45 protein-coding genes and 3 pseudogenes (2 of these 48 running past the window's edge) are annotated in these 57,671 nt (G+C 59.9%); 16 read left to right on the top strand and 32 right to left on the bottom strand.

The window, feature by feature from the left end; genetic code table 11:
• A protein-coding gene (locus QF043_RS27550; protein WP_307420902.1) for an AAA family ATPase crosses the window boundary here: on the bottom strand, positions 1-899 show its 5' portion. It extends 262 nt beyond the left edge of the window; only the first 899 of its 1,161 coding nucleotides appear in the window; it begins with the start codon at positions 897-899; its stop codon lies beyond the left edge, outside the window.
• Positions 900-1,018: 119 nt separating this feature from the next.
• Here QF043_RS27550 and QF043_RS27545 point away from each other — a divergent pair, with 119 nt between their 5' ends.
• The 4 genes from QF043_RS27545 (at position 1,019) to QF043_RS27530 (ending at position 8,517) form a co-directional block, all read left to right on the top strand.
• Positions 1,019-2,101: an efflux RND transporter periplasmic adaptor subunit gene (locus tag QF043_RS27545; protein WP_305457026.1), complete on the top strand. Its 1,083-nt coding sequence runs from the start codon at positions 1,019-1,021 to the stop codon at positions 2,099-2,101.
• Entirely contained in the window at positions 2,098-3,168 is a 1,071-nt protein-coding gene (locus QF043_RS27540; protein ID WP_307420901.1) for an efflux RND transporter periplasmic adaptor subunit, read from the top strand. Before QF043_RS27545 ends, QF043_RS27540 begins: the two co-directional genes overlap by 4 nt.
• Positions 3,165-6,218, top strand: a complete 3,054-nt coding sequence (locus QF043_RS27535; RefSeq protein WP_065930866.1) for an efflux RND transporter permease subunit — start codon at positions 3,165-3,167, stop codon at positions 6,216-6,218. Before QF043_RS27540 ends, QF043_RS27535 begins: the two co-directional genes overlap by 4 nt.
• Positions 6,219-6,333: 115 nt before the next feature.
• Entirely contained in the window at positions 6,334-8,517 is a 2,184-nt protein-coding gene (locus QF043_RS27530) for a glycoside hydrolase (RefSeq protein ID WP_307420899.1), read from the top strand.
• Between the two features lie 112 nt (positions 8,518-8,629).
• Here the strand turns inward: QF043_RS27530 and QF043_RS27525 are convergent, their stop codons facing one another.
• The 13 genes from QF043_RS27525 to QF043_RS27465 form a co-directional block, all read right to left on the bottom strand.
• Positions 8,630-9,256, bottom strand: a complete 627-nt coding sequence (locus tag QF043_RS27525; protein WP_307420898.1) for a bifunctional 2-polyprenyl-6-hydroxyphenol methylase/3-demethylubiquinol 3-O-methyltransferase UbiG — start codon at positions 9,254-9,256, stop codon at positions 8,630-8,632.
• A 208-nt stretch (positions 9,257-9,464) separates the two neighbouring features.
• The gene (locus QF043_RS27520; protein ID WP_307420897.1) at positions 9,465-13,172 is read right to left on the bottom strand and encodes a hypothetical protein; all 3,708 of its coding nucleotides are present in this window, start codon (positions 13,170-13,172) and stop codon (positions 9,465-9,467) included.
• 157 nt (positions 13,173-13,329) lie between these two features.
• Complete coding sequence (locus tag QF043_RS27515) at positions 13,330-13,974, bottom strand: methionine ABC transporter permease (protein ID WP_307420896.1); 645 nt, start codon at positions 13,972-13,974, stop codon at positions 13,330-13,332.
• Entirely contained in the window at positions 13,964-15,076 is a 1,113-nt protein-coding gene (locus tag QF043_RS27510; protein WP_307420895.1) for a methionine ABC transporter ATP-binding protein, read from the bottom strand. The genes QF043_RS27515 and QF043_RS27510 overlap by 11 nt, the downstream gene beginning before the upstream one ends.
• Positions 15,073-15,888 (bottom strand): MetQ/NlpA family ABC transporter substrate-binding protein, encoded by an 816-nt coding sequence (locus QF043_RS27505; RefSeq protein ID WP_307420894.1) that lies wholly within the window; start codon positions 15,886-15,888, stop codon positions 15,073-15,075. Before QF043_RS27505 ends, QF043_RS27510 begins: the two co-directional genes overlap by 4 nt.
• Positions 15,889-16,047: 159 nt before the next feature.
• Positions 16,048-17,400 (bottom strand): LLM class flavin-dependent oxidoreductase, encoded by a 1,353-nt coding sequence (locus QF043_RS27500; RefSeq protein ID WP_307420893.1) that lies wholly within the window; start codon positions 17,398-17,400, stop codon positions 16,048-16,050.
• Entirely contained in the window at positions 17,401-18,594 is a 1,194-nt protein-coding gene (locus tag QF043_RS27495; RefSeq protein ID WP_307420891.1) for an SfnB family sulfur acquisition oxidoreductase, read from the bottom strand.
• Positions 18,595-18,618: 24 nt separating this feature from the next.
• Positions 18,619-19,860, bottom strand: a complete 1,242-nt coding sequence (locus tag QF043_RS27490) for an SfnB family sulfur acquisition oxidoreductase (RefSeq protein ID WP_307420890.1) — start codon at positions 19,858-19,860, stop codon at positions 18,619-18,621.
• Between the two features lie 187 nt (positions 19,861-20,047).
• Complete coding sequence (locus QF043_RS27485) at positions 20,048-20,833, bottom strand: hypothetical protein (protein WP_065930856.1); 786 nt, start codon at positions 20,831-20,833, stop codon at positions 20,048-20,050.
• A 375-nt stretch (positions 20,834-21,208) separates the two neighbouring features.
• Positions 21,209-21,955: an L-cystine ABC transporter ATP-binding protein TcyN gene (gene tcyN / locus QF043_RS27480; protein WP_056858176.1), complete on the bottom strand. Its 747-nt coding sequence runs from the start codon at positions 21,953-21,955 to the stop codon at positions 21,209-21,211.
• A gap of 2 nt (positions 21,956-21,957) precedes the next feature.
• On the bottom strand, positions 21,958-22,623 hold the full coding sequence (tcyL, locus tag QF043_RS27475; protein ID WP_017135731.1) for a cystine ABC transporter permease: 666 nt from the start codon (positions 22,621-22,623) through the stop codon (positions 21,958-21,960).
• Positions 22,623-23,417, bottom strand: coding sequence for a cystine ABC transporter substrate-binding protein (tcyJ, locus tag QF043_RS27470; protein WP_305457034.1), 795 nt, complete (start codon positions 23,415-23,417; stop codon positions 22,623-22,625). Before tcyJ ends, tcyL begins: the two co-directional genes overlap by 1 nt.
• A gap of 274 nt (positions 23,418-23,691) precedes the next feature.
• Positions 23,692-24,690 (bottom strand): D-cysteine desulfhydrase, encoded by a 999-nt coding sequence (locus QF043_RS27465; RefSeq protein ID WP_307420889.1) that lies wholly within the window; start codon positions 24,688-24,690, stop codon positions 23,692-23,694.
• 166 nt (positions 24,691-24,856) lie between these two features.
• Between QF043_RS27465 and epsC the strand changes: the two genes are divergently transcribed.
• From epsC to mgrA, 5 genes and pseudogenes are all read left to right on the top strand, one after another.
• Positions 24,857-25,783, top strand: a complete 927-nt coding sequence (gene epsC, locus QF043_RS27460; protein WP_056858179.1) for a serine O-acetyltransferase EpsC — start codon at positions 24,857-24,859, stop codon at positions 25,781-25,783.
• Positions 25,780-25,890 (top strand): annotated as a pseudogene (locus QF043_RS27455) (metal ABC transporter ATP-binding protein); the annotation flags it as partial. The gene epsC and the pseudogene QF043_RS27455, both read left to right, overlap by 4 nt.
• A gap of 308 nt (positions 25,891-26,198) precedes the next feature.
• On the top strand, positions 26,199-28,160 hold the full coding sequence (gene betT, locus QF043_RS27450) for a choline transporter BetT (RefSeq protein WP_169986756.1): 1,962 nt from the start codon (positions 26,199-26,201) through the stop codon (positions 28,158-28,160).
• Between the two features lie 178 nt (positions 28,161-28,338).
• The gene (locus QF043_RS27445; protein ID WP_307421531.1) at positions 28,339-29,667 is read left to right on the top strand and encodes an OprD family outer membrane porin; all 1,329 of its coding nucleotides are present in this window, start codon (positions 28,339-28,341) and stop codon (positions 29,665-29,667) included.
• A 108-nt stretch (positions 29,668-29,775) separates the two neighbouring features.
• Positions 29,776-30,813, top strand: a complete 1,038-nt coding sequence (mgrA, locus tag QF043_RS27440; protein WP_307420888.1) for an L-glyceraldehyde 3-phosphate reductase — start codon at positions 29,776-29,778, stop codon at positions 30,811-30,813.
• A gap of 1,368 nt (positions 30,814-32,181) precedes the next feature.
• Here the strand turns inward: mgrA and tauD are convergent.
• The 7 genes from tauD to QF043_RS27405 form a co-directional block, all read right to left on the bottom strand.
• Positions 32,182-33,018, bottom strand: a complete 837-nt coding sequence (gene tauD / locus QF043_RS27435; RefSeq protein ID WP_065930848.1) for a taurine dioxygenase — start codon at positions 33,016-33,018, stop codon at positions 32,182-32,184.
• Positions 33,019-33,029: 11 nt separating this feature from the next.
• Complete coding sequence (gene tauC, locus QF043_RS27430; protein ID WP_307420887.1) at positions 33,030-33,866, bottom strand: taurine ABC transporter permease TauC; 837 nt, start codon at positions 33,864-33,866, stop codon at positions 33,030-33,032.
• Positions 33,863-34,642 (bottom strand): taurine ABC transporter ATP-binding subunit, encoded by a 780-nt coding sequence (gene tauB / locus QF043_RS27425; RefSeq protein ID WP_056858185.1) that lies wholly within the window; start codon positions 34,640-34,642, stop codon positions 33,863-33,865. Before tauB ends, tauC begins: the two co-directional genes overlap by 4 nt.
• 18 nt (positions 34,643-34,660) lie before the next feature.
• On the bottom strand, positions 34,661-35,638 hold the full coding sequence (tauA, locus tag QF043_RS27420; RefSeq protein WP_307420886.1) for a taurine ABC transporter substrate-binding protein: 978 nt from the start codon (positions 35,636-35,638) through the stop codon (positions 34,661-34,663).
• 259 nt (positions 35,639-35,897) lie between these two features.
• Positions 35,898-37,481 (bottom strand): glutamate--cysteine ligase, encoded by a 1,584-nt coding sequence (gshA, locus tag QF043_RS27415; protein ID WP_307420884.1) that lies wholly within the window; start codon positions 37,479-37,481, stop codon positions 35,898-35,900.
• A 214-nt stretch (positions 37,482-37,695) separates the two neighbouring features.
• Positions 37,696-38,079 carry a PaaI family thioesterase gene (locus QF043_RS27410; protein ID WP_017135364.1) on the bottom strand — a complete coding sequence of 128 codons (384 nt, stop codon included), beginning with the start codon at positions 38,077-38,079 and terminating at the stop codon, positions 37,696-37,698.
• Positions 38,079-40,406: a Tex family protein gene (locus QF043_RS27405; RefSeq protein WP_305457042.1), complete on the bottom strand. Its 2,328-nt coding sequence runs from the start codon at positions 40,404-40,406 to the stop codon at positions 38,079-38,081. Before QF043_RS27405 ends, QF043_RS27410 begins: the two co-directional genes overlap by 1 nt.
• Positions 40,407-40,763: 357 nt before the next feature.
• On the opposite strand from QF043_RS27405, the pseudogene ompR reads away from it, so the two are divergent.
• Both ompR and QF043_RS27395 read left to right on the top strand, forming a co-directional pair.
• Positions 40,764-41,505 (top strand): annotated as a pseudogene (gene ompR / locus QF043_RS27400) (two-component system response regulator OmpR).
• Positions 41,506-41,622: 117 nt separating this feature from the next.
• Positions 41,623-42,936 carry an ATP-binding protein gene (locus QF043_RS27395; RefSeq protein ID WP_017135367.1) on the top strand — a complete coding sequence of 438 codons (1,314 nt, stop codon included), beginning with the start codon at positions 41,623-41,625 and terminating at the stop codon, positions 42,934-42,936.
• A 141-nt stretch (positions 42,937-43,077) separates the two neighbouring features.
• On the opposite strand, the gene rimK is transcribed toward QF043_RS27395, so the two are convergent.
• From rimK to QF043_RS27380, 3 genes are read right to left on the bottom strand one after another with little or no spacing between them, the layout of a single operon-like run.
• Positions 43,078-43,983 (bottom strand): 30S ribosomal protein S6--L-glutamate ligase, encoded by a 906-nt coding sequence (rimK, locus tag QF043_RS27390; protein ID WP_003171022.1) that lies wholly within the window; start codon positions 43,981-43,983, stop codon positions 43,078-43,080.
• Complete coding sequence (locus QF043_RS27385; RefSeq protein ID WP_307421529.1) at positions 43,980-44,444, bottom strand: ATP-dependent zinc protease; 465 nt, start codon at positions 44,442-44,444, stop codon at positions 43,980-43,982. Before QF043_RS27385 ends, rimK begins: the two co-directional genes overlap by 4 nt.
• A gap of 31 nt (positions 44,445-44,475) precedes the next feature.
• Complete coding sequence (locus QF043_RS27380) at positions 44,476-45,255, bottom strand: EAL domain-containing protein (protein ID WP_056858190.1); 780 nt, start codon at positions 45,253-45,255, stop codon at positions 44,476-44,478.
• Between the two features lie 115 nt (positions 45,256-45,370).
• Here QF043_RS27380 and QF043_RS27375 point away from each other — a divergent pair, with 115 nt between their 5' ends.
• Positions 45,371-45,778, top strand: a complete 408-nt coding sequence (locus QF043_RS27375; RefSeq protein WP_017135369.1) for an RNA-binding S4 domain-containing protein — start codon at positions 45,371-45,373, stop codon at positions 45,776-45,778.
• A 134-nt stretch (positions 45,779-45,912) separates the two neighbouring features.
• On the opposite strand, the gene QF043_RS27370 is transcribed toward QF043_RS27375, so the two are convergent.
• Positions 45,913-46,716 carry a phosphatase PAP2 family protein gene (locus QF043_RS27370; protein ID WP_307420882.1) on the bottom strand — a complete coding sequence of 268 codons (804 nt, stop codon included), beginning with the start codon at positions 46,714-46,716 and terminating at the stop codon, positions 45,913-45,915.
• A 104-nt stretch (positions 46,717-46,820) separates the two neighbouring features.
• Between QF043_RS27370 and hslO the strand changes: the two genes are divergently transcribed.
• Positions 46,821-47,723 carry an Hsp33 family molecular chaperone HslO gene (gene hslO, locus QF043_RS27365; protein ID WP_017135371.1) on the top strand — a complete coding sequence of 301 codons (903 nt, stop codon included), beginning with the start codon at positions 46,821-46,823 and terminating at the stop codon, positions 47,721-47,723.
• Positions 47,724-47,902: 179 nt separating this feature from the next.
• A complete protein-coding gene (locus QF043_RS27360; RefSeq protein ID WP_065930841.1) occupies positions 47,903-49,444 on the top strand; it encodes a phosphoenolpyruvate carboxykinase in 1,542 nt (513 codons plus the stop codon).
• Positions 49,445-49,500: 56 nt separating this feature from the next.
• On the opposite strand, the gene QF043_RS27355 is transcribed toward QF043_RS27360, so the two are convergent.
• The 5 genes from QF043_RS27355 to QF043_RS27335 all read right to left on the bottom strand — a co-directional run bounded on the left by QF043_RS27355 (position 49,501) and on the right by QF043_RS27335 (position 53,298).
• A complete protein-coding gene (locus tag QF043_RS27355) occupies positions 49,501-50,364 on the bottom strand; it encodes a DMT family transporter (RefSeq protein WP_307420881.1) in 864 nt (287 codons plus the stop codon).
• Between the two features lie 160 nt (positions 50,365-50,524).
• Positions 50,525-50,881, bottom strand: coding sequence for a DUF1493 family protein (locus tag QF043_RS27350; RefSeq protein ID WP_056858194.1), 357 nt, complete (start codon positions 50,879-50,881; stop codon positions 50,525-50,527).
• Between the two features lie 579 nt (positions 50,882-51,460).
• A complete protein-coding gene (locus QF043_RS27345; protein WP_307420880.1) occupies positions 51,461-51,784 on the bottom strand; it encodes a hypothetical protein in 324 nt (107 codons plus the stop codon).
• Positions 51,785-52,048: 264 nt separating this feature from the next.
• A complete protein-coding gene (locus QF043_RS27340) occupies positions 52,049-52,219 on the bottom strand; it encodes a YhfG family protein (RefSeq protein WP_307420879.1) in 171 nt (56 codons plus the stop codon).
• A gap of 41 nt (positions 52,220-52,260) precedes the next feature.
• Positions 52,261-53,298: a S8 family peptidase gene (locus tag QF043_RS27335; protein ID WP_371920512.1), complete on the bottom strand. Its 1,038-nt coding sequence runs from the start codon at positions 53,296-53,298 to the stop codon at positions 52,261-52,263.
• A gap of 163 nt (positions 53,299-53,461) precedes the next feature.
• Here QF043_RS27335 and QF043_RS27330 point away from each other — a divergent pair, with 163 nt between their 5' ends.
• A complete protein-coding gene (locus QF043_RS27330; RefSeq protein ID WP_307420878.1) occupies positions 53,462-55,399 on the top strand; it encodes an ATP-dependent DNA helicase RecQ in 1,938 nt (645 codons plus the stop codon).
• 24 nt (positions 55,400-55,423) lie between these two features.
• Positions 55,424-55,855, top strand: coding sequence for a thioesterase family protein (locus tag QF043_RS27325; RefSeq protein WP_138817299.1), 432 nt, complete (start codon positions 55,424-55,426; stop codon positions 55,853-55,855).
• A gap of 144 nt (positions 55,856-55,999) precedes the next feature.
• Here the strand turns inward: QF043_RS27325 and QF043_RS27320 are convergent.
• Positions 56,000-56,481, bottom strand: a pseudogene (locus QF043_RS27320) (glycine zipper domain-containing protein).
• Positions 56,482-56,805: 324 nt separating this feature from the next.
• Positions 56,806-57,671: the final stretch of an FdhF/YdeP family oxidoreductase gene (locus QF043_RS27315; protein WP_307420876.1), read on the bottom strand. The gene runs 1,483 nt beyond the window's last position; only the last 866 of its 2,349 coding nucleotides appear in the window; its start codon lies beyond the right edge, outside the window; it ends in the stop codon at positions 56,806-56,808.

The raw sequence follows: 57,671 nt of genomic DNA, 5'->3' as shown, positions 1-57,671 counted from the left end.
AGCAGCGCCGCGATCAGCAGCAGGTAGCGCAAGGTGCCGTCTGACAATTCCGCTGCCGACAACGGCCGCAGCAAACCTTCCTGATAAAACTCAATCGCAAAACGCCCACCTTGCAACGGCTCGATGTTCAGCCGTGCACCGGGGAACGCGTCACTGACGGCGCGCTGCAACGCCTCGGGGTCGCCGATTTCGCGGATGGTCTGCAATGCCGCCGCCAAATCGCGGCCGTCGTGATGCAACACTGGCGTGCGCGTGCCCAGTTGCGGCTGGCGCACAGGGGCATCCACATCGCTGCGAAAATGATCATAAAAACGCCAGCCACGAATGCTTTCGCGCAGCAGCAACACCTCCGGCGAGCCGCGCAGGCTGCCGACCTGATCGAACAGGCTGTGGTAGTTGGGCGTGTGCTGGGCCAGTACATCCCAAGCGCGGCCATCGCGGGCGCGCACCATCGGCCCGGAGCGCTGCACCAGCAAACTGGCCGGGCGGTACAGGTGACCTGCCCAGATGCACTCTTTCTTTACCTCCGGGTCCAGTTGGAACGCGGAAAGAGTCTTTTCCGGCAACCCAAGGGAGATCGCGTAGCTGAAGTCCTCGGCGGCAAACCCCAGGCGCAGGCGTTTGACGCCCTGGCGCACCGTCGGCTCAACGGCCACCTCGCCATTGCGCATGCGTCGGCTGACATTCTCGGGCCCGGCCCAGAAGGTCGAATCCAGCCCGCCTTCACGCGCCAGGGCATTGATCACCCCGCCTTGGGCGGTTTCGGCCAGCAAGCGCAAAGCGCGGTACAGGTTGGACTTGCCGCTGCCATTGGGGCCGGTAACCAGGTTCAAGCGGGCCAGCGGCACCACCAGTTTATTGATCGAGCGGTAGTTGGCCACCGCGAGGGTTTTGAGCATGTGTTTTAGTCGGCGTGGGAACCCTTGGAGTATGGGATGCTCCATGCAGATAAGGAACCCTGATCTAAGCTCACAGTCGCATACTCACTGTCACATCGCGTCACGCAAAAGGAGCCTGCATGGGCGGTCGTATTTACACCTGTATTTTCGGACTTGGCCTGCTGACGCTGCTGAGCGGTTGTGGCCAGGAAAAGGCCGAACCCAAGGAGCATTCGCGGGTGTTTGTGCAGACCGTGCAGCCCGCGGATTTCGCCGCCGCCGTGACCCTGACCGGCGATATCCAGGCTCGCGTGCAAACCGACTTGTCCTTTCGCGTGGGCGGCAAGATCATCCAGCGTATGGTCGACGTGGGCGACCGCGTAACCGCCAGGCAAGTGCTGGCCAAGCTCGACCCCAAGGATTTGCAGACCAACGTCGATTCCGCCCAGGCCCAGGTCGTGGCCGAGCAGGCGCGGGTCAAGCAGACCGCAGCGGCCTTTGTGCGCCAGGAAAAGCTCTTGCCCAAGGGCTACACCAGCCGCAGCGAATACGACGCCGCTCAAGCTGCGCTGCGCAGCAGCCAAAGTGCCCTGGCCGCTGCCCAGGCGCAGTTGGCCAATGCCCGCGAACAACTCGGCTACACCTCGCTGGTCGCTGATGCCCCAGGCGTGATCACGGCGCGCCAGGCTGAAGTCGGCCAGGTGGTGCAGGCCACCGTGCCGATTTTCAGCCTGGCCACCGATGGCGAGCGCGATGCGGTGTTCAATGTCTATGAATCCTTGCTGGTGGAGCCGCCGCCCGATGCACCGATCACCGTGAGCCTGCTGGATAACCCGAGCATCAAGGCCGTGGGTAAAGTGCGTGAAGTCACGCCCGCCGTGGCGGCCAATACCGGCACCGTGCAAGTCAAAATCGCCTTGCAATCGCTGCCCAAAGGCATGCAGCTGGGCTCGGTGGTCAGCGCCACGGCCAATGGCCCGGCCAAGGCCAGTGTGGAGCTGCCGTGGTCGGCGCTGACCAAAGACCTCAACGAACCCGCCGTGTGGCTGATTGACGGCGACGGCAAGGCGCAACTGCACAAAGTCACGGTAGCGCGCTACCTGACCGGCAAAGTGATTATTGGCGACGGCCTTAAAGGCGGCGAAAAAGTCGTGGTGGCTGGTGGGCAATTGCTGCACCCCGGCATGCTGGTCGAGATCGCCCAGCAAGGAGTCCAGCCATGAAGCGCCTGACGGCTTTGCTTGCCGCCAGCCTGTTGCTGGTCGCCTGCTCCAAAGAGGAAACGCCGCCCGAGCCCGTGCGCCCGGTGCTGTCCATGGAAGTGAAATCTGAAGATCAGGAAAACCTCGGCCGTTTCGCCGGCACCATCCAGGCCCGCTACGAAAGCAACCTGGGTTTCCGCGTGCCCGGCCGTATTGCCCGCCGCGCCGTGGATGTCGGCGCCGAAGTGGAGAAGGGCGCCTTGCTCGCCGTGCTTGACCCCACCGACCAGCAAAACCAGTTGCGCGCCGCCCAAGGCGACCTGGCCCGCGTGCAGGCGCAGTTCATCAATGCCCAGGCCAACGCCCGGCGCCAGCAGGAACTGTTCAATCGCGGCGTCGGTGCCCAAGCCCAGCTGGATGTGGCCCAGACCGACCTGAAAACTACCCAGGCGACTCTTGATCAAGCCAAAGCCTCGGTCAACCAGGCCAAGGACCAACTCAACTACGCCGAACTGCGTACCGACCACGCCGGTGTCGTCACCGCCTGGAATGCCGAGGCCGGCCAAGTGGTCAGCGCCGGCCAGCAAGTGGTGACCCTGGCGCGTCCGGACATCAAGGAAGCGGTGATCGACCTGCCCGCCGGGCTCGCCGAGCGCCTGCCGCCGGACGTGGTGTTCCTGGTCGCCGGGCAGCTCGACCCCAGCGTCAATACCACTGCCATCGTGCGCGAGATCGAACCCCAGGCCCAAAGCGCCACGCGCACCCGCCGCGCGCGCCTGACCCTGGCCGAAACGCCACCTGCGTTCCGCCTCGGCACCGCCATCAGTGTGACCCTGAGCACGGCCATTGCACCGCGTATCGAAGTGCCGCTGACAGCCTTGCAGGAAGCCGACGGTAAAACCCGCATCTGGCTGCTCGACAGCCAAAGCCAGACCGTGCAGCCACGTGACGTCACGGTGATCAGCCGTGATGCCAGCAGCGCCTTGCTCAACGGCGGTGTCAAACCCGGCGAACGCATCGTCACCGCTGGCGTGAACAGCCTGAAACCCGGGCAAAAAGTCAAAATCGACGAGGACAGCCCGCGATGAAAGGGAGCTTCAACTTATCCGACTGGGCCCTCAAGCATCAGTCCTTCGTCTGGTACCTGATGTTCGTCGCGCTGCTGATGGGCGTGTTCTCCTACATGAACCTGGGCCGCGAGGAAGATCCGTCGTTCACCATCAAGACCATGGTGATCCAGACCCGCTGGCCGGGCGCGACCCAGGAAGAAACCCTCAAGCAAGTCACCGACCGCATCGAGAAAAAACTCGAAGAACTCGACTCCCTCGACTACGTGAAAAGCTACACGCGGCCGGGTGAGTCCACGGTATTCGTATTCCTCAAGGACACCACCAGCGCCAAGGCCATCCCGGAGATCTGGTACCAGGTGCGCAAGAAGATCGACGATATTCGCGGCACCTTCCCCCAGGGTTTGCAGGGGCCGTCGTTCAACGATGAGTTCGGTGACGTGTTCGGCTCGGTCTACGCCTTTACCGGCGACGGCCTGTCGATGCGCCAACTGCGCGATTATGTCGAACAGGTGCGCGCCGAGATCCGTTCGGTGCCGGGGCTGGGCAAGGTTGAGATGATCGGCCAGCAGGATGAAGTGATTTACCTGAACTTCTCCACACGCAAACTCGCCGCGTTGGGCATCGATCAACGGCAAGTGGTGCAAAGCCTGCAATCACAGAACGCCGTGACCCCCGCCGGGGTGATCGAGGCCGGGCCGGAGCGGATTTCGGTGCGCACGTCCGGGCAGTTCGCCTCGGAAAAAGACCTGGCCAACGTCAACCTGCGGCTCAATGACCGCTTCTATCGGCTGGCGGACATTGCCGATATCAGCCGTGGTTACGTCGACCCGGCGCGGCCGATGTTCCGCTTCAATGGCAAGCCGGCGATTGGCTTGGCCATTGCCATGCAGAAGGGCGGCAATATCCAGTCGTTCGGCAAGGCGTTGCACACGCGCATGGATGAACTGACCGCCGACTTGCCGGTAGGCGTTGGCGTGCATAAGGTTTCCGACCAGGCAGAAGTGGTGGAAGAAGCCGTCGGCGGCTTTACCAGCGCCTTGTTTGAAGCGGTGATCATCGTGTTGGTGGTGAGCTTCATCAGCCTCGGCATGCGTGCCGGGTTGGTGGTGGCGTGCTCGATTCCACTGGTGCTGGCGCTGGTGTTCGTGTTCATGGAATACAGCGGCATCACCATGCAGCGCGTGTCATTGGGCGCCTTGATTATTGCCCTCGGCCTGTTGGTGGACGACGCGATGATCACCGTGGAGATGATGATCACGCGCCTGGAAAAAGGCGAAACCAAGGAGCAGGCGGCGACCTACGCCTACACCTCCACAGCCTTTCCGATGCTTACCGGTACGCTGGTGACCGTGGCCGGCTTTGTGCCGATTGGCCTCAACGCCAGTTCGGCGGGTGAGTACACCTTTACGCTGTTCGCGGTGATTGCCGTGGCGATGTTGGTGTCGTGGGTGGTGGCGGTGCTGTTTGCGCCGGTGATCGGCGTGCATATCCTCAGCGCCAACGTGAAACCGCATGACGCCGAACCTGGGCGCATCGGCCGCGCCTTCAATGGCGGTATGCTCTGGGCCATGCGCAACCGCTGGTGGGCCATCGGCATTACCGTGGGCCTGTTTGTGGCCTCGGTGTTCTCCATGCAGTTTGTGCAGAACCAGTTTTTCCCGTCCTCGGACCGCCCGGAAATCCTCGTCGACCTCAACCTGCCGCAAAACGCCTCGATCAATGAAACGCGCAAGGCCGTCGACCGCCTTGAAGCGATCATCAAGGACGACCCGGACATCGCGCGTTGGAGCACCTACATTGGCCAGGGCGCGATTCGTTTCTACCTGCCCCTCGACCAGCAACTGGAAAACCCCTACTACGCGCAGCTGGTTATCGTGAGCAAAGGCCTGGAAGAGCGCGGCGCCTTGATTGCGCGCCTGCAAAAGCGCCTGCGCGATGATTTTGTCGGCATCGGCAGTTATGTGCAGCCGCTGGAAATGGGCCCGCCGGTGGGGCGGCCGATTCAGTATCGCGTGTCGGGCAAGGATATCGATCAGGTGCGCAAACACGCTATCGAACTGGCGACCTTGCTGGACCAGAACACCCACCTGGGCGAGATCATCTACGACTGGAACGAGCCCGGCAAAGTGCTGCGCGTGGACATTGCCCAGGACAAGGCACGCCAACTCGGGTTGTCGTCGGAAGACGTGGCGCAGTTGATGAACAGCGTGGTCAGCGGCGCCTCGGTGACCCAGGTACACGATGATATCTACCTGATCAACGTGGTCGGCCGCGCCGAAGATGCCGAGCGTGGCACCCCGGAAACCTTGCAGAACCTGCAGATCGTCACACCCAATGGCACCTCGATTCCGCTGCTGGCCTTCGCCACCGTGCGTTATGAGCTGGAGCAGCCGCTGGTATGGCGTCGCGACCGCAAGCCGACGATCACCATCAAGGCCTCGGTGCGTGACGAGATGCAGCCCACGGACCTGGTGAAGCAGCTGGCGCCGACCATCGACAAATTCAGCGCCGGGTTGCCGGTGGGTTACAAGGTGGCCACCGGTGGCACCGTCGAAGAAAGCGGCAAGGCCCAAGGCCCGATTGCCAAGGTGGTGCCGCTGATGCTGTTCCTGATGGCGACCTTCCTGATGATCCAGCTGCACAGCGTGCAGAAGATGTTCCTGGTGGCCAGTGTCGCGCCGCTGGGCCTTATCGGCGTGGTGCTGGCGCTGATTCCCACCGGCACGCCCATGGGCTTTGTGGCGATCCTCGGCATTCTGGCGCTGATCGGCATCATCATCCGCAACTCGGTGATTCTGGTGACGCAGATCCACGAATATGAAGTGGCCGGTTACACACCGTGGGACGCGGTGGTGGAGGCCACCGAGCACCGGCGCCGACCGATCCTGCTCACCGCAGCGGCGGCCAGCCTGGGCATGATCCCGATTGCGCGGGAAGTGTTCTGGGGGCCGATGGCCTACGCGATGATTGGCGGGATCATCATTGCGACCTTGCTGACGCTGCTGTTTTTGCCGGCGTTGTATGTGGCTTGGTACAAGATTCGCGAGCCGAAAAAAGAACAGGCCTGACCATCGGAGCCTTCCTGCAAGGATGTGGGAAGGTTCTTTGAAACACTTTTCGAACACTTGCTGAGGCTTATGTGCTTTACCCTCCGGGCCTGATCTTGTCTGGAAGGCCCGTGCCATGCGTCATTTTTTGCTGGTTGTCAGCCTGTTGTTATCTCCACTGGCATTAGCCGGCACCGTGTTGGAAAACGCCCTGTGGCGTGTCGAACTCGACCCCGCCACGCTCGCGCTGCGTGTTACGCCTGCAGGCGAGGCCTCGGTGCAGGCGTCCAGCGGTGTGGCTGCCCATGCTGTCAGTGATATGCAAGCGGGTGCCGAGCAGGCTGCCTGGCAGTGGGACAACGGCGCTTATCGCCTGACGGCCCGCCTTGAGCAGCGCGACCTGTCCCTGACCCTCAGCGCCCGCGAGCCGGGTGAGTTGCCGCTGCTGCGCCAACCTGCGGCGGCCATGGGCAAGGGATTGATCTGGCCCTTGGCCGAAGGGCATTACATACCGGCCGGTAACGCCGTGTGGAAAGCGTTTTTGCTGGAGCAGGGCGAACTCAATACCACTCAGGACCTCAGCCTGCCGTTATGGGGCATGGATCACGGCCGCTTCACATTGAACTGGTTGCTGACCAACCCCTACAACAATCAGTTGAACTGGCAGGCCGACGGCAAGGGCCTGGCACTCTCGGTGGCGCACGAATTTACCCGTCTTGATTCCACGGCGCCGATGACCTTGCGCTTGCACTTGGGCGACGCCGACCCATTGGCCGGTGCCAAGCGCTATCGCCAATGGCTGGTGGAGCAGGGCCGCTACGAGCCGCTGGCGGACAAGTTGCAACAAACCCCCGAAGCTAAAAAACTGCTGGGCGCCAGCCACGTCTACCTGTGGGGCAACAGCCTGCTGGCCCCCGCTGATGTGCGTGATTGGCCGCTGCTGGTCAAACGCTTGCGCGGTCATGCACTCAAGGGGTTGATGGACAAACAGGCGACTCAGGTTCTGGCGCAGGCCAAGGCTTTGAACCGTTATGAGCAAGGCGTTTTGCTGCGGGGCCTGAATGCGGCGATCAATCAGCAAGCGCGGCAGGCTTGGCAAGTCGAAGACCCGGACATGACCCGACTCGCCGCCCGCTATGGTGAGCTGCGCAGCGAGCTGGCCAAGGACTTTGCCGGGGCCTTGACCGATACCCCCGAGACCTGGGGCAACCAGACGATTAAAGCCCTGCGCGACGCCGGGCTGCCGCGCCTGTTGCTGACCCTGGGCGAAGGCTGGGAAGGCGGCCTGTGGCATCCCGAAGCGATTCGCGCCGGTGTCGAAGCCGGTTACCTGATGGCGCCCTACGACTCCTATGAAACTGCCTTGTCCGCCAGCGAAAACCCGGACTGGACCACCGCGCACCTGGGCGCCAAGGCCTACCGCGACTGCGCAATTGTGCTCAAGGACGGCAAGCTGAAAACCGGCTTCCAGCAATCGGGCCACTACATCGATCCGCGCTGTATACGGCCTTTGCTGGAAGCACGGGTGAAGGCGGTGCAGGCCAGGGCCGGTTTTAACGCCTGGTTCCTGGATGCCTACGCCACCGGCATGGTGTTCGACAGCTACCGTGACAGTGCGCCCATGAGTCAGGCGCAGAACGCCGAAGGCAATATCGACGCCTCCCGTTGGATCAACACGGTACTCAAACTGCCGGCGGGTTCCGAAGATGGCAATGCCAGCACCGCCCAAGGCACTCTGTTCGCCCACGGCATGCAAACACCGGTGATCGGCTGGGGCGATCGGCAGATGACCCAGGACAAGCAATCGCCCTATTACGTCGGCAATTGGTACCCGCCGGAGCAGCCGGCAGTGTTCTTCAAGCCTGTGCCGTTAAAAGAGCCGTTTCGCACACTGTACTTCGACCCGACCATGCGCCTGCCGCTGTACCAGGCGGTGTTCCACGGTTCGGTGATCACTACTCACCATTGGCTGTTCGACAACCTGAAGCTGAGCAATGTGCGGGTCGAGAACGAGCTGACCCAACTGCTCTACAACGTGCCGCCGCTGTATCACCTCACGGATGCGACCTTTGCGCAGCGGCTGCCAGTGATTCAGCGTCAGGACGGTTTTTTCAGGCCGTTGCATCAGCGTTTGGCGGCTCAGGCGTTGACCGATTTTCGGTGGCTGACGGCGGACAAACAGGTGCAGCAGACTACCTTTGCCGATGGCACGCGGTTGGTGGTGAATTTTTCTGCGCAGGAGCAAGCGGGGTATGTGGGGCGTAGTGTGACGGCGTTGGTGGTGGGTGAAGAGCCGGTGGTGTATCAGGTAAATCCGTAGCGCCGGTTAAATCGACATCGCAGGCAAGCCAGCTCCCACATTTGAAGGTATTCACACATCAAAATGTGGGAGCTGGCTTGCCTGCGATAGCGTCAGATCAAACAACAAACCACTACGCCTTGCGCCACACACTCGCCAACCAAGGCTGTTGCTCGCGCGGTAACCCGGCCGGACGGTAGTAATGCTCCAACTCCACAAACCCCGCCGCCGTCAGCAAACCCCGCCACGCCTCCAGGTCGTGATAAGACCCGTACCGAGGCCCATTCCAGCCCTCCTGATTTTCACCCCGAGGGTTGGAACTGAACAACACACCCCCCGGCTTCAGCGCCCCATGCAGCTGCTTGAGCACCCGTGGCAGTTCCTGTTTGGGAATATGGAACAGCACCGCATTGGCAAATACCCCATCAAAACGCGCGGCGGGTAAATCCAGCTTCAGGAAGTCCTGCTGCAACACCTCACAACCACTGTCTTCACGCGCCATCTGCGCAAAGCGCTCTGAGCCATCGAGCCCCACGGCGATATGCCCCATGCGCGTAAACGTGCGCAAATCCCGCCCCGGCCCACAGCCGAAATCCAACACGGTAAACGGGGGCGTGCCCTGGATATGCCGCAGCAAGGCGTCGATGTTCTGGCTCACATCGTGGTCGCGGGTGCCTTCGCGGAAGTCTTCGGCCACTTTGTTGTAGTGGCTGAGGGTGGTGGTGGTGATCTGGTTGAGGTCGTCGGGGGCGAGTTTCATGGTGGGCGCTTCGAGGGCAGGGAATTAGGAGGACTATACGCCATGACGTGATAGGTATAGGACGCCAGCACGTAGCGCTGATGTAAAAATAGGCTATGTCTTCCGTGCCTGATTTTTCTGCCAAGAGAGCGGAATAAAGTTGCTGGCTAATAAAAAAGCGGGACGGTTTAAAGAAAATGTCCCGCTCAATGTATTAGGGACTTCGGGTCTATTGGCGCACGACCACAAGGTTCGCCATTCTGTAATCGTTGCCGACGCCGTCCGCGTTATTACTGTAAATCATGAACTCCATGGTTGAGGTGTTAGCAATAAAATATCCACCCAATTGAATATACGCCATCGATCCAATATAGGTGGCTGGCACGAGGATGCCTTGGTTGGTGTATAGAGAGATGAGGGGGAGTGAGTACCTGCCATCTTCCCGGCGGATGTGTATACCGAAAAAGTAGCGTGCTCCTACTCGCATGTTATAGAAGCTCTTTCTAAGTACCGGCCCTGCGGATCGGGTGGTGTAAGTGTAGTTCAATAAGCCCGCCGCCGAGAAACTCAAGTCTCTGTAGTCGGCTACAGCAGTACCGGGTTGCCAGCCGTTGAATGAAAAATTTTGCAGAGTTGTTGTATCATTTACCAATGTTTGAGTCGTGATAGCGGCATACGAGGTTGTTGGGAATTTAACTTTTCGCGGGTTGTCGGGCTTGCCATCAAATGCCACTTCGCAATTTACCTCTACAGCACTGTTGTTCTGCAATGCCTGCAACCAGGTTATTAATATCGGGATGTTAGCCAGCCCGCTCTTTGCTTGGGCGGCGGTGAGGGCATGGTTGTCCAGCACGGTGAGCGGAAGCACCCCGAGACTGTGCAAGGTGATTTTTATTTTCTGGTCTACAAAAATCAGTGGCCATATGGGCAGGGCAAGAGAAATAGCGTTTTGGGTATAATTGTCAAGGTCCAGCTTTCCACCATTGGCAATTCCATTAATTATTGGTCGTGGTAGTTTTGCCAAGGAGATGGTTTGAACGATCAGCGTTTGAACTTCTGATGTAGTTGTTTTCCCTCCTTTCGTCGACGTGTAGCGTAACGTGATGGTATTATCCACACTATCAGCCAGAATTCGCGCAGAAATAGAGAAGATTAGTTTCCCGGAAGCATCGCCTTTTTGCGGCGGAATCGTGCTCACCGTACCGTTCTGGTTGATCCACTCCAAAGCAACGGTTTGAGCTGCAGGATCTATAGACATACCTGGATAGGTAACGGTGACAGAGGCAGTGTTTTCGTACGCCAACGGGTCGATGGTGAGCTGAGCTCCAACCCTGCCGGCAAAAGCGGGTGCGGGCAGAATGGCTGGCAGGGACTGGATCACATAATCACAAATCTCAAACGGCACTGCCGTGTCCGGGTCGGGTATTTGCGCATAGCTGACCCTAAGACTGAGGGTGAAATGCGAGCCTTCCTTCAGTTTACGGACTTCATCCACGAGTACGTCGGCGGAAATACCGTAAGTGGCGCCATCTCCGCTGACCAGTTCGCCGTTACGGATTATGACTTCATAGGGGCTGCCATCTGAATAGGTGCCTTTGCCGGAAAACCATGCGTATTGGTTTTCCTCAAAAAAATCCCACACTTTAGTCAGATAGCGGGCGCCTTCTTTGAGTTCGTAGAGAGGTAATATCCCGGGCTTGAAATCGTCGATGCTTGGCGTTGGTAGCCCTGTGATGGCGAGTAGTTTTAAATCTCGAGTGACGGAGCGATATTCAAAGGGGCCTAAGTTGAAATGGTAACTGACAGAAAATGTGTTCGGGGATGGGCGAATGCCTAGGGCAATGATATTCGGAGGGATAAAAGCACTGGCCTTATTAGTATCAGGGTCGATCACCACTGGCACATCAATGCTGCTGATTCCATAGCGACCTCGCCAGTGGACAGTGACCAGCGTGCCTTGATCGCTGTACCACAGGTTTTTGATCGACACTTCGACGTTTGCACCATTGAGCACGTCCTTTGGATTGATTTGGTCTTGACGCGTGCCCGCCTCAATAACTTTTGGAATGTCCAGTTTCAACGCCTTGCCCACGCTGACATCAAGTACTTTGGAACGCAACACCTTCGGAGGTTTGACCGAATTGTCTATAACGCTATAGAGAAAGCTGATGATGGTTTCGTTGTTCAGATCCAGAACAGAGCGAGGTAACGGGATACCTTGGGACGGCAAGCCACTGCCAGCGCTGGCTTTGGTAATTGTGATGGAACCGCTAGTTGACGCTGCCTGACTCCGCCCTATCACGGCAAACTTCAGCACGTTCCCGATAGCCGTGCCTTCGTGTGGGATATTCATCAAAAATTCAGAATCTATGATTTTTTTAGGGTCAATGTTGTTGTCCACGACGCCTTGTACAATTGGCGCTTCCAACACGGGGTCGCGGGTGCCGATTTGAGTAATCAATACCTTAGAGTGGCGAATGGCCGTTGAATTCTCTCTGTCTTCGACGGTGGAGTAAGAAAGTCCGACATAGCCTTTACCGGCAAACTCCTGCAGTTCCAACACAGACACATTTCGCGTACCACCGGGCGGGCCAGCAAATTGAGCGTCATTATAGGTATTGGTGCCGCCGGAAGCTTCCAGCAACTTAATTGTGAAGATTTCTCTCCAAGACGAATCGTGGGGGCGATATTCGGGTATTTGCGAGGAGAGCACTTTTGTCGGGTCAACAATACCTTCTTCAGCCTGGGCCGATATCACAGGGGGCATCCAAATCTGACGGCCCACTACCCTGACCAAGGTACTTGCTGATCGTTTTACTCCGGCTTGAGTGAGCAATTTGAAGTACACCCGAAACGACCGGCCTGCCTGCTTGTTGAGCTTTTCGAAATCGATGACAAGCTTCTCACGCCCCCGGTTCGTGTCGGTAATGAGCGGAAACTCTTCAGACGTACTGACCCCGGTTTCCGAGGTATAAACGAGAATGAACTGGATCTGACGTGGGGGCTTTGGGGCAGTTTTTAGACGCTCAACCGTAGCCTCCACTGCGAATTTGGCGGTGGAGTCTGTGTCCAAGTCGACCAAGTCGATTTCTACGCTCTCAGCTTCACTTGTGCCGGCAGGTTGCCTCGTAAAAGCCGGTTGAGACAACAGCTCATCGCCAAGATCATTGGTCAGATTGAAGGGTTTTGAGAACCAGTATTGACTCTTTGCGCGGTTCCCGACCACGTCCTTAACCCAGAAATACACGCTCACCGAATCTTGATCGGGGTCCTTGGGGATATCCTTCTCGGCCATCAGCACTTCGATCGGCCCAGAGCCGGCCTCATCTGCCGGGCTTACAACATATTCGAATGGACGGTCACGGCCCTCGTACTCAATTGCGATTACGTCGTTGGTGCGGCAGTACAGGTACTTGTCTATCAGAAAAATCAATCCACCTGAAACAGCCGAATCGTTGAGGAGGCTTCCATCTACAATCGGTATACGAGTTGAAGCGTTCACAATTCGCATGCTCAAACCGCTGTGCCACTTGTTAAAGGGCTCGTTATCCTCCCCCCCGGGGACAGTGGTCTTGATCAGAATCTTTTGCGTAATAGAGCGGATTGCGTTGCCGCTGGCAGAGCGTACGACACGACCGAAAAACTCGCTTGTACCCTCTGGCAGAGTTTTTTTGATTGTCAGCTCGTAGCGATTCTGTGTTTCGTCACGGACGGTATCAAAGTGGATTGGGTTTTCTAAGTCACGGATGCGTACGGCAAAATAGTCGCCGCTTTCGACTGTGGTCCATCGTAAAAAAAAAAAGCGCAGCCCAAACACCAAATGGGCCAGGCCGACCCCGTAAACTGCCTCTTCGGGGTATTTCTTACTGTTACCAAGTACGACATAAGCGTCCGGATAGGGTGGTGGATCTAAATCAATGGGTTCATCATTAGCCATGGCCGTATTCCCTTTTGGATAAGTGCGCGGAAAAAGCACACTTGGTAAGGTGAATAAGGCTCTTAAACTCCAAATCATGTCTACCTGTGAGAATTGACAGTTCAGATAGGCGGTGTGGTGGCTCTGTTGTTCTCCAATAAAGGAGCCGCCAGCGCTATCAGCGTTTGTTAAGCCCTCGCGCCAACCGATCCCCACTCAACTGAATCACCGCCACCAACACCACCAGCAGCACAATCACCGTGAGCATGATCTGCGTATCAAACCGCTGATACCCATACCGATACGCGATGTCCCCCAAACCGCCAGCACCAATCGCCCCGGCCATGGCTGACGAGTTGATCATGGTCACCAGGGTAATCGTAAAACCACCGACAATCCCCGGCAGCGCTTCGGGCAGCAACACATGCCAGATAATGTGCCAGCGGCGGCAGCCCATGGCCTGTGCGGCCTCGATCAAACCATGATCGACCTCGCGCAAACTCACCTCGGCAATCCGCGCAAAGAACGGCGTGGCGGCGATGGTCAGCGGCACAACGGCGGCCCACACGCCATAGGTTGTGCCGACGATAAGCCGGGTGAACGGGATCAGTGCGACCATCAGGATCAGAAACGGAATCGAGCGGAACAAATTGACGAACGCCCCCAGTACGCGGTTCAGCGCCGGTGCCTGGTAGATGCCACCCTTGTCGCTGGTGACCAGGAACACCGCCAGCGGAATCCCCACCAGCAATGCGATCAGCGATGACACGCCAACCATCAACAAGGTGTCGATGGCGCCCTGCAATAAACGATCAAACCACATAGCCCAGCACCTCCACCTGTTGTGCCCAATGCCCGGCGCGGTTGCGCAACGCTTCGGCGTTATGCGGCGAGCCATTCACGGCCAGCAACAATTGCCCCAGCGCATGCCCCTGAATCCGCTCCACGCCGCCTTGCAGCAAGCGCACGCGCCCACCGAGGGCGCTGAACAGCGCGGCCAGGTCCGGTTCGTCTGCGGCGCTGCCGGTAAATTGCAACCGCAACACCACCGCCGCCGTCGACGAAGGTTCAGTCTGCAAGCGACTTTGCAGTTCGTCCGGCAGCCCGTGTTGCAACGGCGCCAGCAGCGTTCTACTGACCTCGTGCTGCGGGTTGCCGAACACTTGCCACACCGGGCCTTGTTCGACGATGCGCCCGTGTTCCAATACCACCACGCGGTCGCAGATATCGCGAATCACTGCCATCTCGTGGGTGATCAACACGATGGTCAGGCCCAGGCGCTGGTTGATCTCGCGCAACAGGCCGAGGATCGACTGGGTGGTTTCCGGGTCGAGGGCCGAAGTGGCCTCGTCGCACAACAAAATCTGCGGGTCATGCACCAGCGAACGGGCGATGCCCACGCGCTGTTTCTGCCCGCCGGAGAGTTGCGCCGGGTAGGCTGTGTGCTTGTCCTTCAGGCCGACCAGTTCCAACAGTTCCCGCACCTTTTGCTCACGTTGCGGTTTAGGCACACCGGCGACTTTCAGCGGCAGTTCGACGTTCTGCCACACGGTCTTGGCCGACATCAGGTTGAAGTGCTGGAAGATCATGCCGATGCGCCGCCGCAGCGCCACCAGGCGGTCTTCGTCGAACTCGCCGATATCCACCTGATCAATCAGCACGCGGCCGCTGCTCGGTTGCTCCAGGCGGTTGATGGTGCGGATCAGCGACGACTTGCCCGCGCCGCTGCGGCCGATAATGCCGAACACTTCACCGTGCTGGATCGCCAGATCAATGCCTTGCAGGGCATGCACGGCGCCGTCATAGGTTTTGCCCAGGTTGATAAAACGCACATGGGCGCGGTTCAGGTCCGGGTGCAGCTCTGTCTGCTCGGCGGCCCTGGGTGGTGTGCCCAGGTCGCGCAGTTGGGCGTTGGCGGCGGTCATTTTTTATCTTCCCAGCCGACCTGGTAGAGCTTGCCGAGGGATTTATCCAGCGCCGCACGTACCACCGGCGAGTGCTGGTAAATGTCGACGAACTTGATCACCCGTGGGTCGGTTTTGCTCTTGGGCTGGATCACAAACTGGATCACGTATTCCGGGTGGTCGAGGCCGTCGAACAACAGCGCCGACTCGGCATCGAAGGTCTTGGACAGGCGGATATACGCCGGGTAACCCTGCACCAGATCGGCGTCGTCATAGGCGCGCACCAGTTGCACGGCCTCGACTTGCAGGATCTTGAGCTTTTTCGGGTTGGCGATGATGTCTTCTTCGGTGGCCTTGTAGCCCACGCCCGGCTTGAGGCTGATCAGCCCGGCCTTGGCCAGCAATTGCAGGCCGCGACCGCTGTTGATCGGGTCGTTGGCAATCGCCACGCTGGCGCCTTGGGGCAGGTCGTTGATGGTTGTGTACTTCTTGGAATACAGCCCGACGTTGTTGATGATGCCCGGCGCATAGGGCACCAGGTCAAAACCGGCGGCGGCCTTGGCGTTTTCCAGGAACGGAATGTGCTGGAAGTAGTTCACGTCGATATCGCCGGCGGCCAGGCTGACGTTGGGCGCGATCCAGTCGGTGAACTCCACCAGCTCGACTTTCAGGCCTTGCTTGCCAGCTTCAGCGACGGCGGCTTCGAGGGGAATCGCGAAGGCGGCGGTGGTGCCGATTTTCAGCGGTGCGTCGGCGGCAAAGACGGCCGAGCTGAACAAGCCGAAGGCCAGCGCCAGTGCTTTGACTGGGTGGGAGAGCGGTGTTTTTTTCATAATCGATTTCCAGTCATAAGGTATGGATAAGAACAATGCGGTTCTAAATGTGGGAGCTGGCTTGCCTGCGATGGCGGTGGGTCAGCAAAAAAAATGTGGCTGACAGACCGCTATCGCAGCGGTGCGACGGTTCGACAAGCCAGCTCCCACAGTTTTGGTTCAGTGTCGGTAGGTGGAGCCGGTGTGTTGTTCGGGCAGTCGGGCAGTGCCCTGGAAGACTTTTTCGCGCAAGGTGCCGGCCTCATAAGCGGTCTTGTACGACCCACGCTTCTGCAACTCCGGCACCACCAGGTCGATAAAGTCGACATAGCTTTCCGGCGTCACAATCCGCGTCAAATTGAAGCCATCCAGGCCCGTCTCGCTGATCCAGGATTCCAGCTCATCAGCCACCTGCTCGGGCGAGCCGACCACGGTGATATAGCGGCCACCCAAGGCGTGCTGTTCGAGCAACTTGCGCCGGGTCCAGTCGTTGTTCTGCAGGTTCTTGGTGGCCGACTGAATCGCGTTGCTCTTCACGTACTGGATCGGTTCGTCGATCTCGTATTGAGAGAAATCAATCGCCGTGGACGCCGAAAAATGCGCCACGCCAGCCTCCGGGCTGGCGTAGCTCAAGTACTCGGCGTGCTTGGCCCAGGCCCGCTCTTCGGTGGCGCCAACGATCACGTTAAGCCCCATGAACACCTTGATGTCTTCCGGATTGCGCCCGGCCTCGACGGCACTGGCGCGCACCTTGTCCACCTGGGCTTTGGTCGCGGCCTTGTTCTGGCCGCTGATAAATACGCACTCGGCATGGCGCCCGGCAAACAGCAGGCCACGGTCCGAACTGCCGGCCTGGAACAATACTGGCGTGCGCTGTGGCGAGGGTTCGCACAGGTGATAACCTTCGACCTGATAGAACTCGCCGTGATGCTCGACCTTGTGCACCTTGCCCGGCTGCGCGTAGACCCGTTGTTTCGGGTCGTTGAGCACCGCGTCGTCTTCCCAGCTGCCTTCCCAGAGTTTGTACAGCACCTGCAGGTACTCATCGGCCTGGTCATAGCGCCGGTCATGCTCGACCTGCTCGGTCAGGCCCATGGCCTTGGCCGCGCTGTCGAGGTAGCCGGTGACGATGTTCCAGCCGACCCGGCCACGGCTCAGGTGGTCCAGCGTGGACATGCGTCGGGCAAACAGGTACGGCGGCTCGTAGGTGAGGTTGGCGGTGAGGCCGAAACCGAGGTTTTTGGTCACGGCGGCCATGGCCGAGACCAGCAGCAACGGGTCATTGACCGGCAGTTGGATCGACTCTTTGAGCGGCACGTCGATAGCGTTCTGGTACACGTCGTACACGCCGACGATATCCGCGATGAACAAACCGTCGAACAGCCCGCGCTCCAGGGTTTGCGCCAAGTCGGTCCAGTATTCGACGGTCTTGTAGTGCGTCGAGGTGTCCCGTGGGTGGGTCCACAGGCCGTGGTTGATATGCCCGATGCAGTTCATGTTGAAGGCATTGAGCAGGATTTTTTTCTTGGCCATTCAGAGGGTCCCCCGCAGTGGCGGGTTTTCATCATTGAGGTAGTAATTGCCCACCGCGTGGTACTTCCAGCGCACCGGGTCGTGCAGGGTGTGCACCCGGGCGTTGCGCCAGTGACGGTCGAGGCCATGCTCGGCCAGAGTGGCCTGGCTGCCGGCCAACTCGAACAAGGTGCTGCCGGCGGCCAGGGAGATTTCAGTGCTCAATGCGCGCACTTCAGCGACAGCGATGGAGGCTGCTGCGACGGTCTCGGCATTGCTGTCGGCCTGGGCGCGGTCGAGGTATTCACCCGAGCGCTCCAGCAAGGCCTCGGCGGCGTGCAGGCGAATGCTCAAGTGGCCGAAGCTCTTGAGCGTCAGCGGGTCTTCGCTGGCCTTGTCGTTGCCGGCGTCGATCCATGGGCGAGTCTTGGTGCGCACAAAGTGCAGCGCATCTTCAAAGGCGGCGCGGGCGATGCCGGTGTCGATGGCGGCATGAAGGATCTGCGCCAGCGGGCCGACGGTGGTCGGGCGCTCGAAGGCGCTCTGGAACGGGATCACGTCCTGGGCGGCCACCCAGACGTTTTCGAACACCACCGAACCGCTGCCAGTGGTGCGCTGGCCGAAACCACTCCAGTCGTCGATCACGCTCAAGCCCTCGCTGTCGCGCGGCACAAATGCCAGTTGCTGCACGCCGTGTTCATCCACCACCGAAGTGGGGATGCGTTGGGCGTAAATCGCGCCGGTGGAGTAAAACTTGCGCCCGGTGATGCGAAAACCATCACCGTCGCGGGTGATGGAGGTGACGCGGTCATGGGCGGTTTTGGTGCCGAGTTCCGCCAAGGCGTTACCGAAACGTTGCCCGGCGAGTACTTCGGCGTACAGGCGTTTTTGCTGGGCAGGGCTGCCGTTCACGCGCAGCACTTCCAACGCATAAAAGTGGTTTTGCGGAATCTGGCCCAGCGAGGCATCGGCCTGGGCAATCAGGGCGATGACCTTGGCCAGGGTGACGTTGGACACACCGGCGCCGCCATACTCCTTGGGCACGCTGATGCCCCACAGGCCGGAGCGCGAAAACACGTCCAGTTCGGGCAGCGGCAGACGGCGTTCGCGGTCACGCTGGGCGCTGTCGCGGGCAAAGTCTTCGGCCAGGTCGCTGGCGACAATAAGGGCTTGTTCGTCGCTGGTGATGACCGCGACGTTAGGGGAAAAAGTCATGGGTTTCTCCAGATGTCTGGTCGGTCAGATCCAGGAATGTCGAGCAGGCAAAGTGCCGTTTAGTCGATACGCGCCGATGGCGTGATACTTCCAGCGCACCGGGTCGTGCAGGGTGTGCACGCGGGCGTTGCGCCAGTGGCGGTCGAGGTTGAATTCGGCGAGGGTGGCGCGGCTGCCGGCCAGTTCGAAGAGCTTTTCGCTGACCAGCAACGACACTTCGGTGGTCAGCACCTTGGCCTCGGCCACGGCGATCGAGGCGCGGGCGGCCGATTGCGCGGTGATCGGTGCGGCGCTGACCTCGTCCAGCAGCTTGCCGGCCTTGCGCAGCAGGGCTTCGGCGGCGTGCAGTTCGATTTTCAGTTTGCCGATATCGGCGATCACGTACAGGTCATCGCTGGCGCGTTCGACCTTGGCGTCGATCCACGGGCGCGAACGTTCGCGCACGAAGGCGATGGTGTCATCCAGCGCCCCACGGGCGATGCCGGCATCGATGGCGGCCTGGATCAATTGCGAGACGGCGCCCTGGATATTCGGGCTTTCGCCGAGGCGCCAGTTGTCGACGACCAACTCTGCGTCCACCGGCACCTGATCGAGCAATACCGTGCCGCTGGCGGTGGTGCGTTGGCCAAAGCCCGACCAATCGTCAACGATGCGCAGCCCTGGCGTGCCACGGCGCACAAACGCCATGACTTGCTTGCCGTCATCGTTGAGTGCTTTTACCGCGACCCAATGGGCGAACAAGGCGCCGGTGGAGTAGAACTTCTGGCCGCTGATCACATAGCCGTCATCCTTGGCCGTGAGGCGCGCCTTGAGTTCCAGGGTGTTTTTGGTGCCGCGTTCGGGGCCGCCATTGCCGATGCGCCAACCGTCGAGCACGCTTTGGAACAGCTGCTTTTTCTGGCGCTCGGTGGCGGTGCTTTGCAGCAGGTGCAGAATGCCGAAATGGTTCTGCGGGATTTGCCCGAGGGCCGGGTCCGCAGCGCTGATGATCGCGAACACTTCGGCCAGGGTCACGAATGACACCTGGGGGCCGCCGTATTCACGGGGAATGGAAATACTGCCCAGCCCGCTGCGGGTGAACTGTTCAAGCTGCGCCCAGGGCAGCTTGCGCTGCTGGTCGCGTTGGGCCGCTTGCAGGCGCGCGGCCTGAGCCAGCTCATGGGCCGCGCTCAACGCCTGGGCGTCGTTGCGCAGCACCGTGGCCGGCAACAGCAGTGGGGCTACGTCCAGATCACTCTGGGGGGGTGTTAGAGCCAAGTTAGACATCAGCGCCGCTCCTTGGCTGCACGTAATGCCCTGGCGTTATGCACCGGGGTAATCCTGACCATACCGACCTCGCATTCAATGAAATAAAAACAGAAAAATCAGAGATGTCCGGTGGTCCGGTGCATATACCCTAAGCGTGTTAAATTTTTAAATAAACTAACTTATTGGAATATGCATAGAAGGGCTGTCACCCAGGCTCGCAGGGCGAGCCGGGCTGGCGCGGCTGATAGGTCGTCGCGGCCCTGACGGGGCGGGCTGGCGGCTGTGGCGCGCAGGTGGCGATGTTCAAGGTGCGTACCGGTGCCCAGCGCGAATTATTGCCGACCCGATCAAGAATGCAGTACGTCACGTCGAGGCGGCTGTCGTCGCCCGCTTCGATAATCACTGTGGAAGGCACCCACACCTGCACCGGCAGGCCGACGCCTTTGGCCTGGATTCTCGGCAGGTCCAGGCGCACGTCGCCCCAGCGCAGGGTGATGGCATCGCCTGTGGCCATGTTCAGGTAGGGCTGGATGGTCAGCGGGATACCGCGCCGTACCTGGCTGCCGTTGACACCGTAGCGGCGGATGGTCTCGGGCAGACCCACGGGGGCGAGGTTCTGGTTTTCATCGTCCAGCAGTGCGCAGGGGTGGCCACCCGGATAGCAGGTCTTCACGGGCACCTGAGTGAGGTCTGAACGTGCCGGGCCGTGGCCGACTTGCATGACCTGGTAGTGAACCCGTGCGGTGCCATCCTGAATAAAACTTTCGGGTACACGCAGGCGGGTCAGCGTGCCGACCTTGCACGCGGTAATCCGACGCGAGTCGGCAAAGCAGTTGTTCCAGAACAGTTCGATCAGGTCGCCCTCGTCCATGCCAGGGTAAGGCGCGATATCCACCTGCAATTGGGTCGCGGCGAGGGCGTTGATGCCGTGTCGATTCGCCTGGGGCAGGGTTGGGGCGGTGAACGTGGCCTGGGGTGCGGTGCGCGTCATAAGTAATCTCCTTGATGCAGCCAGCAGCAATCGTTCCGGCGCCCGTGGCGCGTTTGCGCGTAAGGTGCCGAAAGGAACGATTCAGTGAGTAGCCGGGATAGGATCCAATCCTCTGTGCGCTAGATAAGAGGGTTGGCCAGCGGGCGTCAATGGCGGCAAAAGGCTAAACGGCGAGTTGGAACAGATTCAGAAAAGGCTGACGCGGGAGGGGATTTTAAGGCGCGGTTGGAGGGGCGTTTTACCCCTGGTTGCGACGGTTTTGCGTAGGACTGTGGCGAGGGAGCTTGCTCCCGCTGGAGTGCGAAGCGCTCCCAGGATTTTGGGGCCGCTGCGCAGCCCGGCGGGAGCAAGCTCCCTCGCCACACTGCAAGCCAGTCAGTGGGCTAAAAACTTACTCAAAAACTGCTTGGTCCGCTCTTCCTTGGGGTTGGCAAACAGCGCCTTGGCTTCGCCTTGCTCGACGATCACGCCTTTGTCGAAGAAGATCACCCGGTTGGCAACATCGCGGGCAAAGCTCATTTCGTGGGTGACGATCACCATGGTGCGGTTTTCTTCGGCCAGGCTGCGGATGGTCGCCAGCACTTCGCCGACCAGCTCCGGGTCGAGCGCCGAGGTGGGTTCGTCAAACAGAATCACCTCCGGCTCCATGGCCAGGGCACGCGCAATCGCCACGCGCTGTTGCTGGCCGCCGGACAAACGCCGTGGGTACGCGTCTTCCTTGCCTGCCAGGCCGACCCTGGCCAAGAGCTTGCGACCCAGCGCGGTCGCCGCCTCGCGCGGCATCTTCTTGACCACGATCGGGCCTTCAATGACGTTTTCCAGCGCGGTGCGGTGCGGGAACAGGTTGAAGTTCTGGAACACAAAACCCACGTGCTGGCGCAAGCGTCGCACCAGGCCTTGTTGCTGGTTGAGCGGTTTGCTGCTGTCGATCTCGATATCACCGACCTTGATGCGGCCACTGGTGGGCTCTTCGAGGAAGTTCAGGCAGCGCAGCAAGGTGGTCTTGCCGGAGCCGCTGGGGCCAATGATGGCGACCACTTCGCCTTCCTTGACCTCCAGGTCGATGCCGTTGAGTACCACCTGACCTTTGAATTGTTTGGTCAGTTTTTCAACCACGATCATGCTCAGGACTCCAGGTCATGCCGGTTGACCCGGTCTTCCAGGCGATTTTGAAAATGCGCCAGGATGCTTGCCAGGATCCAGTAGATCAGGGCGGCGGACAGGTACATGGTGAAGATTTCGAAGGTGCGCGCCGACACCAGCTGTGCCTGCCGGAACAACTCCGGCACCTGAATGGTGGCGGCCAGCGCCGTGTCCTTGACCAGCGAAATAAAGCTGTTGCCCAGCGGCGGCAAGGCCGTGCGCATGGCCTGCGGCAGGATGGCCCGGCGCAGGGTCTGCGCGCGTGTCATGCCGATGCTGGCGGCAGCTTCCCATTGGCCGCGCTCGATGGAGCTGATCGCGGCGCGCAGGATTTCACAGGCGTAAGCGGCCATGTTCAGCGAAAAGCCGATCATGGCCGCCGGGATCGGATCCAGCTCGATGCCCACTTGCGGCAAGCCGTAGTAGATCAAAAACAGCTGTACCAGCAAGGGCGTGCCGCGAAAGAACGACACGTAGACCCGGGCGGTCCAGCTCAGGAGCTTGAAGCGCGACAAGCGCATCAAGGCCAGGCCGAAGCCCAGCAGCAAGCCAAAAAACATCCCGCCGAGGCTAAGAATCACCGTGTAGTACGCGCCCTTGAGCAGAAAGGGCGCGGAGTCCAGCGCGAGTTGGAAACCTGCTTCCATTATTCAGTGACGTCAGCGTTGAAGTACTTCTCGGACAGCTTTTTCAAGGTGCCATCGGCGCGCAGCTTGTCGAGAGCCTTGTTCACCGCGTCGAGCAGTTCTGGCTCGCCTTTGCGCAGGGCAATACCGGCTTCCTGACGGGAGAAGGCATCACCGGCAGCGGCGGTGTCCGGCGCTTTCTTGGCGTATTCCAGAGCGGCCAAGCGGTCGATCAGGATGGCGTCGATACGGCCGATGCGCAGGTCCTGGAACTTGGTCGGGTCATCGTTATAGGTCTTGATGATGGCTTTGGGTTGGTTGTCCTTGAGCCATTGTTCGTAGTTGGTGCCCAGGCCCACACCGACTTTCTTGCCGGCCAGGTCGTTGGCGGTCTTGATGCTGTCGACGTTTTTCTTCAGCACCAGCGCCTGGATACCGGAGACGGTGTAAGGCTTGGAGAAGTCATACTTCTTCTTGCGCTCCTCGGAGATGGTCACCTGGTTGACCACCGCGTCCAGGCGCTTGGATTCCAGGGCGGCGAGGATGCCGTCCCACGGCGTGGCCTGCAGCTTGACCTTGACGCCCAGCTCTTTGGCCAGCGCTTCGGACAGCTCGACTTCAAAGCCGCTGAGCTTGCCGCTTTCATCGACAAAGCTGAACGGCGGATAGGTGCCTTCCAGGCCGATCTTGATTTCGCCGGCTTTCTTGATGTTGTCCAGCTGCTCGCCCGCGATGGCTTGGCCCATCAGACCAGCCCCGAGTGCCAACCCCAAAGTGCCAACCAGCAACGTGCGACGCAATACAGAAATAGTCATGAAGAGCCCCTGTGTTTTTATGTTGAGCGAAGCAGGTGACGCAGTAGTCGTATCCTGCCTTAAAGCGCGGTGCGCGTCTTCGCCTGCGGCGCGACTATAAAGCCAGTTTTTAAGACTTGAAAATAATATAAATTCGATTTGATATTCTATTTTTGAATATGATCACGAACCAATGTGGGAGCGGGCTTGCTCGCGAAAGCGGTGTATCAGTCACATCTGTATTGGCTGACACACCGCTTTCGCGAGCAAGCCCGCTCCCACAGTGGGTCCGTGTTCAGTCCGTTAGAATAGCGTCATACGCAAACAACGCCGGCGCTCCGCCGGTGTGCAGGAAAATGATCGGGCCGTCCTCAAACCGCTGACGCCCGATGCCATCGAGCAAACCGGCCATGGCCTTGCCGGTGTAGACCGGGTCCAGCAGCAAACCTTCCTGGCTGGCTAATAGCTTGACCGCTGCCAGGGTGCCGGCGTTCGGTTCGCCGTAGCGCGGGCCGAAATATTCGTCCCACAGGATCACTTTGAAGGCTTCGGGAAGGCCCACGCCCAGCAACTCGGCGGTGCGTTCGGCCAAGCCTTGCACCTTCGGGAACTGAGCTTCTTCGGTGCGCGACACGGTAATGCCCACCACCGGCAGATTCGGCAGCACTTCACTCAACGCCAGCGCGAGGCCGCTATGGGTGCCGGCACTGCCCGAGGCCAGCACCACGGCGGCGAACTCAATGCCGCTGTCTTCGATCTGCCCGGCCAGCTCCAGCCCGGCGCGCACGTAGCCCAGGGCGCCCAAGGCATTGGAGCCGCCGATAGGGACGAGGTAGGGCTTCTTGCCGTTACTGCGCAGGCGGTCGGCGAGGGCGTTGAGTTGGTCGTCGACGTTATCGAGGTTCTCGACCAATTCGACTTTGGCGTCGAACAACTCCAGCAGCAAGCGGTTGCCATTGCCCAGGTAGTTGGGGTCTTCGGTGCCGGTGGGGTTTTCCAGCAGCGCCACGCAGCCCAGGCCGAGCTTGGCGGCCAGCGCGGCGGTCTGGCGCACGTGGTTGGACTGGATGGCGCCGGCGGTCACCAGGGTGTCGGCACCTTGCGCAAGGGCATCGGCGGCCAGGAATTCAAGTTTGCGCAGTTTGTTGCCGCCCATGGCCAGCGGCGTGGTGTCATCGCGCTTGACGTAAATGTCCCTGCCCAGCCAGGCCGACAGCCGCTCGAGTTTTTCCAGGGCGGTGGCGCCGCCCAGCAGTTCCAGGCGGTTAAAACGGTCGAGCGGTTGTTTGATCATGGCGACGTACAGTGGCTAAGTGATGGGGCGACTATAGGCAGGCACTTTTCATCGGGCAACCGCCAATCGCTTATGCCGGAAAGTTCTTAGCATCACACCATTGGTTCTTAAGGGCGGCCAGGGTGCATACCGTAAAGTGATGGCCATATCGTCAGGAGTGAATACCGTGAGTGAGCGTTCCAGTCATTGGCAATTACAGACCATCGTCAGCCAGCTGCGCAGCGCCCGGGACCAGTGGCGCACGCGCAATGGTCGCCTGAGTGGCGAACACGGTGGCCGTGAGTTGCCGTCCCGCGAGGCGGTGGCGCAGATTCTTGAATCTTTGTGCGGCGCGCTGTTCCCGATGCGCCTGGGGCCGGTGGACCTGCGTGAAGAAAGTGAAGATTTTTACGTCGGGCATACCCTCGACGTCGCCCTGAATGCCTTGCTTGCCCAGGCTCGCCTGGAGCTGCGCTACGCCGCGCGCCAGGGCGCCAAGGATGACAGCGAGGTCGATGCGCTGGCCATCCGCCTGATCCAGGACTTCGCCCTGGCCTTGCCCTCACTGCGCAGCCTGTTGGACACCGACGTGCTCGCCGCCTACCACGGCGACCCGGCCGCGCGCAGTGTGGATGAAGTGCTGCTGTGCTATCCGGGGATTCTGGCGGTGATTCACCACCGCCTGGCCCACCATCTGTACCGCGCCGGGCTGCCGCTGCTGGCGCGGATCAGCGCGGAGATTGCCCACTCGGCCACCGGCATCGACATCCACCCCGGCGCGCAGATCGGCCCGAGTTTCTTCATCGACCACGGGACCGGGGTGGTGATCGGCGAAACCGCGATCATCGGCGAGCGCGTGCGCATCTACCAGGCCGTGACGTTGGGCGCCAAGCGCTTCCCGGCGGATGAGGACGGGCAGTTGCAGAAAGGCCATCCGCGCCACCCGATTGTTGAGGACGATGTGGTGATTTACGCCGGAGCGACGATCCTGGGGCGCATCACCATCGGCAAGGGCTCGACCATCGGCGGCAATGTGTGGCTGACCCGCAGCGTGCCGGCGGAGGCGAACATTACGCAGGCGAATTTGCAGCACGACGACGGTGCGCAGAAATAGAGAATCAGTACAAATCCCCTGTGGGAGCGGGCTTGCTCGCGAAAGCGGTGGGTCAGCCGACGAATCTGCTGACTGATACTCCGCATTCGCGAGCAAGCCCGCTCCCACATTTTGAATGTATTCCAGATTCGAACCGATTTTCCCTCAGCCACCGCTGAACGATTTGCCATCCCCGCCCGTCATACCAATCCTTGAGCTAGTGTAGGAATTGTCTACCACTCAGCCCTGCGATTAGTCCCAAACCGCCTACCTATGTTTAACTTGAATGCTCGTTCAAGTTAAACCCGGTGGTTCGCTGCCCGCTCACAACAGGAGGCTTACCTTTGCTGAGTCCGTTATTTACAGCCACATCACACACCTTCGGGGTGCATCGTTCATGAGTGCATCGTCCACCCCATCCAGCGGCCTGGTGCGCATGAATGCGCCGGTTTTCTACTTTGCCGCAACCTTCATTCTGCTGTTTGGCATCACTGTCATCGCTATCCCGCAACAGGCCGGTGCCTGGCTGCTGGCGGCGCAAAACTGGGCGGCCAACACGGTCGGCTGGTACTACATGCTCGCGATGACGCTGTATCTGGTCTTCGTGGTGGTCACCGCGTTATCGGGCTACGGCAAGATAAAACTCGGTGCCGACCACGACGAGCCCGAATTCAGCTACCTGTCCTGGGCCGGCATGCTGTTCGCCGCCGGGATCAGCATCACGCTGTTTTTCTTCTGCGTCTCCGAGCCGCTGACGCACTTGGTGCAGCCGCCTCAGGGCGCGCCAATGAATGCCGACGCGGCACGCCAGGCCATGCAGATCCTGTTTCTGCACTGGGGTCTGCATGGCTGGGGCGTGTTTGCCTTTGTGGGCATGGCCCTGGCGTACTTCGCCTACCGGCATAACCTGCCGCTGGCGCTGCGCTCGGCGCTGTACCCGCTGATCGGCAAACGCATCAACGGCCCCATCGGCTATGCGGTGGACGGCTTCGGCATCATTGCCACGGTGTTCGGCCTGGGCGCCGACATGGGGTTTGGTGTGTTGCACCTCAACTCCGGTCTCGACTACCTGTTTGGCATCGCGCACACGCAGTGGATCCAGGTCGGCCTGATCACCCTGATGATGGGCGCCGCGATCCTCGTGGCCGTGGCCGGTGTCGACAAGGGCGTGCGAGTGATGTCCGACATCAACATGCTGCTGGCCTGTGCGCTGCTGCTGTTCGTGTTGTTCGCAGGCCCCACCCAGCACTTGCTCAACACCTTGATCCAGAACATCGGTGACTACCTCGGCGCCTTGCCGACCAAGAGCTTCGATGTGTACGCCTACGACAAACCCAGCGACTGGCTGGGCGGTTGGACGGTGTTCTACTGGGCCTGGTGGATAGCATGGTCGCCGTTTGTGGGCCTGTTTATCGCGCGTATTTCCCGTGGCCGTACCATCCGCGAGTTCGTGTTCGGTGTGCTGCTGATTCCGCTGGGTTTCACCCTGGCGTGGATGTCGATTTTCGGCAACAGCGCCATCGACCAGGTGCTCAACCACGGCATGACCGCGCTGGGCCAGTCGGCTATCGATGACCCGTCGATGAGCCTCTACCTGTTGCTGGAAACCTACCCGTGGAGCAAGACGGTGATCGCCGTCACGGTGTTTATCAGCTTCGTGTTCTTCGTCACCTCGGCGGATTCCGGCACCGTAGTGCTGTCGACCTTGTCATCCAAAGGTGGCAACGCCGATGAAGACGGGCCGAAATGGCTGCGGGTGTTCTGGGGCGCGATGACGGCGCTGGTCACCAGTGCGTTGCTGTTTGCCGGCAGTATCGACTCGCTCAAGTCGGCGGTGGTGCTGACTTCGTTGCCGTTCTCGCTGATTTTGCTGCTGATGATGTGGGGGCTGCACAAGGCCTTCTACCTCGAATCGCAGAAACAGATTGCCCAGCTGCATTCGCTGGCACCGGTGTCGGCGGCGCGCAAAGGCCGAGGCGGTTGGCGTCAGCGCTTGAGCCAGGCTGTGCACTTCCCGTCACGCGATGAGGTGTACCGTTTCCTCGAGTCGACGGTGCGCCCGGCGATTGAAGAAGTGACGGCGGTGTTTGTCGAGAAAGGCCTGAATGTGGTGACTCAGCCGGACCCGTCCAACGACAGCGTCAGCCTCGAAATCGGGCATGGCGAGGAGCATCCATTCGTTTACCAGGTGCAGATGCGCGGCTACTTCACGCCGTCGTTTGCCCGCGGTGGCATGGGCTCCAAAGAGATCAACAACCGCCGTTATTACCGCGCGGAAGTGCACTTGAGTGAGGGCAGCCAGGACTACGATCTGGTCGGCTACACCAAGGAGCAGATCATCAACGACATCCTCGACCAGTACGAGCGCCACCTGCAGTTCCTGCACCTGGTGCGCTGACCCTGAACCTGCGCAAAGCCCCGTTCTACGGGGCTTTCTTAAACTTAATTTCATTCGTGAACCCAGTGTTTTGACTCCGAACTGTCATCTGGCCACTGCGTAATTGTGTGAAGCGTTTGACGCTTTCATTTCAGAACAGTGACGGAGACCGGTAACAATGAAGACGTTAATAAGCCCCATGGTGGGTGCCGCCATGGCGAGCTTTATGCTGTCCGCCCATGCCGATTTTATCGACGACAGCCACGCCGACGTGACCCTGCTCAACCGCTATCTCAACCAGCAAGGTCGTGACGTGGTGGGCAGCAACGCCAAGGCCCACAGCGTGCGGGATTGGGGCCAAGGGTTCGAGTTCAACTTCAAGTCCGGCTACACCGAAGGCCCCGTGGGTTTTGGTCTGGATCTGCAGGCGTTTTACGGTCTGAAACTCGATTCCGGCGGCGATCTTAACGACAAAGACCACCAGGGCCGCTACCCCGGCAGCATGTTCCCGCTGGATAACGGCAAGTCCGCCGACCAGTTCGGCGTGCTCAGCCCAACGTTCAAAATGCGCTTCGCCAAGGATGAGCTGCGCGTCGGCACCTTGTTCGGCAACAACCCGGTGCTGGCCAACACTGACGGCCGCCTGTACCAGCAGACCAACACCGGCGTGCAACTGGTCTCCAAAGACCTCAGCGACTTCACCTTCACCGGTGGCGATATCTTCAAGACCAAGATCCGCAACGAAACCGGCGACCAAGGCATGATTACCGCTGGTGGCACCCGAGAAAGTGATCGCTTCCTGTTCGGCGGGGCGGATTACACCGGCATTCAGAACACCACCGTGAGCCTGTGGTATTCCAACCTTGAGGACTACTACCAGCAGTTCTTCCTCGGCGCCAAGCGCCATGACGCGTTGAGCGTGGGCGCCATCGACACCGACGTGCGCGTGTTCCGCAGCCTTGGTGTAGGCGCCAACGCCGACGGCGATAAAGACTTTACCGGCGCCGGTCTGTATGGCGACGGCACCAGCAAAGGCCGTATCAACCAGACCACCGCCAGCCTGCTTGAGAGCTACAGCCTGGACGGCCACACCGTTGGCCTGGGCATTCAGAAAAACAGCGGCGACAGCGACTTCCCGTACCTCGATTCCGGCCTCAACAGCGGCGACAACCGCCAAGGCCCTGGCTCTGGCGCCGACACCCCGGCGCTCACCAACATGCAGTTGAATAAATTTCAACACGCCGGTGAGCGCACTTGGCTTGCGCAGTACAAGTACGACTTCGGTAAGCTGGGCCTCACCGGCCTGACGTTCTCTGCTGCTTACGCCCACGGTGATGACATCCGCACTGTGCAAGGCACCACCAGCGAGTGGGAGCGCAACATTGCCGTGGCTTACCAAGTACCGACCGGCACCCTCAAGGGCCTGGGCGTGACCTGGAAAAATGCCCACGCCAGCCCGGACATTGCCGGTGCCACCGTCCAAGATGAAAATCGCTTTTATGTCAGCTATGTCGTTCCACTCTGGTAGGAAATTGCTGTAGAACGGAAGGGCAGGCTCAAGCGATTCAGCTGGTTAAAAGGCCTGGGAATAACCTTATTCCCAGGCCTTATTTGCCTACGTCCAAGAGAGGATTCGATGACTTACATTGCTGCCGAAAACCGCTATGAATCTATCCCGTACCGCCGCGTAGGCCGCAGTGGGTTGGTGCTGCCGGCACTGTCCCTGGGGCTGTGGCACAACTTTGGCGACAGCACCCCGATCGACACCCAGCGCGCCTTGCTGCGCACCGCATTCGACCTGGGGATCAACCACTTCGACCTGGCCAACAACTACGGCCCACCGTATGGCAGCGCCGAGATCAACTTCGGCCGTTTGCTGCGTGAAGACTTCAAGCACTACCGCGACGAACTGATCATCTCCAGCAAAGCCGGCTGGGACATGTGGCCCGGCCCTTACGGCCAGGGTGGCGGTTCGCGCAAATACGTTCTGGCGAGCCTGGACCAGAGCCTGCAACGCTTGGGCGTTGACTACGTGGATATTTTCTACTCCCACCGTTTTGACGCCGATACCCCGCTGGAAGAAACCGCCAGCGCACTCGCCACTGCCGTGCAACAGGGCAAGGCGTTGTACATTGGGATCTCGTCTTATTCCGGGGTAAAAACTCGCGAAATGGCGGCTCTGCTGCAAGAGTGGAAAGTGCCGCTGTTGATTCACCAGCCGGCCTACAACCTGCTCAACCGCTGGATCGAAAAAGACCTGTTGGACACCACCGATGAGCTGGGTGCCGGTGTGATTGCCTTCACGCCGCTGGCCCAGGGTTTGCTCACTGACAAGTACCTCAACGGCGTGCCGGCCGATGCGCGCGTCAACCGCCCGGGTGGTGGTTCGCTGCAGGCCAAGCACTTGTCCGAAGCCAACATTGCCCATGTGCGTGGGTTGAATGAAATCGCCAAGCGCCGCGGCCAGAGCCTGGCGCAACTGGCCCTGGCCTGGACCCTGCGTGACCCACGGGTGACCAGTGCCTTGATTGGTGCGAGCCGGGCGGAGCAGATCATTGAAAACGTCGGAGCGTTGAAGAACCTGAACTTCAACGCGGAAGAACTGGCGGAGATCGACCGGTTTGCGCAGGAAGGCGGGATTAACCTGTGGGAAAAACCGTCCACTGCTGAATAAGCTGGCACAACCCGGTTAAAAATGTGGGAGCCGGGCTTGCCCGCGAAGGCGGTGAATCAGTCGATGAATCTGTTGGCTGATACTCTGTATTCGCGAGCAAGCCCGCTCCCACATTTGATCTTCAATGTGGCAAATTCATTCGGCAGTACTCGGTCAATGTGGGAGCCGGGCTTGCTCGCGAAGGCGGTGTGTCAGTCGATGAATGTATGGGCTGATACGCCGCTTTCGCAGGCAAGCCAGCTCCCACATTTGATCTTCAGTGTGGCAAATTCATTCGGCAGTACTCGGTCAATGTGGGAGCCGGGCTTGCTCGCGAAGGCGGTGTTTCAGTCGATGAATGTATGGGCTGGTACACCGCTATCGCAGGCAAGCCAGCTCCCACATTTTGATCTTCAGTGTGGCAAATTCACTCGGCAGTACTCGGTCAATGTGGGAGCCGGGCTTGCTCGCGAAGGCGGTGTGTCAGTCGATGAATGTATGGGCTGGTACACCGCTATCGCAGGCAAGCCAGCTCCCACATTTTGATCTTCAGTGTGGCAAATTCACTCGGCAGTACTCGGTCAATGTGGGAGCCGGGCTTGCTCGCGAAGGCGGTGTTTCAGTCGATGAATGTATGGGCTGGTACACCGCTATCGCAGGCAAGCCAGCTCCCACATTTGATCTTCAGTGTGGCAAATTCACTCGGCAGCACTCGGTCAATGTGGGAGCCGGGCTTGCCCGCGAAGGCGGTGTGTCAGTCGATGAATGTATGGGCTGGTACACCGCTATCGCAGGCAAGCCAGCTCCCACATTTTGATCTTCAGTGTGGCAAATTCACTCGGCAGTACTCGGTCAATGTGGGAGCCGAGCTTGCTCGCGAAGGCGGTGTGTCAGTCGATGAATGTATGGGCTGGTACACCGCTATCGCAGGCAAGCCAGCTCCCACATTTGCTCTTCAGTGTGGCAAATTCACTCGGCAGTACTCGGTCAATGTGGGAGCCGGGCTTGCTCGCGAAGGCGGTGTGTCAGTCGATGAATGTATGGGCTGGTACGCCGCTATCGCAGGCAAGCCAGCTCCCACATTTTGCTCTTCAGTGTGGCAAATTCACTCGGCAGTACTCGGTCAATGTGGGAGCCGGGCTTGCCCGCGAAGGCGGTGTTTCAGTCGATGAATGTATGGGCTGGTACACCGCTATCGCAGGCAAGCCAGCTCCCACATTTTGCTCTTCAGTGTGGCAAATTCACTCGGCAGTACTCGGTCAATGTGGGAGCCGGGCTTGCCCGCGAAGGCGGTGTGTCAGTCGATGAATGTATGGGCTGGTACACCGCTATCGCAGGCAAGCCAGCTCCCACATTTTGATCTTCATTGATGCAGAGGCTGTGCCTGGCTTAGAACGGGACGTCGCCCAGGATCGTGGCGCGATGCATCACGCGCCGCTGTGGGCGGTAGTCATCCACGGCGTAGTGCTGGGTCACGCGGTTGTCCCAGAATGCCACGTCGTTCTCCTGCCAGCGCCAGCGAATGGTGAATTCCGGCCGCGTTGCGTGGGCAAACAGCAGCTTCAGTATGGCCTCGCTTTCCGCCGGCTCCAGCTCGTTGATCTTGGTGGTGAACCCGTCACTGACAAACAGCGACTTTCGCCCGCTTACCGGATGCGTGCGCACCACCGGGTGTGACAGCGGTGGATTCTTCTTGCGGGTTTCTTCCCAGCGTGCCAGGTCTTCGGCGGTGTTGCCAAAGCGCTCCAGCGGGAAGGATTTGGTGAAATCGTGCGTCGCCGTGAGGCCATCGAGCAGGCGTTTGAGCGGCTCCGACAAGGCTTCATATGCAGCGATGCCACTGGCCCACAGCGTGTCGCCACCAAAGGCCGGCAGCAGCTTGGCGCTGAGCACCGCACCGAGCGCCGGGGTGGGCAGGAAGGTCACGTCGGTGTGCCATACGGCGTTGTCGCGTACGTCGGTCACGGCGGTGTCGAGGATCAGCACTTCGGGCTGCTCCGGCACGTTGGGGTAGATCGGGTGAATGTGCAGGTCGCCAAAATTTGCCGCAAACCGCGCCTGTTGCTGCGGGGTGACGGCTTGGCCACGAAAGAACAGCACCGAGTGGCTGAGCAGCGCCTGCTCAATGGCGTCACGTTCCTGGAGGCTCAACGGTTGGGTGATATCGACGCCACTGATCAGGGCGCCCAGGGCGGTGCTTATTGGCGTAACGGTCAGGCTGCTCATGCGGTTCTCACTCAGTGTGCCTGGCCATGCCAAGGCACTAATTTGCGCTGCAGGGCACGCAGGCCCATTTCCATGGCGAAGGCAATCAGGGCGATCACTAGAATCCCCAGCACTACCACGTCGGTGACCAGGAACTGCGCCGCCGACTGCACCATAAAGCCCAAGCCGCTGGTGGCGGCGATCAGTTCGGCGGCAACCAGGGTCGACCAACCCACTCCCAAGCCGATGCGCACGCCGGTAAGGATGTCGGGCAGGGCGCTCGGCAGGATCACATGGCGAATCAACTGGGCGCGGGTGGCGCCCAACGACTGCGCGGCACGCAGCTTGGCCGGGTCGACCGTGCGCACGCCGGTCGCGGTGGCGATGGCGATAGGCGCAAAGATCGCCAGGTAAATCAGCAACACCTTGGACAGCTCACCGATGCCGCACCAGATCACGATCAGCGGCAGGTAAGCCAGGGGCGGAATCGGCCGGTAGAATTCGATCAGCGGGTCGAGGATGCCACGGGCAATGCGGTTGGAACCGATGGCAATCCCCACCGGCACCGCGGTCAGCACCGCAAAGCCCAGGCCCAGGCCGATGCGCGTGAGGCTCGCGCCCAGGTGCTGCCACAAGGTGGAATCCATATAGCCGGTGGTCGCCAGCAGCCAGCCTTTTTGCAGCACGGCGGATGGTGGCGGCAGGAACAAAGGTTCGATCACGCCAGTGGCGGTGACCGCCCACCAGAGCGCCAGCAAGGCAATCAGGGTGAGTACGCTGATCCAGCGCGTGCTCAGGCTACGACGTATCGGAATGCCCTTGTGCGTTACTGGCTTGGCGCCCGTGGCGGGAAGTTCGTAGCTGCTCATGCGGACACCTGCCGTTGCGAGAACACTTTGCCCAGCACGTGTTCACGGGTTTCGATAAAGCGCGGGTCGGACTTGATCGCCCGCGCCGATTCACCGGCGGCGTAGCGTTGACCGAAGTCCAGGTGCAGGCGCTCGACGATCTGGCCTGGGTTGGGCGCCAACAGGATCAGATCGGTGGCGAGAAATACCGCCTCTTCAATGTCATGGGTAATCAGGAACACCGGCTTGGCCGTGCGCCGCCAGACTTGCAGGAGCAATTCCTGCATCTGTTCGCGGGTGAAGGCATCTAGGGCGCCGAAAGGCTCGTCCATCAGCAATACGCGAGGGTCAGCCGCCAGTGCGCGAGCCAGGCCCACACGCTGTTTCTGGCCGCCGGAGAGTTGCCAGACTCGGCGGCTGTCGAAACCGGCGAGGTCGACCAGTGCGAGCATTTCCCGGGCGCGCACTTCACGTTGCGCCTTGGGCACACCGGCCAGCTCCAGGCCGAAGCCGACGTTGGCCAGCACGTCCTGCCAGGGCAGCAGGGCATCGTCCTGGAACACCACGCCGCGTTCGGCGCTCGGACCTTTGACCGGCACGCCATCGAGGGTGATACGCCCGGCAGAGGGTTCGACGAAACCGGCAATCAGGTTCAACAGCGAAGTCTTGCCACTGCCGGACGGGCCGAGGGCCACCAGCAATTGCTGAGGCCCAAGGTCGAGTGAAATATCGGACAGTACCGGTTCTGTGGCGCCTGGGTACTGTGCGCTGATGCGCTCCAGTTGTAGCAAGGCCATCGCGAGGAACTCCTTGAATCAGTTAGTGATGAACTTGGCGCTGACGTAAGGGGCGTAGTCCGGCAGCACGGCGTCGACTTTGCCTTGTTCCTTGAGGAACACGGCGGTGTCGGTCACAGCCTTGGTAGTCGGTGCACCCAGCAGGGTCACTTGATCAGCTGCCAGTGGGTAGACGTTGCCTTGCAGCAGCAGTGGGATGTCACTGGCCTTGGCGCCGGAGAGCTTCACCAGCTTGTCGACGTTGCCTTTGTCGGCCAGCCAGGCTTGTGGGTCTTTGCGATAGGCGGCGTAGGCGTCCAGGGTGACTTTGGCGAAGGCCGTGACGATTTCCGGGTGTTTTTCGGCGAAGTCTTTGCGCACGATCCAGGCATCGAAGGTGGGCGCGCCGAACTTGGCCAGTTCGCCGGAGGTGATCAGCACTTTGCCGTTTTCCTTGGCGACGCCCAGGGCCGGGTCCCACACGTAAGTCGCGTCGATATCGCCGCGCTTCCACGCCGCGATGATTGCCGGCGGTGCGAGGTTGAGAATGGTCACTTTGGACGGGTCGATGTTCCAGTGCTTCAGCGCGGCCAACAGGCTGTAGTGGCCGGTGGAAACGAAGGGCACGGCAATCTTTTTGCCGATCAGGTCCTGTGGGCTGTTGATCCCCGAACCATTGCGCGCTACCAGCGCTTCGGCGCCGCCGATCTGGGTGGCGACCAGAAAGGTTTCCACCGGCACTTTGCGTGTCACCGCAGCGGTCAGTGGGCTGGAACCGAGGTAGCCGATCTGTACGTCGCCGGAAGCGATGGCGGCAATGATGTCGGCGCCATTGTCGAATTTGCGCCAGTCGATCTTGGCGTTGGTAGCTTTTTCATACGCGCCGTCGGCCTGGGCGACTTTCGCCGGGTCTACGGTGGTCTGGTAAGCGATGGTCACATCTGCCGCCTGGGCAAACAGGCTGGCACCTGCCAGGGACAATGCGGCCAAGAGGCGCAATGGGGTAAGCAGTTTCAAGGGGAAGCTCCTCAATCAGGCGGCCGAAGGTCGGCGTGTGAGGAGACTAAATGATCTAAGAACTCGAAAATAAATAACATTTTCGAATTAGCTTATGAGTAGAAGAGTGAGCGCAATCTTCAACCCAATGATGGCAAATGTGGGAGCTGGCTTGCCTGCGATAGCATCATCTGGGTATCACTGATACACCGAGGTGTTTGCATCGCAGGCAAGCCAGCTCCCACACAAACCAGGTACCACAGGAGACGGCGTGATGCCTTTAGTTACTGATCGCCAGAATGCTTGCCTGGTACGAGCCGACAAACACGTCAAAGTCGCCCACTTCGTTTTGCTCCAGCTCCACCTGTTGAGCCAGCGACTTACGCGCCAGCTCTTCAAAGCGTGCCTGCTCCTCGGCCGGTAAAGGCTCCTGACGGAAGTGCGCGGCGTGCACCTCGCTCTGGTGCAGGGAGAACTGCGCAAAACTCTCTTTGCGTTCGGCCATCGCTGCCAGCACTTGGGCCGACGGCGTCAGGGACGAGTCCCTGACCTTCGCCAATTGAGCGTCCAGCGCCTGGCTGTGCTCGGTGATGCCATGGCTCTCGTCCAGCAAGGCCGCCAGCGGGGCGATCTTCTCCAGCAGCTCGGTGGCCCACTCCTTCATGTCCACCGCCTGGCCGTCACGCTGCAATTGCAGGCCTGGGCGACGGCCCTCCTTGACCACACTGAGGAAGTTGGAGGTGGCATTGCCGCACTCGTTGTTGGCGAACAGCGGGCTGTCGTTCAACGCGCAGTACAGCAGGAACGCATCGAGGAAGCGTGATTCCGGCAGGTCGATGCCCATCGGCAGGAACGGGTTGATGTCCAGGCAGCGCACTTCGATGTACTGGATGCCACGGGCCATCAGCGCCTGGATCGGCCGTTCGCCGGTATAGGTCACGCGCTTGGGGCGGATGTTGGAGTAGTACTCGTTTTCGATCTGCAGGATGTTGGTGTTGAGCTGCACCCACTCACCATCCTTATGGGTGCCGACTTCGACGTAAGGTGCGTAGGGCGTTGCCACCGCTTCACGCAGGCTGTCGGTGTAGCTGTTCAAATCGTTGTAGCACGGCGTCAGGCCGGCTTGGGCGTTGCTCTGGTAACCCAGGTCGCTCATGCGCAGGCTGGTGGCGTACGGCAGGTACAGCGTGTCGGCGTCCAATACTTCCAACTGGTGCGAACGACCGCGCAGAAAGCCCGCGTCCAGCGCCGGTGAGGCACCGAACAGGTACATCAGCAGCCAGCTGTAGCGGCGGAAGTTACGGATCAGCGCGATGTAGGCCGTGGACTGATAGTCGCGGTCGGTGCCGACGAAGCCTTCGGCCTCCTTGAGCAGCGGCCAAAGCTCTTCCGGCAAGGAAAAGTTGTAGTGGATGCCGGCGATGCATTGCATGGTCTTGCCGTAACGCAGGGCCAGGCCTTTGCGGTAAACGTACTTGAGCTGGCCGATATTGGAGGTGCCGTAGTAGGCAATCGGAATATCTTCCTCGGCCGGCAACGGGCACGGCATCGAAGGGCTCCACAGGTACTCGTTGCCGAGCTTGCTGTAGGCAAACCGGTGGATCTTGTCCAGGCTGCTCAGGGTATCGGCCGGGTTGGGCAGGGCGGGAGTGATGAACTCCAGCAGCGATTCCGAGTAGTCGGTGGTGATCAATTCGTTGGTCAACGCGGCGCCCAGGGCTTCGGGGTGCGGCGTTTGTGCCAGGCGACCCTCACCGGTGACGCGTAGGCATTCACGCTCGATGCCGTGCAAGCATTGCTCTAGCAGGGAGAGGTGTTCGCGCTTGCCGAGCAGGGCCAGGCGGCGGTTGAGAAGTTCGCTCAAGTTGGATTCCTTCACGCGTCAGTCGCCCCAATATGGGGGTGGGCAGGACGGTCTACAAGGGTGAAGTTGAAACTGGCGTTATCGCCTGGTTTAGAGTCGATTTGGCTCACATTGAAAAAGCCTACTTCACTCCATGAATTGGGCTATAGCGCAGCAAGAAAATTCCGACGCTGTTGTCGCAGCGCCGAAATTAACTCAAATCGAGGGCGGGGAGCTAGAGGACAGCGAAGGTGCCTTGTGCTTTTGCGACAAGTCTTTCGCCTTGATACACATCGGCTTCCACCACCAATGTGCGTCTGCCGGCGTGAATCACCCGGCTGGTGCACAGCACATCACCGTCTTCGACGGCGCGGATATAGTTGATCTTGCACTCGATGGTCGCGCTCTGCTGGTCAAAGCCATGGGCGCTGGAACAGGCCAGCCCCATGGTGATGTCGACCAGGCTGAAAATCGCCCCGCCATGGAGCTTGCCTGCGCGGTTGCGCAGTTGCGGCTCCAGGGTCAGGGCCACCTCGGCAACGCCCTCGTCCAGGCGTTGCAGGCGACAGCCGATCAGCTCGCTGAACGCGCTCTGGGTCAAACCGGCCGGGATTTCCATCAGCGTTTCTTCAACTGTTTGGCGTTGGCGAACAACGACGCCATGGCGTTGTTGCTCGGCGCGGCCGTCGCGGTCGGCTCTTTACGCGGCGCATTGCCCTGGGACTGGCGCGGTGCCGAGCCTGGGCGGGCACCACGGGCGCCGTCGATTTTCTCGCCGGGGGTGTCGCTCATGCGCATCGACAGGCCCACGCGTTTACGCGGGATATCGACTTCCATGACCTTGACCTTGACCACGTCACCGGCTTTGACCGCTTCGCGCGGGTCCTTGATGAACTTCTCCGAAAGCGCAGAGATGTGCACCAAACCGTCCTGATGCACGCCGATATCCACAAAGGCGCCGAAGTTGGTCACGTTGGTGACCACGCCTTCGAGGATCATGCCCGGCTGCAGGTCCTTGAGGTCTTCAACGCCGTCCTGGAACTCGGCAGTCTTGAACTCGGGACGCGGGTCGCGGCCAGGTTTTTCCAGCTCTTGCAGGATGTCGGTGATGGTCGGCACGCCGAAGGTTTCGTCGGTGTACTTTTTCGGGTCCAGGCGCTTGAGGAACGCGGCGTCACCGATCAGCGAACGGATATCACGGTCGGTCTCGGCGGCAATGCGCTGTACCAGCGGGTAGGCTTCCGGGTGCACCGCAGACGAATCCAGCGGGTTATCGCCGTTCATGACGCGCAGGAAACCGGCGGCCTGTTCAAAAGTTTTTTCGCCCAGGCGTGCGACTTTCTTCAGCGCGGCGCGGGTTTTGAACGCGCCGTTTTCGTCGCGATGGGTGACGATGTTCTGCGCCAGGGTGGTGTTCAGGCCGGAGATACGCGCCAGCAGCGCGACCGAGGCGGTGTTTACATCCACGCCCACCTTGTTCACGCAGTCTTCCACTACCGCATCCAGGCCGCGCGCCAGTTTCAGCTGCGACACGTCGTGCTGGTACTGGCCGACACCGATGGATTTAGGGTCGATTTTCACCAGCTCTGCCAGCGGGTCTTGCAGGCGGCGAGCAATGGAGACGGCACCACGGATCGACACGTCGAGGTCCGGGAATTCCTTGGAAGCCAGTTCCGACGCGGAGTACACCGAAGCGCCGGCCTCGGACACCATGACCTTGGTCATCTTCATGGCGGGGTATTTTTTGATCAGTTCGGCGGCCAGTTTGTCGGTTTCACGGCTGGCGGTGCCGTTGCCGATGGCGATCAGGTCCACGGCGTGCTTGGCGCACAGCGCGGCCAGGATGGCGAGGGTCTGGTCCCACTTGTTGTGCGGCACGTGCGGGTACACGGTGGCGTGGTCCAGCAGCTTGCCGGTGGAGTCGACCACCGCAACCTTGCAGCCGGTACGCAAGCCTGGGTCGAGGCCCAAGGTGGCACGCGGGCCAGCCGGTGCGGCCAGCAGCAGGTCGTGCAGGTTGTGGGCGAACACGTTGATCGCCTCGGTTTCAGCGCCATCGCGCAGCTCGCCGAGCAGGTCGGTTTCCAGGTGCGTGTAGAGCTTGACCTTCCAGGTCCAGCGCACGACTTCACCGAGCCACTTGTCCGCAGGACGGTTCTGGTTCTGGATGCCGAATTGTTGACCGATCATGCCTTCACACGGGTGCATGGTGCCCGGCAGCTCGTCGCCGACTTTGAGCGCGGAGCTGAGAATGCCTTCGTTGCGACCCCGGAAAATGGCGAGTGCGCGGTGCGACGGCATGCTCTTGAGCGGTTCGTCGTGTTCGAAATAATCGCGGAATTTGGCGCCTTCTTCCTCTTTGCCGGCGATAACGCGAGCGCTGAGAATGGCTTCCTGCTTGAGGTAGGTGCGCAGTTTTTCCAGCAGGCCGGCGTTTTCGGCGAAACGCTCCATGAGGATGTACTTGGCACCTTCAAGGGCGGCCTTGACGTCGGCGACGCCTTTTTCGGCATCGATAAAGCGTGCGGCTTCGGTTTCCGGGGTCAGCGACGGGTCGTTGAACAGGCCGTCGGCCAACTCGCCCAAACCGGCTTCCAGGGCGATCTGGCCCTTGGTGCGGCGCTTCTGTTTGTACGGCAGGTAAAGGTCTTCGAGGCGGGTCTTGGTGTCGGCGAGCTTGATGTCGCGTTCCAGCTGCGGGGTCAACTTGCCCTGTTCCTCAATGCTGGCGAGGATGCTGATGCGCCGTTCGTCGAGTTCTCGCAGGTAGCGCAGGCGCTCTTCCAGGTGACGCAGTTGGGTGTCGTCGAGGCTGCCGGTCACTTCTTTACGGTAACGGGCGATGAAAGGCACCGTGGAGCCTTCATCCAGTAGCGCGACGGCCGCTTCGACCTGTTGTGGGCGTACACCGAGTTCCTCGGCAATGCGGCTGTTGATGCTGTCCATAAAACCACCTGAAATGCTTGAAAGCAGCTCGCAGGCCCGGAAAACAAGGCGTTGCGAGGCTGGTTGAGCGGCGCCAGCGGCGCCGCTGCCTGGGTCAAAAGGCTGCCTATTGACCTTCGAAATCGGGAAATTGCTGCCCCGCGCTGAAAAAACGGCTGAGGCTGCAAACAGTAAAGTCTGACAGTGCCCTGCATGAAGGCGCCGCATTATAACCAGCGTTCTGCCCTTGGGGGGGACTGCGCCGGAGGTTGTAGGACGCGGGTTCGCTGGCGGTGGAGGAAAAATCTGCTAACAATGCACACGGTGCGTATAACGGCAGCTACGCCATAATGCGCGCCGAGATAAGAGGAGCATCTAATGAGCAGCACTGCACAAACTGCTGAAGGCGAAAAAATTCTCATCGTTGACGACGATCCGGGGCTGAGCAGCCTGCTGGAACGTTTTTTCAACTCCAAGGGCTACCGTGCCCGCGCGGTGCCGAACACCGAGCAGATGGACCGCCTGTTGGGGCGTGAAGTGTTCAACCTGGTCGTACTCGACCTGATGTTGCCCCGGCGAAGACGGCCTTACCGCCTGCAAACGCTTGCGCGGTGCGAACAACCAGATCCCCATCATCATGCTGACCGCCAAGGGCGATGAGCTGAGCCGCATCAAGGGCCTGGAACTGGGCGCTGATGACTACCTGGCCAAGCCGTTCAACCCTGACGAGTTGATGGCCCGGGTCAAAGCCGTACTGCGTCGCCAGGCACCGCCGGTACCGGGCGCACCAGGCAGCGAAGACGAGAGCGTCACCTTTGGTGAATACGAGCTGTCACTGGCGACACGCGAGCTCAAGCGTGGCGAAGAAGTGCACATGCTGACCACTGGCGAGTTCGCCGTGCTCAAGGCATTGGTGATGAACGCTCGCCAGCCGCTGACCCGCGACAAGCTGATGAACCTGGCCCGTGGCCGTGAATGGGACGCCCTGGAGCGCTCCATCGACGTGCAGATCTCCCGCCTGCGCCGGATGATCGAGCCGGACCCGGCCAAGCCGCGGTACATCCAGACGGTGTGGGGTGTGGGTTATGTGTTTGTGCCGGATGGCACTGCTACCAAGTGACCGATGACTTGCAGGCGCGGGCATCCCGGCGTTTGACTCCATGAGGGTCGACGGGATGCCCGGCGTCTGCAATTCTGCGAGCGCCGCTCGTTCCTGCAAGGTGTTTAGCTGTCTCCTATGAAAACCCCGTTGTGGTTCCCGCAAAGTTTCTTCTCTCGCACCCTTTGGCTGGTGCTGATCGTCGTGCTGTTTTCCAAGGCACTGACGCTGGTTTATCTGTTGATGAACGAAGACGTGCTGGTAGACCGGCAGTACAGCCACGGCGTGGCGTTGACGTTGCGTGCCTATTGGGCCGTCGACCCTGAAAACCGCGAAAAGGTAGCCAAGGCTTCGACGCTGATACGCGTCGACGGCGCTGGTGTGCCCGAAGGTGAGCAGCATTGGCCTTACAGCGAGATTTATCAGCGTCAGATGCAGGCTGAGCTGGGAGAGGACACCGAGGTGCGCCTGCGCATGCATGTTTCACCTGCGCTCTGGGTCCGGGCCCCGAGTCTGGGAGATGCCTGGATCAAGGTGCCCCTTTACCCCCATCCGCTGCGCGGGCAAAAAATCTGGAACGTGCTGGGCTGGTTCCTGGCCATCGGGTTACTTTCAACCGCTTCCGCGTGGATTTTCGTCCGACAACTCAACCAACCGCTTAAACGCTTGGTGTTTGCCGCGCGCCAACTGGGGCAGGGGCGCAGTGTGCGCCTGCCGATCAGCGATACGCCCAGTGAGATGACCGAGGTGTACGGTGCCTTCAACCAGATGGCGGAGGATGTCGAACAGGCCGGGCGCGAACGCGAGCTGATGCTGGCGGGCGTATCCCATGACTTGCGCACGCCGCTGACGCGTTTGCGGCTGTCCCTGGAGCTGATGGGCAACCATAACGACCTGACCGACGACATGGTGCGCGACATCGAGGACATGGACGCGATTCTCGACCAATTCCTGGCGTTTATCCGCGATGGCCGTGATGAGGTGGTGGAAGAGGTCGATCTCACGGACCTGGTGCGCGAGGTGGTAGCGCCCTACAACCAGAATGGCGAACAGGTGCGTATGCGCCTGGAGCCGATCCAGCCGTTTGCATTGCGTCGGGTGTCGATGAAGCGCCTGTTGAACAACCTGATCGGCAACGCCCTGCATCACGCCGGTTCAGATGTGGAGGTGGCCGCCTATGTGTCCGGCGACAGCACTGCGCCCTATGTGGTGTTGAGTGTGATGGACCGTGGCACGGGCATCGACCCGGCGGAGCTGGAAGGTATTTTCAACCCGTTCACCCGTGGCGACCGTGCGCGGGGCGGCAAGGGTACGGGGCTGGGGCTGGCGATTGTGCGGCGAATTGCTTCGATGCATGGCGGCAATGTTGAGCTGCGTAACCGCGAAGAAGGCGGCCTGGAAGCGCGGGTGCGCTTGCCGCTTGGCTTGATGTTGCCAAGGGATGCGGTCTAACAAACAACATCAATCAAATGTGGGAGCGGGCTTGCTCGCGAAGGCAATGTGTCAGTCAACAGGTGTACCGACTGATCCGGCGCTTTCGCGAGCAAGCCCGCTCCCACATTGGTTTTGCAGTGTACCAAGGCTTGCTGCGTATCAACCCTTGCCCTTGGTCCGGGTCATATTCGGCCCACCATTCTTCTCCAGATGCTGAATGATGATCCCCGCCACATCCTTGCCGGTGGTGGTCTCGATCCCTTCAAGCCCCGGTGATGAATTCACCTCCATCACCAGCGGGCCATGGTTGGAGCGCAGGATATCCACGCCCGCGACTGCCAGGCCCATCACTTTGGCGGCCCGCAGTGCAGTCATGCGTTCTTCCGGGGTGATCTTGATCAGGCTGGCACTGCCGCCACGGTGCAGGTTGGAGCGGAACTCCCCCGGCTTGGCCTGGCGTTTCATGGCGGCAATCACCTTGTCGCCGACCACGAAGCAGCGGATATCCGCACCGCCGGCTTCCTTGATGTATTCCTGCACCATGATGTTCTGCTTGAGGCCCATGAACGCTTCGATCACCGACTCGGCGGCAGTTGCCGTCTCACACAGCACCACGCCGATACCTTGGGTGCCTTCGAGTACCTTGATCACCAGCGGTGCGCCGTTGACCATCTCGATCAGGTCGGGGATATCATCGGGGGAGTGGGCAAAGCCGGTCACCGGCAGGCCGATTCCCCGGCGTGACAGCAGTTGCAGGGAGCGCAGCTTGTCTCGCGAACGGGCGATGGCCACCGATTCGTTGAGCGGGAACACGCCCATCATTTCAAACTGGCGCAGCACTGCGCAGCCGTAGAAGGTCACCGAAGCGCCGATCCGCGGGATCACCGCATCAAAGCCTTCCAGCGGCTTGCCTCGGTAGTGAATCTGCGGCTTGTGGCTGGCAATGTTCATGTAGGCACGCAACGTGTCGATCACCACCATTTCATGGCCACGTTCAGTGCCGGCCTCGACCAGGCGGCGGGTGGAATACAGACGCGGGTTTCGCGACAGCACAGCAATCTTCATGCAGCACCTGGGGCAGAAATAGTAGAGACCGGGAACACCGGCTTGTCTTGAACGTACTTGACGCCGGGGCTGACCACCAACTGGCCGTCAATCAGCGCCTTGGAACCCAGCAACAGGCGGTAACGCATGGCCTTGCGGCAGGCCAGGGTGAATTCCACCCGCCATACTCGGTCACCCAGAGCCAGAGTGGTGCTGATTACATACCGCACCTGCGCGTGGCCGTTGGAGCTCTTGATGGTTTTCAGCGTCACCAGCGGCGCTTCGCAGCGACGATGACGCAGTTGCACCACGCTGCCCAGGTGCGCGGTAAAGCGCACCCACTTCTCACCGTCGCGCTCAAAGGGCTCGATATCGGTGGCGTGCAGGCTCGAGGTGCTGGCACCGGTGTCGATCTTCGCGCGCAGGCCGGCCACTCCCAGGTCGGGAAGGGCCACCCACTCGCGCAGACCCACAACGGTCAAATGGTCAAATGTCTTCAATATGGGTAACCGGTCAGTTCGCCCAGGCCTGGGGTGAAACCTCGGCCAAGGCTTTAAACGCAGGCTTGGCGAACCAGTAGCCCTGCATCAGAAATATTCCGCAGTTGGACAGGAAGTCACGCTCGCCGGCACTTTCGATACCTTCAGCAATGACAGTAATCCCCAACTGCTCACAGATTGTGACAATCCCCTGGACAATGACCTGCCGGACACGATCCTGGTCGACATCGCGAATCAACGCCATGTCGAGTTTGATCAAGTCAGGTTGGAAATCGGCCAGCAGGTTCAGCCCCGAATAGCCGGCGCCGAAGTCATCGATGGCGGTCTTGAAGCCGAATTCGCGGTATTCACGCAGAATATTGGTCAAATGGCGATAGTTATCTACATGCTCGTTTTCAAGGGTTTCGAAAATCAACCGATCCAGCGGGAAATTATGCGCGCGGGCCGCCTCCAGCGTGCTGCGAATGCACAACTCCGGCCGGTACACGGCATTGGGCATGAAGTTGATCGAAAGATAGCTTTGCATTCCCAAGGCGGCGGCCCCCGCAATCGCCTGAGTACGGCAGCGTTGGTCAAAGCGATAACGGTTGCTGTCGTTGACCTGGTCCAGCACCGACAACGCCCCTTCACCGTGAGTGCCGCGCACCAGTGCTTCGTGGGCAAAAATCGACCGGTCGCGAAGGTCTACGATAGGCTGGTAGGCGAAGGAAAAATCGAAACCCAAGGCTTCGCTTTGCTGGCAACCTACGCAACGCTGGTTGGGCGAGGTGAGTGAGGTGGGAAAGTCGGTCACAGCGTATCCTCGCGAAAACAGGGGGTGTCTGGCGTATCTTAGGTGAGGCTTGGGATTTATGCGTTGAAGAGGTTCAACGGTAAAGTTGCGACATTTTTCAGAGCGAGGAATTCAAGTGGCTCAAAAGCAGGAAGAGGAAGAAAAGGTCCGTTTGGACAAGTGGCTGTGGGCGGCGCGTTTTTACAAAACCCGTGCCCTGGCCAAGGCGGCCATCGAGAGCGGCAAGGTGCACCATCGCGGCGAGCGCTGCAAGCCGGGCAAGGAACCGCGCGTCGGGGACGAGTTGCAGATTCGCACCGGTTTTGACGAAAAGACCGTGGTGGTGCAGGCGCTGTCCGTCGTGCGTCGTGGCGCGCCTGAGGCGCAGGCGTTGTATGCCGAGACCGAAGCCAGCATCGCCAAGCGCGAAAACGCGGCCGCTATGCGTAAGGCCGGCGCAACCGGCATGACCACCGATGGCAAGCCGAGCAAGAAGCAGCGTCGCGATTTGTTCAAGTTTCGCGGCAGTGGCAATGATGATTGACACGGATCTCCCTTTAAAAGGAAATCGAAAATGTGGGAGCTGGCTTGCCTGCGATAGCGTCAGGTCAGCCACCCTCTCAGTCACTGACCCACCGCTATCGCAGGCAAGTCAGCTCCCACATTAGGACCGCGGCATTAAGCGGCTGTGCGCATGACACTTAAGCGCCCGATAACTGGCAGCCTCCCGAGCAACCCGAAAACCGGCGCCGTCACCCGCATCAGAAACCCGGACACCTTCGCCGCAAACGGCGTGTAATACCCCCAACCCAAGGCCAACAACGCCAGCAACACCCCGCCGATGTAATCGTCCTGGCCCCAATGCGCGCCCGCCACCAGCCTTGGCATCATGAACAACAGCGCCAAGCCCCAGATCGCTACCACCTGGGTGAAACGCTGGGCAAATACCGTCATGAACATGCCCCAGATCAGCAGCACCGACGCATGATCGCCCGGGAAACTCTGGCTGGAACGATCCTTCAGCTCCCAGGTTTTCTCCAGTCCCGGGAAATAATCACTCATATGAACAGCGCCGCTGATCACCATCGACGGGCTGCTGTGTTGCCAGCCCATTTGCGCCGTGAGCTTGGAAAACAGCATGCGGATAAACAGCAACAGCAGCAGAATGCTGAAGAAACCAAAGAACGCCTGGCGCACCTGGATGGCCTTGAACACCCAGTCACCGCGAATCAGCAGCGTCAGCAAAATCACCCCGACCACCGCATCGAACGGTCGCAAGCTGGCCACCGCCCACACATGCAACCACGTCGAATGGCTTGCCAGTGGGTCATTGAGCAGATGAAACAGCCATTCGTCGAAAACCACACACAGCATCTGTCCCGTGGGCCACAGCCAAAAACACAGCAACCCGATAGCGACTAGATTGCACAAGGCCAACCTCCCGAGGTTCCACCTGGCTTGGAACAAACCCGGATTGTTCATAAACTGTCCCTCTTCGCTCTATAAAAACGCACCAAAAAGGTGCCAAAGCGTTTAATTCTATAAACCTTGTAACCAATTTGTCATCAATTCAGATACCCAGACCTATGACTGATCTACCGGATACCGACTTCACCCAACGCTTTATCTTCGATGAGAACGACGCCCGCGGCGAACTGGTCTCGCTGGAGCGCAGCTATGCCGAAGTCCTCGCCAAGCACCCCTATCCGGAGCCGGTCGCGCAACTGCTCGGTGAGCTGATGGCGGCGGCCTCGCTGCTGGTAGGCACCATGAAGTTCGACGGTTTGCTGATCTTGCAGGCCCGTTCCGAAGGCCCGGTGCCGATGTTGATGATCGAGTGCTCCAGCGAGCGCGAAATCCGTGGCCTGGCCCGTTACGAGGCCGACCAGATCGCGCCGGATGCAACCTTGTCTGACCTGATGGCGAACGGCGTGCTGGCGATCACCGTCGACCCCACCGAAGGCCAGCGTTACCAGGGCATCGTCGACCTCGACGGCGAAACCCTCTCGGACTGCTTCACCAATTATTTCGTAATGTCCCAGCAGGTCGGCACCAAATTCTGGCTCAACGCGGACGGCAAACGCGCCCGTGGCCTGCTGCTGCAGCAACTGCCGGCCGACCGCATCAAGGACGACGATGAACGCACCGACAGCTGGCGCAAACTGACCGCCCTGGCCGGTACCCTGACGGCTGAAGAATTGCTGGGCCTGGACAACGAAACCATCCTGCATCGCCTCTACCACGAAGAGGCCGTGCGCCTGTTCGACGCCCAGGGCCTGCGTTTCCGTTGCAGCTGCTCGCGTGAGCGCTCAGCCAACGCCTTGGTTAGCCTGGGCCTGGAAGATGCGCAGCAATTGGTGGTGGAACATGGCGGCAATATCGAGATCGACTGCCAGTTCTGCAACCAGCGCTACCTGTTCGATGCGGCCGATGTCGCCCAATTATTCGCCGGCGCAGGCATCGACACCCCTTCCGACACCCGCCACTAAAACGTTTAAGCACAGGTAAATCACCTGACAAACGCCGGATTAGCGCAGTTCTGACGGGAGGGCCCTACTCTTTTTGGGCTTTTCTGGCATAATCCGGCCCACTTTTTTCGCGGTAGTAGTGCGCAACTTTCTACTACAAAACGTTTGGAGCACTCGGCCATAGGCCGACGGGGAACCTCATGACGCAAGCCAATAACGCCGTATACACCGATCTGAGTGTTGACGATCTGGTCAAAGAAGCCCTGCAGCGCGGTGAAGGCGTGCTTGCCGATACTGGCGCGCTGGTCGTAGAAACCGGTCATCGCACCGGTCGTTCGCCGGTTGACCGTTTCATCGTTGAAGAGCCTTCCACCCAGGACGCAATTGCCTGGGGCCCGATCAACCGCAAGTTCCCGGCCGACAAGTTCGATGCTCTGTGGGCTCGCGTCGAGGCATTCAACAACGCGCAAGAGCATTTCGTTTCCCATGTTCACGTAGGGGCTGCAGAAGACCACTACCTGGCCGTGAAAATGACCACCCAGACTGCCTGGCAGAACCTGTTCGGTCGTTGCCTGTTCATCAACCCGGCCCAGTACAACCCGGCCGGCCGTGATGAGTGGCAAGTGCTTAACGTCGCCAACTTCGAATGCGTGCCAGAGCGTGACGGCACCAACTCCGACGGTTGCGTGATCCTCAATTTCGCCCAGAAAAAAGTGCTGATCGCCGGTATGCGTTACGCCGGTGAAATGAAAAAAGCCATGTTCTCGGTGCAAAACTTCCTGCTGCCGGCCGCCGATGTGCTGCCAATGCACTGCGCCGCCAACATCGGCGAAGCAGGCGATGTGACCCTGTTCTTCGGCCTGTCGGGCACCGGTAAAACCACCCTGTCGGCCGACGAAAGCCGTTACCTGATCGGTGACGACGAACACGGCTGGGGCGAAGGCGTGGTGTTCAACATCGAAGGCGGTTGCTATGCCAAGTGCATCGACCTCTCCGAGAAGAACGAGCCGGTAATCTGGAAAGCCATCAAGCACGGCACCGTGCTCGAAAACGTGGTGATCGACGATGCCAAGCACGCCGACTACACCAACGTCAGCCTGACCCAGAACAGCCGCGCCGCCTACCCGCTGGAGCACGTTGCCAAGCGTTCCGAGAAGAACCTGGGCGGCGAGCCAAACGCTGTGATCTTCCTGACCTGCGACCTGACCGGCGTACTGCCGCCCGTGTCGATCCTCAGCGAAGAACAAGCGGCCTACCACTTCCTGTCCGGCTACACCGCTCTGGTGGGCTCGACCGAAATGGGTTCGGGCAGCGGCATCAAGTCGACCTTCTCCACCTGCTTCGGCGCGCCGTTCTTCCCACGCCCAGCCGGTGAATACGCCGAACTGCTGATCAAGCGCGTGCGCGGCTTCGGCTCCAAGGTCTACCTGGTCAACACCGGCTGGACCGGCGGCGGCTACGGCGTCGGCAAGCGCTTCAACATTCCGACCACTCGCGGCGTGATCGCAGCGATCCAGAGCGGCGCGTTGATCGGTGCAGAAACCGAGCACCTCGACACCATCAACCTCGACGTGCCTTTGGCCGTACCGGGCGTTGATACCGGCCTGTTGAACCCACGTAACACCTGGGCTGACAAGGCTGCCTACGACGAAGCGGCGAAAGCGCTGGCCGGTCTGTTCATCGAGAACTTCAAGAAGTTTGAAGTGAGCGATGCGATCAAGGCGGCCGGGCCTAAGTTGTAAGGTTCGGTTGTTGTGAAAAAGCCGCCCTCCGGGGCGGCTTTTTTGTGGCCGAAAGGTTAGATGGCGATATGCAAAACCACGGCGCCGACCAGCACCAGTGCGACCCCCACGACCTGCACCGCCGACAACCGCTCCTTGAAAAACACGAACCCCAGAATCGCCGCAATCCCCCCCGACAACGTACTGATCACCGTCACCACCGAAACCGAGCCCGCCATCGCGCCCCACGAAAACGCCGAGAACCCGCCCAGGTTCATCAGGCTCGCGCCGGTCAAGGTCGCGCAGTTTTTCAGCGGCGGGATTTTCAGGCCGTCCTTGATCTTCAGCACCATCACCACCAGCACGCACAGGCCCACCAGGTAACCCAGCCACAGCATGGTGATCGGCCCCAACGCCGGCAGCGTGTAGCGGCCTTGCAACCAGAAACTGGTGCCATACAGCAAGGCGGCGAGCATGGCGTAGGCGATGGAATGACGCGGGTTGTTGTGGGGCGTGCCGTTGTCCTTGTGGATGCTGGAAAGGATCACGCCGATTACGCAGAGGGCGATGCAACCGAGTTGGATCAGGTTGATGTGTTCGCCGCTGGCCCAGGACAGCAGGGTGGTGACTACGCCGTAAGAGGTCACCAATGGCGCGACGATAGCGGCTTTGCCCAGGGCGAAGGCCTTGGACAGCGCCAGCGCCCCGGAGACGGTGAGCAGGGCGGCAGTGATGCCCAGGAGCCAGACGCTCAACGGGGCATTCAGGGATTTGAACAGGAAGGCCGGGAAGATCACCAGCAACAGCGTCATGATCAAAAAGCCAAGGGCTTGGCCGAAATACACCGCGCGTTTAACGCCAACGGCTCGGGCGTTGAGGCCCACGAGAAAGTCCGTGCCGCCCCAGAGGAGGGCGGCCAGCAGGCCCATTATTACGTCCATGTAAGGTCCTTGTTATTGGGTCAAATCGCCAGACTAACGCATAGCCCCTGTGGGAGCGGGCTTGCTCGCGAATGCGGTAGATCAGTGAGAAGTACTCTACCTGACACACCGCTTTCGCGAGCAAGCCCGCTCCCACATTTGATATTCGGTGGTCTTGGGATCAGCTCAGGTTTTCGAGGGTTTGCGTATCCCAGCTATGGGTCTTGATTGCCAGGTAGAGCATGCCGATGGTCAACGGCACCTTGTCGCCACGCCCCTTGGCGCGGCGCTTGAGGAACACATCGAATACCGGCGGTTTGAAGTAACGATAAGCATCGTAGTCGCCCAGGTCGAGGGCAAACTCTTGCTCCAGCGCGTCCATCAACTGCTTGGCCTCGCTGCCATCACAGCTCAGGTCGAAATTGAGCGAAGTTTCCAGGCGAAGGGTCTTGTGCTTCGGCAGGCCGATTTCTTCGTGCAGCAATTGCAGGAGTTGCTGCATCACGGGGTCTTCGGGGAAGTTGGGGGCCAGGTTCATGGTGGGGGCACGCAGAAGTGGGTGAGGGGGAGGGTTGCGTTGGCGACGGAATTTGTTTCGGGTGAACAACAGACGGATGCCGATGATAAAGGCGAATGTCGGAAGACTGTCGAATTGTAATTCGCTTAGCCAGGAAGTGGCGACGATTAGAAGCGTTGATCCGGTGAGGATGAGGGCCAGTCCGAAGCATTTTCTGAGCTCGGGATGCTTCAACTTACTATCGAGCAGGACAGTAAGGGCAATAAGAATGAGGAGCGAGCCCCAAGAGCTGTTGTCGACCATCTTTGAGTCCTTTCGATGTTCACGGTTTTTGCCGGGACAGTTGAGAGGTCACTAGTTTCGGTCATGTGAAGGGAGGTTATGTAGAGGGCTGGGCAGGTGTTTGGATCAGTTTGGGAAGAGGACTACACGGTGTTTGTCTGCTTCCCACAAAGCTTTCCGGCATTTGCGGTTTGACAGTGATTTTTTTGGCAACACCCAGCCAATGTGGGAGCCGGGCTTGCCCGCGATGGCGGTGGGTCAGGTAGGTTTATATTGCCTGATACACCGCCATCGCGGGCAAGCCCGACTCCCACAGGTTTAGCTCAGGGGTTGGCTTGGTTGTGGCTGCGTGTCGACTGCCGGTTGCAGTTGGACGTGCTGCGCTGCTTCCAGCAGATCACAGCCATCCTGCACCAGCAGATATAGGGCGTTGATGATGTGGGAAATGTCTTTGAGGTCGGCGTGTTCGTAGGTCAGGCAGGAGAAGGTTTCCAGCAAGTCAGTGGCAGCGCGGATGCGCTGGTGTGCGGCGCACTGGATATCTTCGGCGGCGGCTTCGGTGTCGATGATGAGAGGGTGGGTGTCGGTGAAGTTGGTGCGTAGCTGACGATAGCGATTGGCAGTGACATTGAGCGTTGTCATAAAAGGGCACTCCGAAAAAATCAAAGAAATACGCCAAAAAAATTGGCACGTTTATCTCTGCTGTTGTTCGAGTGACCAAGCTCGGTCGCCGTATTGATAGCGACGGAGCGAACCTTAGAAGTCAGCGTAATTTCGAGCAATAAACATATGGTTTAACTATTGGCGTTTCGATCAAACGTTGGCCGGCTTGCTGATACACCGCTCAAAAATCGCCTCAAGCCCCCGATAATCACGGATCCTGGCCCACCCCGTATTTATCGAGCATCAGTGCGGGGTTTTGCGGTACTTGGCAAGCACGGCTTCGCGTGTCGGCAGAGGTTTGTCGACGTCGGTCGGTTGGGTATCGAACCCTTCCAGGCGCAAGCTGGCCAGGTAATTGGAACGACAGATCTTGCGGTAGTGATCCTGTTTTTGCTCAAACGTCGGTTCGCTCATTGCAGCGTACTCTTGGGGCGCAGGGCCGGTAATCGCCAATCCTACAGACGCGAAGCCGCATCCAGGTCCATCAACCCTCGCCCGTAGGCTTCGCTGTTGGCATAGATGCCCGTCCGATTGGCGGTGCTGAGCAAGCGTTCGCGAACCTGCTGCGGGGTCATTTCGGGAAAGCGGCTTTGCAATGCCGCCAGGGCGCCGCTGACCAGTGCGGCGGCCGGGGAAGTTCCAGCGGTCGGCCCATAGCTGCCATCTTTCTGTGTCGTCAGCAGGCCCGCACCACCATCGCCACCCGGTACGGCAATGCACCAGCGCGCGGCAAGCCCGCAGTAGTTGGACTTGAGGTTGATCGCGCTACCATCATTTTTGAGGGCCATGACGGCGATCCAGCCTTTTTCCAGTTCCGGCACCAAGGCAGGCAGGCCGGGTTCGGCAAGAGGCTCGCGTTTGACCTCGTTGCCGGTTGAGAACACAAAGACCGCGCCTTCAGCCACCAGGTGTTTGGCCGCCTCCAGTGAGTCGCCCATCAGGCGTTCATAGATCGGCACTTCATTGGTGTTGGCTTCAATGGGGTTTGCCCAGGAGTTACTGAAAAACCGTGCGCCTTGAGCATGTGCCAGACGCCAGCCCTGGGCAATTTCGCTGTCGAAATAAAACGGTTCCTTATCGTCGCCGAAGCGCATGGGGATTAACTGGGCGTTGAAGGCGATCCCGTGCATGCCTTGAGCGTTCTTGTTGGCGGCGAGAATACCGGCCATTTGCGTGCCGTGGCCCTTGATGTCGACAGTGCCAGGCTGTTGGCGAACAAAGTCGTAACCGATGTCGGCCAAGCGCCCTTGGAACTCAGGTAATTCACTGTTGAGGCCTGAGTCTATCAGCGCCACTTTCACGCCTTGGCCAGTGCCGCCACGCGCATAGAGGGTGGATGCCTTGACGATGGGCAATGCATTTGCGGCGAAGTATTCAGGCGTTTCAAAGGCACGCACGGCCAATTGCTCGGAAGTGGGTTTTGGCGGCGCTGCACAGCCCATCAGCAGCAAGGGCAATGCGAGAAGCAAAGAAAACGATGGCATGCGAGACATTCACGACTCCTTGTCGGGGGTTGTAATCAAGCGTGCTACTGTCTGCGTTTTTGCGCGGGCTTGCTGGTTTTCTCTGTATCAGTTTGTAGCGTTTATCCCCGACCTTTTACTGATCGCTGGTCTATGTTTTTGACTCGTTCAGCGGTCAACGGAGTGACAGCTTATGCACAACACCCTCCAACAGGTCTTTGGTTATCCACAGTTTCGTTTGGGCCAGGAGGCCGCGATCAGCGCGGTGCTGGCCGGTCGTTCGGCTGCGGCTATCTTCCCCACCGGTTCCGGCAAGTCTTTGTGTTATCAGCTGTCGGCGGTGCTGTTGCCGCACCTGACGCTGGTGGTGTCGCCGTTGTTGGCGCTGATGCAGGACCAGTTGGGTTTCCTGCAGCGCCACGGCATTTCAGCGGGCAGTATCGATTCGGCGCAAAGCCGCGAAGACGCCAATGACGTGATGGCGCGCGCCCGTTCGGGTGAGCTGAAAATCCTGATGATTTCCGTGGAGCGTCTGAAGAACGAGCGCTTCCGTAATTTCCTGCAGAGTGTGCAGATTTCGCTATTGGTAGTGGACGAGGCGCACTGTATTTCCGAATGGGGCCACAACTTCCGTCCGGACTATTTGAAGCTGCCGGACTACCAGCGCCAGTTCAATATCCCGCAAGCGCTGCTGCTGACGGCTACAGCCACGCCCAAGGTGATTGCCGACATGCAGGCCAAGTTCGCCATTGCGCCGGATGACGTGATCACCACGGGCTTCTACCGGCCCAACCTGAACTTGCTGGTAGAGCCGGTGAGTGGCCACGACAAGCGTCGGCGCCTGGTCGAGTGGATGAGCGCGCGGGCCAATCAGCCAAGCATCGTTTACGTCACGTTGCAAAAAACCGCCGAGCAGATTGCCGAGCACCTGAATCGCAATGGCATTCAGGCCGAGGCGTATCACGCGGGGCTGCCCCACGATAAACGTGAAGGCATCCAGCAGCGCTTCATGGGCGGGCGCTCCAACTGCATCGTTGCCACCATCGCGTTCGGCATGGGCATCGACAAGAGTGACATCCGCAACGTGGTGCACTTCGACCTGCCCAAATCCATCGAGAACTACAGCCAGGAAATCGGCCGCGCCGGGCGTGACGGGCAGCCGTCCGACTGCCTGGTGCTGGCCAACCGTGACAGCCTCAATGTGCTGGAAAATTTTGTGTATGGCGACACGCCGGAGCAGGAGGGCATTCGCCGTGTGCTGGAGGAGTTGCAAGCGGCGCGAAGCGAGGGCCAGTGGGAATTCCTGCTGAGGTCGCTGTCGGACCACAGCAACATCCGCGAGCTGCCGCTCAAGACGCTGTTGGTGCAGTTGGAACTCAAGGGTGTGATTGCGCCGCGCTATGCGTTTTACGCCGAATACCGCTTCAAATACCTGATTGAGCCCGAGGCGTTGCTGGCGCGGTTTTCCGGCGAGCGGCAGCAGTTTGTCGCGGCGATCATCCAGGTATGTAAACGCGCCAAAACCTGGGCGACGGTGGATTTCGATGCGCTCTACCAACAGCACAATGCCGAGCGCAGCCGGGTGGTGAAGGCGCTGGATTACTTCCAGGAGCAGGGCCTGATCGAGCTGGAAAGCAAGCAGATGACCGAGGTCTACAGCCTGCTCGATACCGACTTTGATCCACAGGCGCTGAGCGCTGAGTTATACACAGGCTTCAAGCACCATGAAGTGACGGAGGTGGCGCGGATCCACGCCATGCTCGATCTTTTTGCGACCGAGCAGTGCCTGGGGCAGCGTCTGGCCAAGTACTTTGGTGATGAAAATGCCCCTCAACGTTGCGGACATTGTTCCGTATGCCACGGCCACGTCGCACATTTGCCGCCGCCGCCGAGTCTGCCGCCACTTGTGGATAAAAACTTCATGGGGCTGTGCGGTGATTTTATCCACAGGCATCATGAACACACCACGAACTTGCCAGAAGCGGAACGGCTGACGCGGTTTCTCGGTGGTATCAGCGTACCGTTGTTTACCAAGCTGAAGGCGCGGGGCATACCGGGCTTTGCTGCGCTGGAGGATTACCCCTACGCCGAAGTGCGTGAGTGGGCGCAAGCCCATCTGAATGACCTGTAAACCCACTTTCCAGAGAGCCGCCCCATGCCTGACTCAATGCCGCAACGCGCTGACTACCGTCACTTCCAGCCGATCATCACGCGTTGGCACGACAATGATGTGTATGGCCATGTGAACAACGTCACCTACTACAGCTTTTTCGACACGGCGGTGAATACCTACCTGATTGAAGAAGGTGGGCTGGATATTCATGACGGTGAAGTGGTGGGGTTTGTGGTGAGTTCGGCGTGCGATTATTTCGCCTCGATCGCGTTTCCGGATCGGCTGGATATCGGCCTGCGGGTGGGCAAACTGGGTAACAGCTCGGTGCAATATGAATTGGCGGTGTTCAAGGCCGGAGAGGATGAAGCCTGTGCGGCGGGGCGCTTTGTGCATGTGTTTGTGGACAGGGCGTCGAACCAGCCGGTGGCGATTGCGGGGAAGTTGCGCGAGGCGTTGGAGCGGTTGGTGGTTTGACCTGGCCCTGGCAGACACCCTGAACCTAATGTGGGAGCGGGCTTGCTCGCGAAAGCGGTGTGTCAGCCAGCAAATTAATTGACTGACAGTCCGCCTTCGCGAACAAGCCCGCTCCCACATTGGTTTTTCAGTGTTCTTTAGACCTTACCGATGACGGTAGTGGTGCTTGTTCTTGCGATGCCCATAGGCATGCCCGCGTCCACGGTGGTCATCACGGTCATAACGACGGTTATCACGCCCACGGTAGCGGCGGTCGTCGTCATCGCTCCTGTTGCCCATGTAGTTGCCCAGCGCGCCGCCTGCACCACCGCCGGCTGCTGAGCCGACCAGTGCACCGGTGCTGCCGCCGACACTGCGGCCCACGACGTTGCCGCCGGCTGCGCCCAGCGCGCCGCCAATAGCGGCTTCGCCACGGCTGCGCTTGTCGGCACCCACCGCGCTACCGCCCGCGCCACCCAGGGCGGCGCCGATGGTGGAACCGGTGTTGCCGCCCAACTGCTGGCCGACAACCGAACCTAGAACCCCGCCCAATGCGCCGCCCACACCGGCTTCGGTGGTGCCACCGGCCATGGCTGCGCCACTGACCAGGCCAAGGGACAACACAAGAGAATCGAGGAGAACTTCATAGAGAGACCTCAAGAGGATGACGGCGCGATCCTGAGGTTGTATCGAGACGCTGACAATCGAAAACCGACCGGCGGTACAGGTTGTATACAATTTGCTAAGTTGCTGTTTTGTATAGGGAACTTAAGTCGATTTTGTGAGTCTTTAGCTACTTCGGAAGGGCCGCTTTTATGCAAAAGCGGCCTTTTTTGTGCCTGAAAAATAGAGGGCGACTGTGCCGGCCTCTTCGCGAGCAAGCCCGCTCCCACATTTGGAATGCATTTCAAGTGTGGGAGCGGGCTTGCTCGCGAAAGCGGTAGTTCAAGCAAAGCAGAGCCCGGATCAAGTCAGGCTGAGCGGGCCATGATCAAGCCACTGTCGCTCGCCGCTTCCAGGCAAATCGCCACGAACTTCGACGTCGGCGTATGGCTGCCATCCCCGGTGCTTTCCAGCGGCACCAGCGGGTTCACTTCCGGGTAGTAAGCCGCCGCCTGGCCCGCCGGAATATCAAATGCCAGCAAGGTAAAGCCTTTCACGCGGCGCTCGCGGCCATCTTCCCATAGCGACACGATGTCAGCCTTCTGCCCTGGCTTGAAGCCCAGGCGGATAATGTCGGCCTCGTTGACGAACAGCACGTCACGCTGGCCCTTGACCCCACGGTAGCGGTCGTCCAGGCCGTAAATAGTAGTGTTGTACTGATCGTGGGAGCGCATCGACTGCATGATCAGGTCCGGTACCCGGCCTGTGGCATGAGTGCGTTCGTGGATCAGGTCTTTGGGCAGCACGTTCGGGCGGAAATTGGCGCGGCCCGACGGCGTGTTCCAGCGGCGTGCGCCGGCGGAGTTGCCCAGGTAGAAACCGCCTGGGTGCTTGATACGCTCGTTGAAGTCCTTGAAGCCTGGAATGGTGTCGGCGATCAGGTCGCGGATGCGCCCGTAGTCAGCCACCAGCCAGTTCCAGTCCACCGGCTTGCTGCCCAACGTGGCGGCGGCAATCCCGGCCAGGATCGCCGGCTCGGACTTCATCAGCTTCGACAGCGGCTGCAGTTGGCCATTGGAGCCGTGCACCATGCTGAACGAGTCTTCCACTGTGACGGCTTGCGGGCCGTCGGCCTGGATGTCGATGTCGGTACGGCCCAGGCACGGCAGAATCAGCGCGTCTTTACCGTGCATCAGGTGGCTGCGGTTGAGCTTGGTGCTGATCTGCACGGTCA

This window comes from Pseudomonas sp. W3I7 (assembly GCF_030816095.1).
GTDB classification, from domain to species: Bacteria; Pseudomonadota; Gammaproteobacteria; order Pseudomonadales; family Pseudomonadaceae; genus Aquipseudomonas; species Aquipseudomonas salomonii.
Note: the sequence above shows the minus strand (reverse complement) of the source record. Positions and strands in the feature narration are given on the sequence as shown.

Bases quoted from the DNA above. Each gene is read 5' to 3' on its own strand.
- QF043_RS27485 (WP_065930856.1), bottom strand. From the start codon at position 20,833: ATGACGCGCACCGCACCCCAGGCCACGTTCACCGCCCCAACCCTGCCC.
- QF043_RS27335 (WP_371920512.1), bottom strand. From the start codon at position 53,298: ATGTCTCGCATGCCATCGTTTTCTTTGCTTCTCGCATTGCCCTTGCTG.
- QF043_RS27490 (WP_307420890.1), bottom strand. From the start codon at position 19,860: ATGTCTAACTTGGCTCTAACACCCCCCCAGAGTGATCTGGACGTAGCC.
- QF043_RS27330 (WP_307420878.1), top strand. From the start codon at position 53,462: ATGCACAACACCCTCCAACAGGTCTTTGGTTATCCACAGTTTCGTTTG.
- QF043_RS27545 (WP_305457026.1), top strand. From the start codon at position 1,019: ATGGGCGGTCGTATTTACACCTGTATTTTCGGACTTGGCCTGCTGACG.
- rimK (WP_003171022.1), bottom strand. From the start codon at position 43,983: ATGAAGATTGCTGTGCTGTCGCGAAACCCGCGTCTGTATTCCACCCGC.
- QF043_RS27355 (WP_307420881.1), bottom strand. From the start codon at position 50,364: ATGGACGTAATAATGGGCCTGCTGGCCGCCCTCCTCTGGGGCGGCACG.
- QF043_RS27345 (WP_307420880.1), bottom strand. From the start codon at position 51,784: ATGACAACGCTCAATGTCACTGCCAATCGCTATCGTCAGCTACGCACC.
- QF043_RS27465 (WP_307420889.1), bottom strand. From the start codon at position 24,690: ATGATCAAACAACCGCTCGACCGTTTTAACCGCCTGGAACTGCTGGGC.
- tauC (WP_307420887.1), bottom strand. From the start codon at position 33,866: ATGAGCAGCTACGAACTTCCCGCCACGGGCGCCAAGCCAGTAACGCAC.
- QF043_RS27525 (WP_307420898.1), bottom strand. From the start codon at position 9,256: ATGAAACTCGCCCCCGACGACCTCAACCAGATCACCACCACCACCCTC.
- QF043_RS27395 (WP_017135367.1), top strand. From the start codon at position 41,623: ATGAAAACCCCGTTGTGGTTCCCGCAAAGTTTCTTCTCTCGCACCCTT.
- QF043_RS27340 (WP_307420879.1), bottom strand. From the start codon at position 52,219: ATGAGCGAACCGACGTTTGAGCAAAAACAGGATCACTACCGCAAGATC.
- QF043_RS27540 (WP_307420901.1), top strand. From the start codon at position 2,098: ATGAAGCGCCTGACGGCTTTGCTTGCCGCCAGCCTGTTGCTGGTCGCC.
- QF043_RS27405 (WP_305457042.1), bottom strand. From the start codon at position 40,406: ATGGACAGCATCAACAGCCGCATTGCCGAGGAACTCGGTGTACGCCCA.
- mgrA (WP_307420888.1), top strand. From the start codon at position 29,776: ATGACTTACATTGCTGCCGAAAACCGCTATGAATCTATCCCGTACCGC.
- QF043_RS27530 (WP_307420899.1), top strand. From the start codon at position 6,334: ATGCGTCATTTTTTGCTGGTTGTCAGCCTGTTGTTATCTCCACTGGCA.
- QF043_RS27510 (WP_307420895.1), bottom strand. From the start codon at position 15,076: ATGACCGCCGCCAACGCCCAACTGCGCGACCTGGGCACACCACCCAGG.
- QF043_RS27505 (WP_307420894.1), bottom strand. From the start codon at position 15,888: ATGAAAAAAACACCGCTCTCCCACCCAGTCAAAGCACTGGCGCTGGCC.
- tcyL (WP_017135731.1), bottom strand. From the start codon at position 22,623: ATGGAAGCAGGTTTCCAACTCGCGCTGGACTCCGCGCCCTTTCTGCTC.
- QF043_RS27515 (WP_307420896.1), bottom strand. From the start codon at position 13,974: ATGTGGTTTGATCGTTTATTGCAGGGCGCCATCGACACCTTGTTGATG.
- QF043_RS27350 (WP_056858194.1), bottom strand. From the start codon at position 50,881: ATGAACCTGGCCCCCAACTTCCCCGAAGACCCCGTGATGCAGCAACTC.
- QF043_RS27445 (WP_307421531.1), top strand. From the start codon at position 28,339: ATGGTGGGTGCCGCCATGGCGAGCTTTATGCTGTCCGCCCATGCCGAT.
- tauD (WP_065930848.1), bottom strand. From the start codon at position 33,018: ATGAGCAGCCTGACCGTTACGCCAATAAGCACCGCCCTGGGCGCCCTG.
- hslO (WP_017135371.1), top strand. From the start codon at position 46,821: ATGACTGATCTACCGGATACCGACTTCACCCAACGCTTTATCTTCGAT.
- QF043_RS27520 (WP_307420897.1), bottom strand. From the start codon at position 13,172: ATGGCTAATGATGAACCCATTGATTTAGATCCACCACCCTATCCGGAC.
- tcyJ (WP_305457034.1), bottom strand. From the start codon at position 23,417: ATGACTATTTCTGTATTGCGTCGCACGTTGCTGGTTGGCACTTTGGGG.
- QF043_RS27360 (WP_065930841.1), top strand. From the start codon at position 47,903: ATGACGCAAGCCAATAACGCCGTATACACCGATCTGAGTGTTGACGAT.
- QF043_RS27410 (WP_017135364.1), bottom strand. From the start codon at position 38,079: ATGGAAATCCCGGCCGGTTTGACCCAGAGCGCGTTCAGCGAGCTGATC.
- QF043_RS27370 (WP_307420882.1), bottom strand. From the start codon at position 46,716: ATGAACAATCCGGGTTTGTTCCAAGCCAGGTGGAACCTCGGGAGGTTG.
- QF043_RS27325 (WP_138817299.1), top strand. From the start codon at position 55,424: ATGCCTGACTCAATGCCGCAACGCGCTGACTACCGTCACTTCCAGCCG.
- tcyN (WP_056858176.1), bottom strand. From the start codon at position 21,955: ATGATCGTGGTTGAAAAACTGACCAAACAATTCAAAGGTCAGGTGGTA.
- QF043_RS27535 (WP_065930866.1), top strand. From the start codon at position 3,165: ATGAAAGGGAGCTTCAACTTATCCGACTGGGCCCTCAAGCATCAGTCC.
- tauB (WP_056858185.1), bottom strand. From the start codon at position 34,642: ATGGCCTTGCTACAACTGGAGCGCATCAGCGCACAGTACCCAGGCGCC.
- QF043_RS27500 (WP_307420893.1), bottom strand. From the start codon at position 17,400: ATGGCCAAGAAAAAAATCCTGCTCAATGCCTTCAACATGAACTGCATC.
- betT (WP_169986756.1), top strand. From the start codon at position 26,199: ATGAATGCGCCGGTTTTCTACTTTGCCGCAACCTTCATTCTGCTGTTT.
- QF043_RS27495 (WP_307420891.1), bottom strand. From the start codon at position 18,594: ATGACTTTTTCCCCTAACGTCGCGGTCATCACCAGCGACGAACAAGCC.